Genomic DNA, 57671 nt, shown 5'->3' with positions numbered 1-57671 from the left:
CCAGAGCCTGGCCGACGCCACGGAAAACCAGGATGTGCTCGATAAGGTTCTGGTGGCGGCCGCGCAATTGAGCAACGACGCTGGCAGGCAGCGCAGCGAGGGCGCCAAGGTCTCGTCGAGCGAGCGTTTCGATCATTTCCTCCAGCAGATCACCCAACTGGTGGACGGCGTGGTACGCGATACCCGAAATCTCTCGGACCTGGGCCAGGACCTGTCCCAAGTCGGCCAGACCCTGGAAACCGGCGCCCGCCACCAACTCGATGAAGTGGCGCAGATGAGCGGAGCGATCAGCCATCTGGTCCAGGCCATGGAGAACATTGCCGGCCATGTCGACCAGACCTTGCAGCGCGCCGGCCAGGCCAACGAACAGGTCAACCGCGGGCGCAGCACGGTTGACCAGACCCGAGAAGAGATCGTCGAACTGGCCGGGCGCATCAACCTGACCAACGAAACCGTGCAAGTCCTGGCCGAACAGGCACAGCAGATCGGCCAGGTGCTGGATGTGATCAATGGCATCGCCGAACAAACCAATCTGCTGGCCCTCAACGCGGCCATCGAAGCCGCTCGGGCCGGCGAGCAGGGCCGTGGTTTTGCGGTGGTAGCCGACGAAGTCCGGACCCTGTCCCAAAAGACCTCGACGTCCACCACGGAAATCCAGCAGATCATCGCCAAGCTGCAGCAGGGCAGCCGCCAGGCCGCTGTCGCCATGCAAGACAGCCGCGATGGGGTGGCGCGCTGCGTGTCCGCCAGCCAACTCGCTTCGCAACTGCTCCACGCCGTGGTGGAAGACATCGCAGTGATCAACCATTTCAACGACCTGATCGCCACTACCACCCAGGAACAATCCAAGGTATCAATGGGCATCAATGAGCGTTTGCAAACTGTCCAGGCCGTGGCTGAGCGCAATGCCGACAACATTGGCATCCTGACTCGCAGCAGCCAGTGCCTGCCACCGTTGGCAGAGCGGTTGGCGGTGTTGGGGCAAGCGTTTCATGGCAAAGCCGGGACGGTCTGAGCGGCAGGATCTGCAGTGACGACCGCGCCTACATACCGGTAGCAAACGCCGGAGGATGTTCTAGGGCCAGCCGTATCTCGCGAAACGCAACTTCGTACTGGCAGAGCATGCACAACGCCCAATCAGCACGCCCCCGAATGCGATTGTCGTCTTCGTGGGCCGGTTCCTGGTCGTTGAGCATCGACTCCACCTGCCGAATGATCAGATGTTCCGGCAAATACGTGATCCGGCAATTCTTGTAGCTCGACGCACGCAGCTCGGCGATGGGATAGGCGCCGCCAAGTCCAGCCGAGACGCCCACCAACAGCGCGGGTTTGTGCCCGAGCTCATTGATCCCCGCATAGAGGAAGAAGTTCTTCAGCGCGGGGCAGGCCATGCCATTCCACTCCGGGCTGATCACGATCAGTGCTGTCGCTTTGGCAAGGATCGATTGTTGGGCAAGCCACACCTCATCGCGGTCTTTTTCCGGCCAAAGCGGCAGGCGGCAGGCGGCCAGGTCAATCAAGTCGCTGGCGTCGCACAGGTTGAGATCCGTCAGTCGCTGGCGCAGATAACGCGCCACTTTCAGCGACTGACTGTCCTCGCGGTTGGAACCCGACAGCACAACGATGTGGCGGCTCATTGCGTCACCTCCGGTTGTGCGCTGGCCTTGGGCGCGGTACGGCGTGAGCGCACGACAGGCCAGAACAATTCCTCTTGCCAACTGATCGGTGACAGGTGCTCGATTCCGTAGGCTGGCGGGCGTCGGCGCGTGATCTTTGCCGTCCCGAACAGCACATCCCATAGAAACAACAGGTTGCCGAAGTTGCCTTTGTAATGGGTGACACCGTCCTCGGCCGTCAAGCCATGGTGGGCAGAGTGGGTGGACGGGGTGGAAATTATCCGCTCCAGAAGCCAGACCACAGGCCGCAAACCACGAACCCCATAAAGCCTGTTATCCCATGCAACACTGCTGTGCGCCGCGAAAATAACAGTCATCTTGATGATCAGGTAAACGTAGTAGACCGGCGCGAGGCCCAGGTAGATCAGCATGCCGGACAGCCAGATCCCGGGCATGAGCAGGTAATAAAAACTGTTGTTGCGGTAAACGATCCGGACGCTCATGTAGGGCGCGGAATGATGGGCGCGATGCAACGCATAGAGGGCGGGAACCCGGTGAGTCAGGCGATGCCACCAGTATTGAGTCATGTCGTCCAGCAACAGGAACAACACGAACCCGGCGGCCCAGGGGATCGCCACCAGCGCGTCTTTCATCTGTGGGGCAACCAGGCTGAGCAACTTGCCGCTCAGCCACATGACGGCGGGGAAGGTGATTGCAACCAGGATCCCGGAGCCGATGACTTCAATCAGTACATCACGCTTGCTGCCCGATGACTGGCGCAAGGCCGAGCAAGCAAGTTCCAGCAAAATGAAGGCGAGGAATATCCCGGCCACGACTGCAGAAGGATTATTGGCGAGCATTGTTGTATTCATGGCACTCTCGATTAAGGCCCCAGCGGGCAATGCCATTTCATTAGAAGCCAGCGAGTCAGCCCTCCCAATGCGCGAAACGGACAGAATCGAGCGAGAAGCGGTCAATCGTTCACCCCAACGCTTTCACCGGGGCAAATTGGGCCAGGTGCTGGAGCGTTTCCTGGACAGTCACGCTGGCGGGAGGCAAAAAGACTACAACCTGATCGAGCTGGATCAGCTCTGGCGCGAAGCGGCGCGCGTCGATCCGGCGATCGGCTTGAAACTGTTTGCGCTATTTACGCCTCAGGACTGGCACGTCCTGGCTTATCTTTGCCTGTACAGTCCTGACGTGTTGTCGTCCATGCAGCTTTGGGCGCGGTACGCCGCGCTTGCCTCGGACACGGACACGGTGCGCTTGCTCAATGACGAAAACGGTCTGGGCGTCGAGTTGAGTGTCGATGCACCGGGGGATTTGGCGCGGTACGTCGTAGAGCACTATGGCGTGATGGCCGTTACGCAATTACGGCGAGGAACGGGACAGGACATACGACCGACTCTCGCCAGATTCGCCCATTCGCGGCCCTCGTATTACCAACAGTACAGCCAATGGTTTGGAGACCGTATCGAGTTCGACTGCCCGGACAACCGTTTCTATTTCGATGCCCCAAGCGCATGCCTGCCGATGCAGACGCGTCATCACGGCATGTTGGAACTGTTGACCCAGGAACTCGACCGCCGGGTTGCCGCGCACCGCAGTTTCACCGGCTGGTCGGCCAGGCTGGCCGACGGTGTCCGGCGATCACTGGCCAAAGGCGAAACGCCAACGCTGGTCGATCTGGCGCAAGCACTGCACCAGACGCCGAGGACCCTGCGCAGGCGCCTTGAGGAACAAGGCACGACCTTCAGGCAGTTGCTCGACCAGGTTCGCGCCGAACTGGAGTTGCTCCTGGAAATGCAGGGCGAATCCCTGGCGCAGATCGCTGCTCAGTTGGGTTACAGCGATACGACCGCGTACCTGCATGCACGAAGCAGATGGCGGGCGGTGAAGTAAGGCAATCAGCGAGCCCTCCGGATACGAATGTATCTCTGTGTATCCAAGGCCATTGTTGATACGGACGATTTCATTCAAGGCCGTCGCTGACACATGCGCGATACCTGGCCGACGTCAAATGAGCCCACCGAGACAGCCCAAGCCGTCTCACTGGCTCACCCCACGTCGGAGATAACGTCATGAACTGGAAAAACCTCAGCATCGCGTCCCTGTTTGCCGCACTGAGCCTTGGCGCTGTCGCGGCCAATGCCCAAGGCAGCATCAAGCCTCACACCTACATGTATGGCGACCACCTGGATGTCGCCAAGGTGCTTTCGGTCAAGCAAGGCTCGGGCTGCGGCGTCGTGGAGACACGCATGACCTACCTGGACTCGGCCGGCCAGATCCAGGCACTGGACTACAACGCCGTCGCTCAGGACTGCGCTCAGGACAATTGATCCAGGTCCGTGGGCCACTCACTCAAGGAGAGTCATCATGCTTGCAATTTCATCCGTTTGCGCCTGGCACCGTTGCCTGGTTCACACCGCCTGGGGCAGTGCGCTCAGTCTCGCACTGCTCGCTGCCAGCCCGGGGGCCTGGGCGGCCACCGTCGACGTCGCGCCATCCGGCACGGTTCAATCGTCTCAATCCGAAGCCATCCGTCCATACCGCATCCATGTCGATGACGCGAAGCTGGCCGAACTGCGCAAGCGCATTGCCGACGCCCGTTGGCCGGACAAGGAAACCGTCAACGACGTTTCCCAGGGCGTGCAACTGGCCCAGGTACAGGACTTGGTGAAGTATTGGGGCAACGGTTATGACTGGCGCAAGGCCGAGGCCAGGCTCAATGCATTGCCCGAATTCATCACCACGATCGATGGTGTCGACATCCAGTTCATTCATGTGCGTTCGCGTCATCCCAACGCCATGCCGCTGATCCTTACCCATGGCTGGCCGGGTTCGCAGTTCGAGTTTCTCAAGACCATCGGCCCGCTGACCGATCCGACCGCTTACGGCGGTCGCGCCGAAGACGCTTTCGACGTCGTGATCCCCTCGATTCCCGGCCACGGCTTTTCCGGCAAGCCAACTGAGTTGGGCTGGGGCCCGGACCGCGTGGCCAAGGCCTGGGACGTGCTGATGAAACGCTTGGGCTACACCCATTACGTGTCCCAGGGCGGTGATCATGGGTCGGTCATCTCCGACGCCCTGGGCCGCCTGGCGCCGCCCGGTTTGCTGGGCATCCATTTGAACATGCCGGCGACCGTGCCGCCGGAGCTGGTGAAGCCGATCAACAGCGGCGAACCGGCACCTGCGGGGTTGAGCGGTCCGGAACGCACTGCCTACAACTCGCTGAGCACCTTCTTCGGCCGCAATGCAGCCTACGGCGCGATGATGGTGACCCGGCCGCAGACCATCGGTTATCTGCTGGCGGATTCGCCCTCGGGCACAGCGGCATGGATGTACGAAAAGTTTGCCGCCTGGACTGACAGCGACGGCAAGCCGGAACGTGTGCTCAGCCGCGATGAAATGCTCGACGACATCAGCTTGTATTGGTTGACCGACACCGGCGCATCGTCCTCCCGTTTCTATTGGGAGAACAACAACAATAACTTCAGTGCGGTGGCGCAAAAAACCGCAGACATCAAGGTCCCGGTGGCGATCACCGTGTTCCCCCACGAAATTTACCAAGCCCCGAAAACCTGGGCCCAGCGGGCCTATCCATCGCTGTCCTACTTCAACGAAGTCAGCAAGGGCGGCCATTTCGCTGCCTGGGAGCAGCCGCAATTGTTCAGCGAAGAGTTGCGCGAGGCATTCCGGCCATTGCGCAGCGCCGCGAAAAACACCGTCGCCCAGACCGCTCATTAAACCTTTCCTGGCGGCTCCGGACCGGGAGCCGCTCACCCGCCATTCGTAAGGGAGATTCACATGGACACGACTCTGAACCACCCATCCGCACTGCGCCGTACTCGTTTGTTCACCCCAGCCATCCTGGTGTTCGCGATAATGCAATTGGGCGCCTTGGGCTTCGCGTCGTCGCAGGCAAACGCCGCCGATGTACCTGCCAGCACCATCGGCGCCATTACCCCGGGTAGTCACACCTCGTTCGGCCCGTTGAAGCACGTCAAGGCCGGCCTGCTGGACGTTTCCTATGCCGAGGTCGGTCCCGCCGACGGGCCGGTGGTCATCCTGCTGCATGGTTGGCCCTATGACATTCACAGCTACGCGGATGTGGCGCCAGCGCTGGCAGAGAAGGGCTATCGCGTGCTGATCCCGTACGCCCGCGGTTATGGCGATACGCGTTTCCTGTCGGCCAAGACCCTGCGCAACGGCCAGCCTTCTGCACTGGCAAGCGATCTGATTGATTTCATGGACGCACTGAAGATCAAGCAAGCCGTGCTCGGCGGTTATGACTGGGGCGCACGCACCGCCGACATTGTCGCGGCCCTTTGGCCGGAGCGGGTGAAGGCGCTGGTGGCGGTGAGTGGCTACCTGATCGGCAGCCAGGAGGCCGGCAAGACACCGCTGCCACCGGCCGCCGAACTGCAGTGGTGGTATCAGTTCTACTTTGCGACAGAGCGTGGTCGCCTCGGCTACGAGAAAAACACCCACGACTTCGCCAAACTGATCTGGCAGCTGGCGTCGCCCAAGTGGAACTTCGACGACGCGACGTATGACCGAAGCGCCGCCGCTTTGCAGAATCCCGATCATGTCGCCGTTTCAATCTTCAACTATCGCTGGCGGCTGGGCCTGGTCAAGGGCGAGGCCAAATACGACGCGCTGGAAAAGAAACTGGCGACGTTCCCGTCGATCAGCGTGCCGACCATCACCTTGGAGGGTGATGCCAATGGCGCTCCTCATCCCCCCGCCGAAGCCTATGCCAAGCGTTTCACTGGCCAATACGAGCATCGCCTGATCGATGGCGGTGTCGGCCACAACTTGCCGCAAGAAGCGCCGCAGGCTTTCGCCCAGGCTGTGATCGACGCTGATCATCTGCGCTAACACTCAAAACCCAAGGAGTATTCAATGAAAAAAGTCATTGCCGTACTGGCGTGCAGCGCTGGTCTGTTCATCGGTGCCAACGCGTTTGCACAAACTGAAAAACCCACCGTGGTCCTGGTCCATGGTGCCTTTGCCGATGCATCGAGCTGGAATGGTGTCGCCAGGATTCTCGAGAAAGACGGCTACACGGTGGTGGCGGCGGCCAACCCTCTGCGCAGCGTGAAAAGCGATGGCGCGGCGGTGTCAGCCTTGTTGACCAGCATCAAGTCTCCCGTTGTGCTGGTCGGTCATTCCTACGGGGGCAACGTGATCAGCGAAGCGGCCAATGACCACGCCAACGTCAAGGCACTGGTCTACGTCAGCGCGTTCGCCCCCGAGGCGGGGGAAACCGTCGCCGGACTTGCCGGCAAATTCCCCGGCAGCACCCTGGGCCCAACCCTTGCCGCGCCTGTCCCGCTGACGGATGGCGGCAAGGACTTGTACATCCAGCAAGCCAAGTTCCACGACCAGTTCGCCGCGGATGTTCCCGCCGGACAAGCGGCCCTGATGGCCGCGACTCAACGGCCGGTCACGGAAGCGGCTTTGAACGAGCAGGCCGGGCCGCCCGCCTGGAAGCACATTCCGTCCTGGTACATCTATGGCGACAAGGACAAGAACATCCCGCCGCAGGCCATGGCGTTCATGGCCCAGCGTGCCGAGGCCAAGGCGGTGAAAGTGGTCAAGGGCGCGTCCCATGTGGTGATGGTTTCAAACCCCGAGCCGGTCGCTCGCTTGATTGAGACAGCCGCTGCGGCGAAGTGATACTCATCTGAGCGGCCTCGGAAGATAGAGCGCGCCTCTCGAAGGCGGGTTGTACCTTCATTCTCTGATGGATTGCAGGGATCGAGGCAACGGTTGTCTGAAACAACGGTATTTCTCCCCAAGGTCCGAGACCTGAAATTCCCTTGGATCAGGCAACGATGCCGGCGAATCCGGCAAACGGATAGGCGTTTCGCTCCACATACTCTCGCGGCCCTGAGGCCCTGCCACAGCTGTATCCGAGTGGCAGGGGCTTTTGTAGGCCATCGAAAACATGTGTGCGAGTGCTTGATATGGAGAACAACACGATCCGCTTTGCCTGCAACGGCTGCGGGATCTGCTGCAAGGGCCGGCTGATTCCGCTGACGTTGGATGAGGCAAGGCAGTGGCTAAACCGCGGACATGAGGTGGCGGTCATACTGGAGGCGTTCGATGAGTCAACCTGGCCTTCCGAGCCTAGGCAATTCGCCCACAGCGCCCAACGGGCCGTGGCAGTCACCAGTGGCGATGCCCAGATTCGAGTCGTTGCGGTACTGGCGGGTAATGCGCTGACGCAATGCCGCAATCTCGGCGACGATGGTCGTTGCGGTATCTATGAAGAGCGGCCGTTGGTCTGTCGAATCTACCCGATGGAAATCAATCCGCTCATTGCCTTGCGTCCTGCCGACAAGGTCTGTCCGCCTGAGGTCTGGGAGGCGGGCGAGGTCTTGTTTACCGACCGCGTTGTCGATCCGATCCTGGCCGATCAGATCGAACGTTCCCGCCAGGCGGACAGGGACGACGCCCGGGCCAAGATTGCGCTGTGTGAAGCGATGGGCATGAACGTCGCCGCCTGGAAGGGCAACGCGTTGGCGGTGTACTTGCCTGATCGGGCGCAATTGGCTGAAGCGATCATTCGCTACGATCGCGCGCCCGTGGCACCGACAGGTCTGGATTGGAAAGTGCGGGTCGAAACGCCGGCCCTGGCCCAACAACTGCTGCAAGTGGGTATCGCGTTGGATGATCATCAGTCAACCGGCTACATCTTCCAGAATCTTTAGGCACCCAGCGAAGCCATCACTTTGTGCACCCCCACCCCATGAAACATCTTGTAATGCCCGGCTGCCAGTGACTGATGCGCGCTACGGATCGTTAAATCGTGCAAGAAATTGCGTCAATCAGGCAAGCGACTCGAATCGCCGACCCAGCATACTGCGTCCATATTGATCAACGACTTGCGGTGATGCCGAACAGTATTCGCCATCACCGCAAGTCGTGGGTCCGATGTTTTCAAGGAGTGAAATGTGCACACCGATTTCAACAGCGATCAGGGCGTCTGCGACATCAGTCGCCTGGCCGGTTCGGTCAGCCAGCTTGTGCCCAGCGAGGGCGACCAGATCACCGCCATTGCCGGCTTGAGCCTGCATCGGCGCAACGCGATCACCGCGCCGACGCACTGCATCTATGGCCTGGGTATCGGCGTGACCTTGCAAGGCCGCAAGCAAGCCATGCTCGGGGACGAGATACTGACTTACGCGCCGGGCCAGTCCATGGTGACCTGCGTGGATCTGCCGGTCATTTCCCATGTCTCCCAAGCCAGCGTCGCCAAGCCGTTCCTGGGCATGATGCTGAGATTCGACAGCACGATGGTCATGCAGGTGGCCGAGCGCATGCAGTTGTCACAACGCATGAGGGACGACGCGTTTCGACCGATTACCGTACAAGCGCTGGATGCCGGGGTGCTGGACGCCCTGCGGCGCTTGATAGAACTGCTGGAGGAACCGTCGCTGCTTGAGACAGTGGCTCCGCTGATCAAGGAAGAGATCATCGCTCGCCTGTTGAGCGGTGCCCACGCGCCACAGTTGCTGCATGTGATCGCTGCCGGGTCACCCAGCCAGCACATCGCCAAGACGGTTGCCTGGCTGAAACTGAATTTTCGCCAGGCGTTGCGCATGGACGATCTGGCGGCACAAGCGCACATGAGTCCATCCACGTTTCGCCAGCATTTTCGGACCGTGACCGGTATGAGTCCGTTGCAATACCAGAAGCAGCTGCGGCTACAAGCCGCTCGGCAGTTGATGTTGAGCCAGAACGTCGATGCGAGCAGTGCAGGGGGCCTGGTTGGCTATGAAAGTGCCTCGCAGTTCAGCCGTGAATACAGCCGTCTCTTTGGGGCGCCGCCGCAGCGGGATATCAAGCGCATTCGCTTGTGATCGTGAGGCTTGTCTGGCATTGCGACCAGACAGCCTCACACGCCTGTCACGTCAACTTGAAAGGCAACTCACGCAACGGTTTACCCGTCAGGCTCGCCACCGCGTTGGCAAAAGCCGGGGCCAGTGCCGGCAGGCCGGGTTCACCCATCCCCGTAGGAGGCTCGGCGCTGGGCACGATGTGGACGGCAAACGCCGGCATGTCGGTAATGCGCGGCACGCTGAAGTCAGCAAAATTGCTCTGCTGCACCACGCCATCTTTCAGGGTTATCGCGCCACCTGGCAGGCACATCGACAATCCCATCAGCGCCGCGCCTTGGACCTGGGCCTCGACACTGCGTGGGTTGACGGCCAGGTTGCAGTGCACACCGGCCGTCACGTTGTGCAGCACCGGCCGGCCGTCCTGCACCGAGGCTTCGACGACGTAGGCCACCACCGAGCTGAACGACTCGTGGACCGCCACGCCCCAGGCATGGCCCGCCGGTAACTGGCGCTTGCCATACTCGCTCTTGTCCACGGCCAATTGCAGCGCCTCGCGATGGCGTGGGCTCTGCTCACCAAACAGTTTCATCCGGTAGGCCACCGGATCCTGCCTGGTCGTGCGGGCGATCTCGTCGATCAGCGTTTCCATCACAAACGCCGTATGGGTGGAGCCCACACTGCGCCACCACAGCACGGGAACGTTGAGCTTGGGGTGATGAACCGTCAGCCGCATGGGCAGCGGATACGGATTGCGCAGGCCTTCCGTGGCGGTCGGGTCGATGCCGTTTTTCACCCGCCCGCCAAACACGGTGCCGGTGATGATCGATTGGCCCACCAGGGCGTGGTCCCAGGCGAGCACCTTGCCGCTGTCGTCAAAACCGATGCGCGCACGGTGCAGGTGCATGGGGCGATAGTAGCCGCCCTTGATGTCGTCCTCCCGACTCCAAAGGGTGCGGATAGGGGCGTTGACCCCGGCGGTGCGGGCGGCCTTGGCGACCTCACAAGCCAGTACGACGAAATCGTTGGTGGGCACACCGCGCCGGCCAAAACCACCGCCGGCGGTCTGCACGTTCACCTGGATCTGTTCCGGCTTGAGGTTCAGCACCTTGGCGGCCGCGGCACCATCACCGCCAGGGAACTGCGTACCGACCCACAGTTGAGCGCCATCCCCGGCTAGCTGCACGGTGCAGTTGAGGGGCTCCATCGGCGCATGGGCGAGGTAGGGAAACACGAACTCGGCGTCCAGTTGATGCGGCGCGCTGGCAAGCGGCGTCATGTCTGCATCAAAGTGCAGCGGGCCGGGTTGCTTGGCCAGTTCCCGGTATTGAGCCAATTGTTTCTCGCTGTCCACTTTTTCTACAGCGCTCGCATCCCACTCCACCTTCAGCGCATCGCGTGCCAGCTTTGCCTGCCAGTAACTGTCGGCGACCACCGCAACACCTTCGGCGCCGCCGTCCAGCGGTATGCGCAACACGGCTTTTACACCTTTCGTGGCACGTGCCGCGCTGTCATCCAGGGAGGCGATTCTGGCGCCGAACACCGGTGGCCGGGCGACGACAGCGGTGAGCTGCCCCGGCAGATGCATGTCGATGCCAAAATCCTGCTGGCCGCTGCTCTTGGCCTTGGCATCGATACGGGTGGTGGCCTGGCCGATGATGCGGAAATCCTTGGGATCCTTGAGCGTGATCTGCTCGGGCACCGGCATCGCCATCGCGGCTTCGGCCAGCTCGCCGTAGCTCGCTTTACGGCCTGCCGGGCCGAGGACCATGCCGGCCTGGGTGCTCAGGCTCGCCACGTCGACGTTCCAGCGCGCGGCGGCGGCACTCAGCAACATGGCGCGGGCGCGGGCGCCGAGTTCGCGGTACTGGGTATAGCTGTTCTTGATCGAGTTGGAACCGCCGGTGAGGTGGATGCCGAAGGCCGGGTCCATGTAGGCGGCGTCGCTGTTGCCGTTGCGACTGCGTACCAGGCTCCAGTCGGCATCGAGTTCTTCGGCAAGAATCATCGGCAAGCCGGTCTGCACGCCCTGGCCGAACTCCAGGCGGTTGATGGTTACCGTGACCTCGCCGCTGGGCGCGATCTGCACGAATGCCGAGGGTTGCTGGGTCGGTTTGAGCGGCGCGGCAGCACCATTGGCCTCCTGCGCCAGGGCCAGGTGAGGAAAAGCGCCGAGCGCCAGACCACCGACGCCGACGATCTTGAGAAAACTGCGGCGCGGCAGCGTAGCGGGACCGTCAGCCTCGTCGCGTTCAAGCAGGTGCTGCAAGGCGCGAGGGTGCTCGTTCGGGAAAATCTCGTTCAACATGGTCTGCTCCGATCAGGCAAGGGCTTTGGCAGCATCAGCCACCGCGGCGCGGATACGGGCGTAGGTGCCACAGCGGCAGATATTGCCGGCCATGGCCGAGTCGATCTCGGCGGCCGTGGGCTGCTTGCCCTTGGGCTGGGCCTTGAGGAAAGCGGTCGCGCTCATGATCTGGCCGCTCTGGCAGTAGCCACATTGCGCCACGTCATGCTTGACCCACGCTTCGTGCACGGCGCTGCCGACCGGGTCGCTGCCGTTGGTTGCCGCTTCGATGGTGGTGATCTTCTTGCCTTCGGCGGCGGCAATGGGCGTCACGCAGGAACGAATGGCCTGGCCATCCAGGTGTACGGTGCAGGCGCCACACAACGCCGCGCCGCAGCCGAACTTGGTGCCGGTCATGCCCAGCGTGTCGCGCAAGGTCCAAAGAATCGGGGTGCTTGGGTCTACGTCGACCGTGTATTCACGGCCATTGATGTTGAGGGCGCTCATAGGGGTACCAGCTCCGGATGGTTTGGCTCTGGTCAACTATAGAAAGCAATGCCGGGGGGCGATTGCACAATCCGGGCGGATAATTGCCTGATCGTGCGAATCGAAAAGGTGCTGAGTGTTGCCACAGCACAGGTGAGATCCCAACAGACAACACCCAACAGACAACCAAGCCAGGAGAGCGTCACGTGTGAGTTCCACTCCCTGGCCCCGAACAATACTGACCGCTTACAGCAATGGAATGCTATAGCTCACGATCAGGCGATTCTGATCCTGGTCACGAGCAATATCGCTGCGGGACATGCCGTTGCGCCAGCCGAAACCGACGTTCTTCAACGCGCCGCTCTGAATTACATAGTCCAGGGAGATATCACGCTCCCACTCACTGGCGTCCTGGCCGCTGGCCGTCTGGATGTTGTCGCCCTTGAGGTACATCACCGAGGCCTTCAAACCCGGCACGCCAAGCCCTGCGAAGTCATAGGCATACTGGGCGAATGCCGTGCGCTCGCCGGCCTGGATGAATGTCTGGATGGTACGGTCGGTGTAGAGGTAGAGACTCGCGCCGCCTTCGCCTTTACCCACCAGGCCGCCCTGGTTCAGTTGTGTAAAGTTGCTGTCTTCGGACACGCTTTGATAACCGGCGGTAATGGCATGGCCGCCCAACGAGTAAATGAACGCCGCACTCCAGGTATCGTTGTCGATTTCACCGCTGCCGTCCTTGGTATAGCCGCCGACTTTGTAACCACTGGCGCGACCGGCTGCGCTGCCGTTCTTGCCATCGGACGTGGTCTTGAAATAACGCAGGTCGGTTTTCAACGAGCCGTATTCACCCAACGGTAATACATGCAGCAAACCGGCGAAGTGCTGCTGGTAATAATCTTCCAGATTGGCGTAGTAATACTGGGCGGTCAGGTCCTTGGTCAGTTTGTAATCGCCACCGGCAAAGGTGAATTTGTTGCTTTCCTGGCTGCCGCCCGCCACGGCCAGGCCGGCGCTGTCACTGGAAGCACGGCCGGTGGCGTGTTCCAGTTGTCCGGCAGTGAAGGTCAGGTTGTCGATTTCATTGCTGGTGACTTGGCCACCCTCGAAGGTTTGCGGGAGCAGGCGGCCATCGTTGGAAACCAGGATCGGCAGCTTCGGCTGCAAAGTGCCGTAACGCAGTTCGGTCTTGGAAACACGCATCTTCGCGGTTGCACCGAGACGCGACCATTGGTCCGCCGCCTTGTCACCATCGTTTGGGAACATCGAGCCGCCAACATGACGACCCGCGCCGCTGTCGAGCTTCAGGCCTAGCAACCCGATCGCGTCCAGGCCAAACCCCACGGTACCGTCGGTAAACCCGGATTGATAATTGAGCATGAAGGCCTGGCCCCATTCTTCGGTCTTCGAAGGTGCGGCGGCGCCATCACGGTTATCGTTGTTGAAGTAGAAGTTGCGCAAGTTCAAGTTGGCTTTGCTGTCGCTGATAAAATCAGCCGACGCCAATGGACTCAGGACCAGACTCACACCGCCAGTTAAAACACTCAGTACTTGCAATAGGGCTTTCATCAGGACGAACTCCACCGCGGAATCACTGTTCCGGGCATGTTGGAAAGGCAGCAGTAAGCTCTCGGCCGATCACCTGATTGGCCGATGCGTTAAATGACTCGTTAGAAAATCTTCAATGCATAGAGTGGGGTAGGGGATAAATCTCCAAAGCGTGCCATCAGTGAAAGTCCCTGAGTTATCAGTCGATCAATCCATGAGCGTCATAAAAGGGGTACGGCCCGGGATACTCGCCAAACACGCCGTTATGGGTCACCAACCCCTGTCCATGCCAGTGGTGCAGCAGGTAGCCGGGTGGTTCCAGGTTGAAATGCGCGGGAGCGGTTGGCTGTAGATCCAGGACAATTTGATGGGAGGTGCCGGGACACACGCAGCTCAGGCTGCCACCAAAGCGTCGCTGCATCGGCCGATGCAAATGCCCGCACAGCAGGCGCTCTACCTGCGGATGACGGGCGATGACCTGCTCCAGCGCCGAGGCGTTGACGAACGGTTCGCGGTCCATGTGGCCGATGCCGCTGATAAACGGCGGGTGGTGCAGGACCAGCAGCGTTGGCACGTCGGGGCGACCGGCCAACTGTTCATCGAGCCAGCTCAACTGGCTATCCAGCAACCGGCCGCCATGGCCGCCGGGAATGGTGCTGTCCAGGCCGATCAGGCGCAGCGGATGTTCGTCAACCACCCAATCCAACGGGGCTCCGGCCACGCTTGGCAAATAGTCATGATCGGCAAATGCCGCCCGCAAATGTTCGCGGTTGTCATGGTTACCGGGAACCAGGTAGCAAGGCATGTGCAGGCGCGCCAGTTCGGGGTGCAGCACGGCATATTCATCAGGGCGACCGAAGTCCACCAGGTCGCCACTGATCACCACGATGTCGGGACGCGGCACCCGGGCATTCAAATGGTCAACGGCATGACGCAACGCGGCGAGGGTATCGACGACGCCATAGGTCAGTTTTTCTCCGGCCTTGAGATGCAGGTCGCTGATCTGCGCAATGAGAAACGGATGATTCAAAATAAGCCCTCTGAAAACACGAATATCACGATGACAAGGTGAACAGCACCTGCGGCTCGACGGCCAAGGAAACCAGGGCGCCAGGGGTGTGTATGACGCTGTCGGTGCTGTCCACCAGCAATGGCTGGGCGGCGCCGACGTCCACCAACAGGCGGCTTTGGGCTCCCTGGAAAAACTGGCCCACCAGTCGCCCGCGCAGATGCCCCTCGTTGTCCATCACCCGCAAATGCTCGGGGCGACAATAGACGGTGGCGGGCAGCCCGGCACCACGCCATGGCAACTCTCCGCCATGGACTTTCAAGCTCAGGGAGGTGTGCTCGAGCACCGCGAAAGCGTTGAGGTTGCCGACAAAACTGGCGACGAAAGCGCTGGCCGGTTGCTGATAGATTTCCCGTGGGCTGGCCAATTGCGCAACGCGGCCGCGCTCCATGACCAGGATCCGATCGCCCAGCGCCATGGCTTCGTCCTGGTCGTGGGTGACGAACACGGCGGTAATGCCCAGATGGCGTAGTAACTGATCCAGTTCGCTGCGCAGGCGCTCACGCAACTGCGCGTCCAGTGCCGCCAAGGGTTCATCGAGCAGCAATACCCGGGGCTTGGGCGCCAGGGCACGGGCGAGCGCGACCCGCTGGCGCTGACCGCCGGACAACTCGTGGATGCTGCGCTTGCCATGATCCTGAAGGCCCACCAGTTCCAGCAGCTCCGAGCAACGCTTGTTCCGTTCGGCAGGCGCCATGCCGCGAATCTTCAAGCCATAGACGATGTTGCCGGCCACATCCAGGTTGGGAAACAACGCATAGTTCTGGAACACCATGCCCACGTCGCGCCGCTCGATGGGCAGGCGGGTAACGTCGGTGTCGCCAAAAAATACCTGCCCCACATCCGGGCGTTCGAGCCCGGCGATCAGCCGCAGGGTGGTGGTTTTACCGCAACCGGACGGACCGAGGATCGCCAAGGTTTCGCCGGCCTCTATGGTCAGGTCCAGGTCATGGACGGCAACGGTGCCGTCCGAGAACGCCTTGCGGCAACCCGCCAGGCGAATGGTGGTTCCGGTCATCGTTTGTCTCCACGGGAAAGGCGCGCGCTGATGGCCTGCAACGCAATCAGCAGCGGCACGATCATCAGCAGGAATATGAGGGTGTAGGCGCTGGCGACTTCCAGCCTGGCCGAGGCATAGCTGTCCGCCAGGCCTACCGGCAATGTCTTGGTCATCGGCGTGTGGAGCATCCAGGTCAGGTTGAACTCGCCCAGCGACAGCGTGACAACCATGAGTACCCCGGCGAGAATCCCTGCCCGACAATTAGGCACTACCACACTGAAGAATCGTCGCAACGGCCCGGCGCCAAGGCTGGCTGCGGCTTCTTCCAGGACGGGCAAGTGCTGGCGTTGCATCACCGCCATCACCGGACGCACGAGGAACGGCAGGGTGAACAGCACATGGCCGACGAGAATGAACAGCCAGCTGCTGCGAAATCCGCCGAATTGGCCATAGGTGAGCAGCAACGCCAGGGCGCTGGCCAGGCCTGGCATCGCCACCGGTAGCACCATCAACTCCTCGAACGCGCGGCTGAAGCGGTTGTTCATCCGTACCAGCGCGTAAGCCGCCGGAACACCCACCACGCAAACACTTATTGCGCAGGCCACTGCCAGTTGGAGGGAGAGCCACACCGTCGGCGAATAGGCCTGCCAGACTTGCACCAGCCAATCGAACGTCAGGCCGCTGGACACGCCCTGGAAATAATTGCGTGTCAGCCCGGCCAGCAGTGACATCAGCACCGGCACCAACATGAACGCGCAGACCAGCAGGGTGAACAGCAACTGCCCGATGAACAGCGTTGAGCGTCTCACAAGACTGTCCTCGAATTTTTCGCCAGGCGCCTGGCCAATAGCAGCACTGCCCAGGTCAGCGCCCCCAATACCACCGACAGCGCAGCCGCCACGGCGAAATTGGCATAATTGGTGAACACGTTGTAGATCGCCACCGGGGTCACGTTCAGGCGGGTGCCCAAGGTGAAGGCCGTACCGAACGCGCCCATGGAAGTGGCAAAGCAGATCGCTCCGCACGAGACCAGCGCCGGCGCCAGGCCTGGGACGATGACATCGCAGATCACTCGCCAGTGGCCGGCGCCCAATGAATGCGCGGCTTCTTCCAGGCTGCGATCCAGGCTTTCGCAAGCGGCCATCACCGTGAGGATCACCCGCGGAATCGAGAAGTACAGGTAACCGATGCAAAGGCCCATCAGCGAGTAGGCGAAGATCCAGCGTTCACCCGCCAGCTCGAGGCCAAGGCTGGCGAACAAGCCTTGGCGCCCAGCTAGCAAAATCACCAGGAAACCGACGACCACACCGGGGAATGCCAGCGGGAAGGTCAACAAGGCGACCAACAGCGAACGACCGAAGAAGCGCTGGCGACTAAGGAAAACCCCACTGATGCCACCCACCAACAGCGCCGCGAGGGTCGTCGCCAGAGCCAACAGGCAAGTCTGTGCCAGACTGTCCAGGTATTGCGCACTGCCCAGTACCTGCCAATAACCGTTTTCGCCGCCGTTGCGACGTTGCCCGCCCAGCACGATCAGGTGCGCCAGCGGCAACAGCCAGAACGCAAACAGCACCGCTGCCGCAGGCGCCAGGGCCCAGGCCGCGGTCAGCCGCAGACGCGGCACCGTGGCCTGGCCCGACGAGACTCCCCGGGCTTTTATTACCGAGGCGGTCACTTACTTGACCTCTTTCAGGTAACGCGCGGAAAAGGCTTCCTGCGCCGCCGCCATCTGCTCGTAGTTGACCACACCGGCCCGGGCGTAATCGCTGTCCGGCAGGAACTGTGCGGCGACGTCGGCTGGCATCTTCATCGCCCGCACCGGCCGCAGGTAGGCCTTGGCCCAGAGCGCCTGGCCTTGCTCGGACAGGACGAAATCCAGGACCTTCTCGGCGTTGGCTCGATGGGGCGCGTTGCCGACGATGCTCATCACGTAAGGCACGCTGATGCTGCCTTCCTTGGGAATCACGAAAGCGACGTTGGCCTTGTCCTTGTAGCGCGCCCGGTAGGCGTTGAAATCGTAATCGACCAGGATCGGCAATTCACCGGACAACACCCGCGCATAAGCGGTCTGCTTGGGCACGATGGGTGAGTTTTTCGCCAGTTTCTGGAAGTAATCGATGGCAGGCGTAAAGTCATTGAGGCTGCCGCCCATGGCCTGGTTGATCGCTACCGCAGAAACGTAGCCGACGAACGCACTGGACGGATCAAGGTAGCCGACCATGCCTTTGTACTCAGGCTTGAGCAGATCGCCCCAGCTTTGCGGCACGGGCAAACCGCCCAGTGCATCGACGTTAACCATGATGCCCAAGGTGCCGGAGTGAATGGCAAACCAGTGTCCTTGCGGGTCCTTCAAACCGTCCGGGATCTGCTCCCAACCCTTGGGCTTATAGGTGCCGACCACCCCGGCTTTTTGCGCCTGCAAACCGAAGGTCACGCCGTAATACACCACATCCGCCACTGGCGCGACCTGTTCGGCCACCAGTTGTGCCAATGCCTGCCCGGAGTTCTTGTTGTCCAGCGGGACCTGCACGCCGGTGGTATCGGCAATGGCCTTGAGCTGCGTGCCCCAGTCGGCCCATTCCGGTGGGCAGTTGTAACAAATCGCCGTTTCGGCAGCCTGGGCCAGGCTGGCAACGCCGCAAAGCAGCAACGTCGCCAGGGTTTTACTGAAGCGGATCATCAAGCGTCTCCTCGTAGGGTTGAGTACTTTCGCCCGGCCGGATATGGCAGGGCAGGCAATGGGAAACCGGTGCGGCGCCGCCGATCTGCGCCAGCAGTTGGTCGATCACGGTGCAGGCCAGGGCTTCGATGGGCTGGACGACGCTGCACAGCGTCGGGTGCATCTGAGTGCCGAGGGCGATGCCATCAAAGCCAATGACTGAAAGCTGCTGGGGGACGTGCCAGCCGTTGCGACGCAGTTGTGCAATCAGGCTGATTGCCAACAGATCGTTGGAGCAAACCAGCGCACTGAGGGCTTGCGGGCCTTGCAGCAGCGGCTCGATGGCGGCGAAGTCGGCTTGGGTATGGGCCGGCATTTCAATCACCGGCAGGCAGTCGAGACCGGCCTCACGCATGGCGTCGCAATAACCGGCGTAACGCAGGCGAGCACGGTCCGATTGCAGTGCCGGGCCGGCCACCATGCCAATGCGCCAATGCCCGGCTTCGAGCAGATAACGCGTGGCGAGGGCCATGCCGGCACGGTTGTCCACCGACACGGCGCTGTAGTCCGGATTGCCCGGCTGGTGATAGGCCAGCACAAAAGGCGTGTCCTCGTTGTCCAGGCTTTGCAGCACGCGGTTGCTCTCGGCGTCGGTCACCGTGAGGACCAGGCCGTCGACGCGCTGGCGCAACAACTCCTCGACCACCACGCTTTCGCGCTCGCTGCTGTAGTCGGTCGTTGCCAGGAGCAGGTTGTAGCCGCGCAAGCGCGCAGCGCGCTCCATGGCCTGGAATTGTTCGGCGAACACTGGATTGAGCAGGTTAGGGACCACCACACCGATCAGCTTGGTCACCTGCAGGCGCAGTTGGCGGCCCAGACGATTGGGCCGAAAACCCAGTTGGCGCGCAGCGGCGAACACTTGCTCGCGGGTCGCCGGACGCACCACTTCAGGGGAGGCAAAGGTGCGGGCCGCGGTTGCCCGCGAAACCCCAGCCAAACGTGCCACTTCTTTCAAATCAGTCATTGTCACTCGCTTGAGATCGATCTCATTGGCGAGGACAGTACCCAGCCGCCATGGCATTTCAGCGACGGAGTGATGACGATTTGATGTCAGTTTGCGATAGCAGCCTCTGACGGTTATGCAGGTCGCGCACGCCGCATCTGGTCGCAGGTCGGCGAATGGACGCGCTGGCACCAACCATTGGTGCAGGTGGGCGCCGAAGGGGCGATGGTTACTTGCGAATCAAGGCTATGACGTATTCGCACACTTGCGATGTGGCGTTTTCGAACGTGCAGGCTTCTTCCGGCAGCCCCAGTTGCAAACAGTCGCCTTGCTCCAGGACATAGGTGGTAGTGCCCTTGGTAAACGTCAGCGTGCCTTGCGTGGTCCACACCTGCTGATGAAGGAACGCATAGGCCGTGGCGGGGTAGCTGATACGCACGCCCGGAGGCAGTTGCACGCTGATGAGTTCCAACGGCCAGCCCTCCCGCGGGGAGACTTGCTGGCGCGAATAGCCGGTTTCCGGGTCTACCCAGCGCGGTTGCTCTGCCGCCCTTGAAAGAAGTCCCGAGCGCCCCTCGGCTCGATGCAACAGTGTGGAGAGGGGCAAGCCGAACGCCCCCGACAACCGACCCAGGATGGTCGAAGTCGGGCTGACCTGCGCGTTTTCAATTTTGCTGATCATTGCCTTTGATACGCCAGATAGCTGGGCGAGCTCGCCGATGGACCATTCCCGAGCGGTTCGCTCGGCTTTGATGGTGAGGGCGATGTCGATGGGTTGATTGTTCACTATAGAAGACTTCCAGATCGGGGTGATTTAATTTGAGCTTAGCGCCCGACATGCATCTTGTTGGTGCAAAAAATAAATAATGCTCTATTTCTGTGCGATAAAATTTCACCGAATCATAATCTATTGATTTTAAATGGAATTAATATCACAAATTTGATGTTTCAAAATAAATCTATTGTTCGTAGCGCCGTCGATTAAAAGTATTAATTTGTTTGCGGGAATCGCTTGTTTACTATCTGAAACGAGCAGCGACATTCCGTCGCGGCCATCCAAGCTACCTTATCGTATTTGGGGGGATCTATGCCGGCTCAGCAAATGGAACAAGGCTGTCTGACGGGTGAGCAAATCATCCATTCGATTAAAGGAATGATCACGGCTTCGGGGATCAACACCAATGCGTTCTATAAAACCTTTCGACAGGCCCCGCTGCCCAAGGCGACGCTGAAGAAAGTGTTCCAGCAGTACTTTTATTACATTCGTACGTTCCCTCAGATCCTGGCGGGCACCTCGCACCGTACCGACAGCGAAGTGATTCGGATGAAGTTGGCGCGCACGGTCGTGTCTGAGCTGGGCGATGGGGTAGGAGAGGCACACTTCATCATGTTTGAGCGTGTACTTGCCGGCGTTGGCATCACGTTGGATGACTGGAAGAAGGTTGAATATATTCCCGAAGCCAGTGAGCTGGTCGACGGCCTGCGTCGAATTTTCCTCGAGGGTTCGACAGAGCATGCCATTGGTGCTCATTACGTTATCGAAGAGTTCGGCTTTCCGATGATCGCCAACCTGTACGAAGGCTTCCGCCTCTACAGCGGGTGGAAACACGAAGACTTCACCTACTTCTATCTGCACATGCTGGTAGAAACCGATCATGTGCAATGGATCAGTGACGCGGTCATGGAGGCGGCCCGGGACACTGACAACGGCAACAATATTCTGGAGGGCGCTGCCGATGTACTGAACTTGTTGACCCGATTCTGGCAAGGACTCAACCGAGTAGCCACTCACGCCTGACCGATCAATACAAGGGGGCGGGAAGTCATGGATGATTTGACATTGATTGGTCGAGTGGCGCCCTTCAGGGATGCCAGTGCATACGCAGCATCCTCAGGAGCGTTGAACCTTTCGCAAGGAATTCCTGAACCCCTGTTTGACAATGCCATGAATGCGGCGCTGGCCCGCCAGGTCCGGGCGGGCTGGCAGTACGCCGACCCTCGCGGCGAAATGATTTTGCGCGAAAGCATTGCAGCTCACAGTGCCGGCTATGCACCCGACAGCGAAGTGCTGGTGACCAGTGGCTGTACCGAGGCCTTGTACCTGGCCCTGTACGCAGCGTCCACGCAGTACGGCAGCCGGGTCGCGTTCTTTGAGCCCTTTTATCCCTATTACCCAGGAATGGCCTCGTTGCTGGGGTTGGAGTTTGTTGCAGTGCCGTTGTCGGCAGGGGAGTCGATCGGCCTCGATTGGGCAGTGCTCGAACAGCAATTGCGCGCTGGTGTTCGCATACTGCTGCTCAATACACCCCATAACCCGACGGGGTGGTGCATGTCCGCTGATGATTGGCAGCACATGGTGGCGCTGGCAAAAAACCATGACTTCATGGTGATTGTCGACGAAGCCTATCGTCACTATCAGTACGACACTGACACATCGGCGCGGTACCCCCGGCAGCAGATTCCCATGATGGTGGCAGGCAGCGCATCAAAGTTGTTGTCCATGACGGGCGTCCGGATCGGCTGGTTGTGCGCGCAGGCAACCTTCATGGAGCGAGCCTATGCCCATCACCTCTACCTGAGCTATTGCCAACCCACCCCCATACAGGCAGCCGTTGCTGTTTTGCTCGATGAGTTGACCGCCGGGCGCCTGGATAGCCTGCGCGAGCACTACAAGCACAAACGTGATCGCCTGGCAGGTGCGCTGACGGCTGCCGGGCTGGATATCCGGTTACCGGCGGGCGGCCATTACATCATGGCCGACTATTCACGGCGGGCGCCTTCATTGTCCCCCGTTGAATTCAGTCAACACCTGGCCGTTCGTTGCGGGGTCATGCCATTGCCTGCGACGCCCTTCTACCAGGGGCCGTGCCCCACCTATGTCAGGTTTTCTTTCTCGGTAGCCAAACCCATTGTTGATCAAGCCTGTGCCCGCCTGGAGGATTTTTGAAATGGAGCAGCATGTGTTCGACGTCATTGTCGTAGGCGGCGGTCCCGCAGGGCTTAGCGAGTGTATCCGGCTGATTGATCTGGGCCTGAAAGTCGCTGTTATCAGCGATGTATTCGGGGGGTGCATGGGCATGATGGGGGATCATCCATTGCAGTCCTACTGCAATGAACTGGAGATCGAAGGCGCGCCCTATCCCTTGCATCGGTTCATGCGCAAGTTGTGCGTCAGCCCCACCGGTGAGGAATACGCAGCCTACATCCGTAGTAACTTCGAAGCCTTGCCCTTGACCAGGATCCAGCAACGGGTGGTCACCGTCAGCAAGGCCCAGGGGCTGTTCGAGGTGAGCCTGGCCCCGGGTTCCCAGCATCGGTCCTTGCGTGCACAGCAGATTATCCTGGCAACCGGGATTCGCCCGAAGGCGCCGCCCTTCGAAATGCCCAGTGCCCATTGGTTGAAGTGCTTTGACGTCTATCAAATGGTTGCGCGGGGCGAGGCCCACCGTTTCCTGCAGCAGGATGTGGTCATCTTCGGCAGCGGTAACAGTGCGTTTCAGATCGCACTGCTCCTGGCCCCGTTCGCCCGCAATGTGTCGATTCTGATCAAATCCTATCTGGGGCTGTATCCCCAAGAGACCGATGATCGCTTTGCCCTCAGGTCCCTTAGCCAGCGCACGCTGGAAATGATTGCCAAGACTTCGTCCAGTTCCTTTCAAGGGCCGCTCAACAGCGCCAGCAGCACAGGCCGGGCCAATATCTGGCTGCATGCCTACAGCAGCATTCGCCAGGATGGCGACAAGGTCGTCCTGGACCTTCCGTCGTCACTCAACGGCAATCCGCTGCTCCAGGCTTCCTGTCGCAAGGCTCAAGAGGCGGGCCGGTTGGTCGCCGCCCAGGCATCCGACGGGCATGAGTTGCACTTGGATGTGTCGGCCAAGGAGCAATGCCTTGTTTCGGCCATCGGCGTCACCGCACAACTCCCCGCCACCGACTGGCCGCAACTGCTCAACCAGCAAACCGGCTTTACCTGCCACCAGGATGGGAAAAGCCCTGTCGCCGGCCTGTATTTCGCGGGTGCTGCCTCAGGTTATGCGTCGATCAATACGATGGTGCCGGCAGCTGCAGAAATGAGTGCCGCAATATCGCTGCAAGAAGGACTGCGGTCATGGGCGTGAGGATGTTCCAGCCGCTGCGCCTGGACCTCGGCGACGTGCTCGGGCAGTCGGCAGCGGAGCTCAGGCAGGCCATCGCGCAGGCCAAGGTGCTGGTCATCGCCAACCAGGACGTCAGCGTCGCCCCTTATGTGCAGTTGATGCGCAGGCTGGGCTCGCCTGTCCATCATGTGTTGGCCAAGTACTGCCTCGAGGATTATCGGGAAGTGCTGACCGTGACCAATCTCCATCGGGACGGCCAGGCCTTGGGCGTGCATGAAGGAGGAGGGTATTGGCACACCGACATGTCGTACAAATCGGCGAACACGGTGTTCACCTCACTGCTGTCGGTACGTGTACCAGACCAGCACGGCGAGACCCAATTCATCGATTGTGTCGCGGGCCTGCATCAGGTTCGCCAGTGGCTGGAAAGCCCAGGTTGCCCGTCGTACCTGAAGGGGCTCGACCTGGAAAACCTGCGGATTCACCACCGTTTCGGCAATCGAGACGCGCTGCGCAATGCCGACGCCGCGGTGCAACAGCTCAATTCCCAGGAGGCTGGCGCACTGGAAAACACCGTGGTCCACCCCCTGGTGTACAAGCACCCACTCGCTTGCACGGCGTCGCTGTATGCACCGGCTGCCACGGCCATGCAAATAGAAGGGGTCACGCCTGCACTGTCCCATCGCATTCTCGACAGTCTGGTCGACTTCCTTGTCCAGCACGCACCGCGCTATCGGCATGCCTACCGCCCAGGCGACATCGTCATCTGGGACAACCTTTCAACGCTGCATAAAGGTCCGCCCATACCCAAAAGTGAAGGGGGCGCCGATGCGCGCCTTCTCTATCGCATGAACGTCGACTTCCAGTGAGGCACTACCATGATCCAGACCATCGTTTTCCTGACGCCCCATTACCTTAACTTTGCCTCCGAGAAGGCGCTGCAGACGCTGGGTCGAGATTGCCGGACAGTGTTGATCGCCTATCACGCCGACGTCCTGCCGCCTACGCTTGAGCGCAATGTCTCGCAGATCGTGCGTGTCGATGCGGACCTGCAGCGCAACATCCGCCCGTTGCTGGATCATGACCAATGTCGCAGCGTCATCAGCGATGAGCTGCGAGCCGTGCAAGGCAAAACTTCCTCATTGCGTATTTTCTGCCAGGAAGAGTGCCACGTTGAACTGGCGGCTCAGTTGCGCGAGGAGTTCGGATTAGAAGGCGACACACAGGCGATCGTGGCGAACTTTCGCGACAAGGTGCTGATGAAACACGCCGTCAGCAAGAAGGGGATACGCATTCCCGAGTTTGTGCCACTGGATCACGTACGGCTATCGGCTGAGCCTCAGGCTTACTACGCTGATCTGACGGCGCGATTGGGCTTGCCCCTGGTCCTGAAGCCGGTGAACGCAGCGGGCAGTTTCGAGGTGTCGATCATTCGCAACGAGGCCGAATTCATCAAGGCCCGCGAACAAGTGTTGGCCTCGCCGTATCATTTTGATTATGAGGTGGACGAGTTCATTGACGGCGACATGTTCCAATGCGACTCGTTTGTGGTCGACGGTCAAATCCGCTACTGCGGTGTGCTGGAACTGGGCTGCACCAACTTCGACTTTGTCCAGGGCAAGCCCTTGAGCGTGATTCCCGTGGCCGACCCCACGCTCAAGGCGACCCTGGAGGCATTCAATCGGGACGTGATTGCGGCCCTGAACTTTCGCAACGGTTCGACGCACCACGAGGTCTTCGTGGACCGCAAGCGCGGTTATCCGGTGTTCCTGGAAATTGCTGCACGCGTACCTGGCGGCATCGGGGTGCCGTACCACGAGAAAAACAGCGACATCAACCTGATCGACGCCAATCTCTACCTCGTAGCCGGCGCCGCAGCACTCGATGACATCAAGCCCAACGAGAAGAACAACGTTGTGTCCGCCTTGTTGCCCTTGCGCAAAGGCCGGATCAGCCAGCTCAACGAACCGCCCATTTCCAGTACCTACGACATCGACTGGCGGGTCGCCCCCGGAATGGTGGTGGACTCCCGGTCCCTGGCCGATACCGCGGGCATCCTGACTTTGTACAACGCAGACCCAAAGGTACTTCGCGCCGACTTCGAAGCCTTGCAGGACTACGTACCGACCCAGGTGGAAGTGCTGGAGCCGGGAACCGCTTGATTGATCCAGCGGGCGGCAGGCAACAGGTTTTTCTCAAGGAGCAGGCATGAAGACAGGAATACTCGGTGCCGTCAGCATGGCGGTCTACTGCATCTCGACGGCGCTCTCGGCCGTCTGGGTCATGGTGGCGTTCACCCGCATCAGTGGGGCGGCGTTGACATTCATTACCTTCCTGATGGCCTGGGCGGTATTTTTCCTGGTGCATACCTTGCGGGGTCATGACCCGTTTCGTCTGCTGCGCGAGGAGTGGCGAGGCGTTCTGCTGCTCAATGTGCTGACGTTGTTCAGTTGGTGGTTGATGTTCATGGCATTGCAGCGCATTGAGGCGTCGGTGGAGTCAGCGATCTATCAGGGCTGGATGCCGCTGGTGGTGGTGGTCTGTGAAATGCTGGTGGCGCGTTCCTCGGTCAGTCGTTCCCGCTGGCTGGGCGCGCTGCTGATCCTGTTGTCGCTGATGGCGTTGGTCCTTATGCGTCTCGCGCTTGGAGTCACGGCCCAGGTAAGCCTGGTCAACTTGCATGAGGGCATTGCCCTGGCGACTGTCGCCGGGATCACTGGTGGGATCTATGTGTTCTGCTCGGCTCGACTGAACCGCGATAGCAAGTACAGCGCCATGGATATCCTGTGCGTCAGGTTCTTCCTGCTATTGATCGTCACAGGGTGGGTCGGCCGGGAAAATTTGCACCAGTTGCTCACGCTGGATACCGCCATGCTCGGCCAGTTGATCAAGCTGGCGTTTGTCAGCGTGCTGATTCCGGTGTTTACCCTGCAATTTGCCATTCAGCACCTGGGAGGCGGGCGGGTGTCCATTCTCACGCCTTGCGTACCGGTCATCGCCTTGGCCGCCGAGTTCGTGCTCTCCACCTGGCATAGCCCTTGGGTTCCCGTCCTGGTTACGGTGGTGTGTGTGGCGGTGTTGTTGTCCAACGTCTGGTTTTCGCGAGACAGGCGCGTTGTTCGTTCAGGGCCCATGCCTGTTGCCCTTCAAAAATAGACTTCTGTTTGCTGGAGCATCCCATGACTCTTTCCTTGGCCTTTGCGCAGGGGGCGGCAGACGCGTGCTCAAATGACGGCCGCAGCGTGCTGGCACGCACGTTGGAAATCGCACGAACCTTGATCGGTTTTCCTTCGGTCAGCGACCGCTCCAATCTGGACCTCATCGAATGGGTGAGCGGTTACCTGCACGGCTTCGGGGTACAGGCCCGGATTCTGCCGGACGCCTCCGGGCGCAAGGCGAACCTGTTTGCCAGTCTCGGACCGCCGCGCCCCGGGGGCATCATCCTGTCCGGACATACTGACGTGGTGCCGGTAGCGGGCCAGGCCTGGGCGCAGGATCCGTTCAGCGCTCACCTGGATCAGGATCGGCTCTACGGTCGTGGCAGTTCGGACATGAAGGGGTTCATCGCCGTGGTGCTGGCAATGGTTCCCGAGCTGATGGCGTCTGCACGACAAAGCTTTCACCTGGCCTTGTCCTATGACGAAGAAGTGGGGGCGATGGGGGCGAAACATCTGGCCCCATTCATCTCCCAGGCACAGCTGGAACCCGCCGGTTGCATTGTCGGCGAGCCGACTTCAATGGCGTTGGTGATCGGCCACAAGGGGCGTCACGAAATCAATTGCTGCGTCCATGGCAAGGTGGCGCACTCATCGTTGCCGAGCGAGGGGGTCAACGCCATCGACTATGCCGCGCGGGTACAGATGCAGCTTCAGCAAGTGGCCAGGCGGCTTTCACAAGGGCCACTGGATAGCGGGTTTGATGTCCCGTATACCACCGTCCAGGTCTGCCGGGTCAATGGCGGTGTCGCTGGCAATGTCATTCCTGGTCAATGCAGCTTTGACTTTGAGATTCGCTACCTGCCCGGCTGCGATGCCGAGCAACTGCTGGTGCAGATCAAGGACGACGCCAGGCAGGCCATGCACAGTGAGATGGATGATCGCGCCGCGGCGGCGTCCATCGAGTTTTCCCACACGCTGCACACCCCGGGGTTGGATGAGAAGGGCAACCAGGCGTTCGCGCAGTGGGTCCGCGAGGCTAGCTCAATGGCCCATGGCCGACAGCGCGTGGCGTACAGCACCGAGGCCGGGCTGTTTCAGGCCGCAGGGATCCCCACGATCGTCTGCGGCCCAGGGAGCATCAAGCAAGCGCACAAGGTGAACGAGTATGTGGACCTGGCTCAGCTTGAGGCCTGTGAACAGTTCCTGCGCCGCCTGGCACGTTGTGAGCCATTGCCTCCATTTCCCGCTGGGGGTGCGCAATGAGCGCCACAGCCCAGGATAGCCAGGGGCGCAAACGCAGAAAACTGGTGCTCGCGGTGAGCGTGGGCGCCGCCCTGGAATGGTTCGACTTCACCCTGTTTGCGATCTTCGCCTTGCAGATCGCCGCGGCGTTCTTTCCGGCATCCGATCCATTGATGTCGTTGCTCGCGTCCTACCTGGCACTCGCCGTTGGCTTCGTGGCCCGGCCGTTGGGCGCGCTGCTGATGGGGCGCTATGCCGATCGCCAGGGGCGCAAGGCCGCGTTGACGCTGTCGATCATGCTGATGGGCGCCGGAACCCTGATCATTGCCGTATGCCCGACCTACGAGACCATCGGTTGGTGGGCACCGCTGAGCATTGTCGTCGCGCGCATATTGCAGGGGGTTGCAGCAGGAGGAGAGATCGGTGGTGCGCTGGCCTATCTTGTCGAGACAGCACCTGCGGACCGCCGCGCGTTATTTGCGTCCAGCCAACAGGTGGCGCAAGCCGGATCATTCCTGCTATGCGGTTTAAGTGCGAGTCTGTTGTCGAGCGCGCTGACGCCCGCCCAGTTGGATGAGTGGGGTTGGCGCGTGCCCTATGTCTTCGGACTGCTGGTCGTGGTGGCGGGCTTGAAAATTCGTCGCAGTCTCGAGGAAAGCGAGCCGCTGCGCCGCTTTCTCGATAATCAAGATAAGCACGCGCTGGCCGGGAAGGGGCCTAACCTTCGCCCCTATCTGCCCAACCTCGTGAGGGGGGTGCTGATCGTCGTTCTCTGGACGGTCGCGACACAATTGATCAACTTCATGCCGACCTATGCATCGATGGTGCTTGAACTCCCGCGCAACAAGGCCTACCTGGGGTTGGTGCTGGTCGGCCTCATCACGCTGCTGTGTCCGTTAACGGCACTGCTGTCGGACCGCATCGGGCGCTACACCGTGATGCTCATCGGTGCCGTGGGGGTCGCGCTCTGTGCCTACCCAGGGTTCGTATGGCTGAACAACAGTCCCAGTCTCCAGACGCTGATCAGCTTCCAATGTGGGCTGGCAGTGCTGATGGTGCTTTACACCGGGCCGGCTGCAGCAGCCCTGGCAGAGCTGTTTCCGGTGCAGGTCAGGGCCCTGGGTGTCTCGCTGGCCTACGCCTTATCGGTGACCCTCTTCGGCAGTGCCACGCCTGCGCTGATTACCCTGATCTACCGACAGAGCGGCGATGCCCTGGCGGCGGCCCACTGGCTGTTTGCGGCGGCCTGCCTGAGTGCGATACCGCTGGCCTGGGTAAGCCTGTCGAAATACCGGGCAAGCGCCACCCCGGCGTTGGCCGCCGAGCATGAGACTTGAGCGAAGATGACTCACGATCCTCATTGAATGCTCTGGGTAAACCCGCACTGCCTGGCAGACCACACCACCGCCAATGTCAGCAACAGGAGAATGACCAGGACCGGCGCAAACGCAACGACACCGAGGTGATCGAGCAGGACGCCCCCCACGATCCCACCCCCGGCAATGGCGACGTTCCAGGCCGTGACCAACATCGACTGGGCGAGATCCGCTGCCTCTCCGGCCGTCTTGGCGATCGCCGTCTGGAACAACGTCCCGGCCCCTCCAAAGGCGATTCCCCAGGCCGCTACCGCGATGTAGATCGCGGCAGGGCTGTCGCTCATGGCACCTAGCGTCAGTGCCGAGATGGCGAACAGCGCCGTGCTCGCAAGGGTCAATGCCCGTAGATGGCGATCGATCAGCACGCCGACGACCCAGATGCCCAGCAACGATGCGACCCCGAAGACCAGCAGAACCAGGTCGGTCCGCTCGCCCAGGCCCGCCGTCATCAGGAACGGCGCGATATAGGTAAAGAGAATGTTGTGCGCCAGGACAAAGGCCAACACCACGAACAACACCGAGCGAACGCCCGGCAGGGTGAAGACCTGACCCAGGGCAAGGCGTTTGCCGGTGGTTTGCCCGGGAAAGTCAGGCACCTTGAGTCGTACCCAGACCATCAAGGCGACGGCGAACAAGCTCATGATGGCGAAGCTCATCCGCCAACCGATCAAATTGCCGAGCAAGGTGCCGGCCGGTACGCCCAGGGATAACGCCAGGGGTGCACCAACCATGGCTATCGCAATCGCCCGACCTTTCTGGCTCTCGGGCACCATGCGGGCGGCATAACCGGCCAACAAGGCCCAGAGCAGCCCGGCCGATACGCCACCCAGCAAGCGGGCAACGATCGTCAAGCCATAGTGGGATGAAAGCGTCGTGACTGTATTGGCCACGGCAAAACCGGCAATGGCCAACAGCAAGAGCGGCCGGCGCCGCATGCCTTGGGTCGCGGCCGTCAAGGGAATGGCCGCCAGCAAGGAACCTATCGCGTAGACCGTGACCAACTGGCCGGCGAGGGCTTCGGAAATTGCCAGCCCTTCGCTGATCTGTGAGAGAAGGCCGGCGGGCAAGGCTTCGGTGAGAATGGTCACGAACGCCGCCAGCGCGAGGGCAAACAGTGACCCGATGGGGAGCGGCGCAGCGTCTTGAACGACCTCGGCCTCGGCGTCGATATGGGTATTGGCAATCGTCATGTGTCACCTGCTTGGAACGCTTCTGGCCCGCCGGATAGCGGCGTCAGTCGCAGATTGATAAGTGCCGACTACGGTAAGGGCCCCTTCTTTGCGAGACAAGAATGCTAGAGTGCGCAACACATCGGAAAAAATGTCCGTAATGGGAGCCTGGCGTGGAGTCACTGAGCGGGATTGATTTTTTTGTTCGCGCGGCCGAAACCCGCAGCTTTTCAGAGGCGGGCAGGGCGCTTGGCATTTCGTCTTCGGCGGTGGGCAAAAGCGTCGCCCGGCTCGAGGAACGGCTGGGTGTGCGGCTGTTTCATCGCAGCACGCGCAGTATCACGCTGACGGCGGAAGGGACGCTTTTCCTCGAGCGTTGCCGGCGTATTCTCTGCGAAGTCGAAGCGGCCGAACTGGAGTTGTCGGAAACCCGCAAAGCGCCGCGGGGCAAACTGCGGGTGAGTTTGCCACTGGTTGCAGACCTGGTCATGCCGACGCTGATGGCCTTCATGCGCCGCTACCCCAGTATCGAACTGGACCTGGATTTCTCCGACAGGCTGGTGGACATCATTGAGGAAGGTTTCGATGCCGTCATTCGGACTGGAGAACCGAACGACTCCCGGCTGATGTCCCGCCCGCTGGGCGCGTTCAAGCTCGTCGTGGTCGGTTCGCCCCGGTACCTCGCCGAACACGGCACGCCGCAGGTGCCGACGGATCTGCTGCGCCATGCCTGCCTGTTATACAAGTTTCCCAGCACTGGCAGGATGCAGGTCTGGCCGATAAACGGGGAAGGGCAGCCGGATCTCAACTTGCCGGCGACCCTGGTCTGCAACACCACCGAGGCGTTGCTGTACGTCGTGCGCGATGCATTGGGGATTGCCTGCGTGCCGGACTTCACTGTGCGCGATGCCATCGCCAGCGGTGAACTGGTCACCGTCCTCGACGACTTCAATCGGCATCAGAGCACCTTCCGCATGCTCTGGCCTTCAAGCAAGCACCTGGCGCCGAAACTGCGGGTGTTCATTGATTTCATGAGCAGTGAATTGTTCAAGTGACTCATCGCTTGGCGAGCAGCTCAAGGCACTGTTGCAACACTGGCGATACGTCCCCGGCGCGGTAGCTCACGACGATGGGTGAAGTGGCGCTGCTGTCCAGCAGCGGGGTGTAGCCAATGTCATCGCGGTGCAGTCGTTGCACCGAGGCGGGTACCAGGGTGATACCGATGCCTGCTGCAACGAGGCCGATGGCGGTCTGCAGCTCGTTCACCGTTTGCACCACCCGGATCCGCAAGCCCTGTGCGGCGAAGATGCCCAAGACGTGGTCGGCATAGCTCGGGCGCGGGGTGCCCGGGTAGAGGACAAAAGGTTCTGCTGCCAGTTGCTCCAGGGTGGCCGGTCCCGACAGCAGCGGATGACCTGCCGGCAGGGCTGCGACCAACGGGTCCTGGCGCAGGATTTCCTGGGTGATGGTGGGATCATCGAACAGCATCCGGCCAAAACCGATGTCGATGCGGCCACTTTTCAGCGCTTCGAGCTGCTGCAAGGTGATGAGTTCCGAGAGCCCCAATTCCACATCGCCGAGGCTGCGCAACTGACGGATCAACTCAGGCAAGGCGCCGTATAGCGTGGAAGGGGCAAAGCCAATACCCAGCCAGCGTTTCTGACCTGCAGCGACGCGACGCGTGTCGTCGCCAATGCGCACGAGCTGTTCCAGCAATTGGCTGGAGTGCTCATGAAAGAACCGACCCGCTTCGGTCAACCTCAGCGGCCTGGAACGTTCAAGCAGCGCCACCCCCAGTTCATCCTCCAGTTGCTGGATCTGGCGACTCAGCGGTGGCTGGGCAATGTTCAACTGCTCAGCGGCACGAGTGAAATTCAGGGTTTGCGCCAGCACCCGGAAGTAACGCAAATGACGAAGCTCCACGATACCCCCAAGGTATAAAGCGAGACTTATTCAATATTGGACGGTGCGCTTGCTCAGCGTCAATCTTTGCCCAAGAACAAACACAACGCCGACGGAAAGATTATGACTGCTGTCACCATCGAACGCTTCGATACCCAAATTGTTGACCTACCCACGATCAGGCCACACAAATTGGCCATGCATACCATGCACGGCCAGACGCTGGTCATTCTGCGGATCCAGTCCAGTGACGGCATCATCGGCGTCGGCGAGGCCACGACCATCGGTGGCTTGGCGTACGCCGGGGAAAGCCCGGAAAGCATCAAGGTGAACCTCGACAAATGGTTCGCACCGCTGTTGATCGGGCAAGACGCGAGCAATCTCAACGCGGCCATGCAACGGGTCGACCGGAGCATTCGTGGCAACACGTTTGCGCGCTCAGCGGTGGAAACCGCGCTGCTCGACGCCCAAGGCAAGCGCCTGGGACTGCCGGTGGCGGAATTGCTCGGCGGGCGTCTACGCGACGGTGTGGAAGTGGCGTGGACGCTGGCCAGCGGCGACACCGGCCGAGACATCGAAGAGGCCGAACACATGCTCGATATACGTCGCCATCGGCACTTCAAACTGAAGATCGGTGCCGCAGAACCGGCTCGCGACATCGCCCATGTCGCGGCGATCAAGCGTGCCCTGGGTGACCGCGCCAGTGTGCGCGTCGACATCAACCAGGCATGGAGCGAAGCGCTGGCCATACGGGCCTGTCGACTGTTGGCCGATGCTGGCGTCGAGCTGATCGAACAACCCTTGTCCCGGCACGACCGGCCGGGCATGGCCCGCCTCAGTGCCCACAGCCCGATCCCGCTGATGGCCGATGAGGCGATCGAGTCGGTCCAGGACAGCTTTGCCCTTGCGCAGATGGGCGCCGCTTCGATTTTCGCCCTGAAAATCGCCAAGACCGGTGGCCCCCGGGCGGTGTTGCGTACTGCTGCGATTGCCGAAGCCGCCGGTATCGGCCTGTACGGCGGTACGATGCTCGAAGGCAGCGTCGGCACGCTGGCGGCCGCTCATGCCTTCGCCACGCTGGACAAGCTGGAATGGCATACCGAGCTGTTCGGACCGCTGCTGTTGACCGAAGATATCCTGGTGGAACCGCCTGTCTATCGGGACTTTCAGCTCATGATCCCGCGCACGCCCGGTTTGGGCATCGAGCTGGATGAACAACGGCTTGCGCGTTTTGCGCGCCGCTGACCTGCCTTAGCCAAGAGGATACCCACGAGATGCTTTTCCACGTACGCATGACCGTCAGGCTCCCAGCCGATATGCCGGCTGAAACAGCCGCTCAGCTCAAGGCCGACGAGAAAGAACTTGCGCAGCGCCTGCAACACGAAGGCACCTGGCGTCATCTGTGGCGCCTGGCCGGGCTCTACGCCAACGTCAGTGTGTTTGATGTGCCGGATAACCAGGCGTTGCATGACACCTTGATGCAATTGCCGCTGTACCCCTACATGGAGATCGACGTGACACCGATGTGCCGACATCCATCTTCGATCCATGCCAACGACCGCTGAGTTCACCGATTCGCAGTACTGACATCGACAAGAACAAATAATACTGATGAGGGCAAAAGCCATGACCGTTCGTATCTCCCAAACCGCTGAAGTGCAGCAATTCCTCGAGAAAGCATCCGGTTTCGACCAGCCCACCGGGAGCCAGCGGATGAAGCAGGTGGTGCATCGTGCCTTGAACGACTCGATCAAGCTCATCGAGGACCTTCAGGTAACCCCCGAAGAGTTCTGGAAGGCTGTCAACTACCTGAACGACTTGGGCCGCCGCCAGGAGGCTGGCCTGGTCGTCGCGGGGCTGGGGCTCGAACATTACCTGGACATGCTGATGGACGCCGAAGATGAACAGGCCGGCCAGGTCGGCGGCACGCCACGGACCATCGAGGGCCCGCTGTATGTGGCCGGCGCGCCGCTGTCGGAGCACTTTGCCCGCCTCGATGACGGCCAGGACCCCGGCACGGTGTTGTTCATGACCGGCCAGGTACGCGACACCGATGGCGAGCCCCTGGTCAACGCGGTGGTCGATGTCTGGCACGCGAATACCGGCGGTACCTACTCATATTTCGACCCTTCGCAGTCCGAATTCAACTTGCGCCGGCGGATCCTGACGGACGCCGAAGGACGCTATCGTTTCCAGAGCATCGTGCCCTCGGGCTACGGCTGCCCGCCGGATGGTCCGACCCAGCAATTGCTTGACCAGCTGGGGCGTCATGGCCAGCGGCCTGCACACATTCATTTCTTCATTTCGGCGCCTGGACATCGTCACCTGACGACGCAAATCAACCTGGCAGGGGACCGATACCTGCACGATGATTTTGCTTATGCAACCCGCGACGAATTGATCGCCGAGATTCGCTTCAGCGACGATGCCAATGGCCAGCGGGCGGATATCGAGTTCGATTTTGTCCTTCAACCAACCGCTGCGCCCAAAGACGAAAGCCGTCCCGAGCGAGTGCGAGCGCTGGAGGTGTGATTCACCGTTACGCCTGACACCCAAGCCCCCGCAGCGATTGCTGACGGGGGCTTTGTGGCTTCAGCCTGGTCTTGAGCGAACAACAAAAAAGAGGCGCCAACATGACCGTGTTATTGAGTGAGCGCAGCCAGATTTTCGACCGTGCAGATGCCTATGCCGTGTCGGATTACGTTAACCAGCACGTGGGCAGTCACTGCATTCGCCTACCGCCGCGGGGCCGCCCCGAGGCGAGCATCAGCCATCGTACGTTCTCGAGCCTGGACTTGTGTCGTATCAGTTATGGCGCGCCGGTGCGGGTCACCTCGACGGCGCTGGAGACGATCTATCACCTGCAAATCCTGCTTCATGGGCATTGCCGATCCGCTGCCCGAGGCAAAGAGCAGGTTTTGCGGGCCGGTGAGATTCTGCTGATCAACCCGGATGACCCGGTCGACCTGACGTATTCGGCCGACTGCGAAAAATTCATCGTCAAAGTTCCCGTCAGGCTGTTGGAAAACGCCTGCCTGGAGCAGCACTGGACGCTTCCGCAGCAAGGGATCCGGTTCGTGCCCGAGCACCACGAGCTCAAAGAGATGAGTGGTTTTGTGCAACTGCTGGGGTTGATCTGCCATGAGGCCGAGAACGCGGCGCAAGGTGAGGTCCAGTGCCTGTACGAGCGGATAGTCGCCAACAAGTTGCTGGCGTTGCTGGCAAACAATGTATTGAGAGTCGCACCGCGACCTGAAGAGGGTGCGGGCTTCGACCGCGTGCGGCAGTTCATCGAGGAGCACCTGACCGAAGACATCAGTCTCGAACAGTTGATGGCGGTTGCCCGGGTCAGCGAGCGCTCGCTGTATACGCTGTTCGAGCGCCAGGTCGGCCTTTCGCCCAGGGACTACATGCGCCAACGCAAGCTGGAGCGGGTGCATGCCGAACTGCAAACCGCGACAGCGCGCAGCGTTACCGAAGTCGCGCTGGATCACGGTTTTCTGCATCTGGGCCGCTTCTCCGAGGTCTACCGCAAGCGCTTTGGCGAGCTGCCTTCGCAGACTTGGCGGCGCCAGCGTGAACGGGCCGCGCCAGGCGGATAGCGATTTGCAGTACGTGGATATTGACGCCGCAAGTGAACACGTAGGGTGAGGGGGCCTGATACAAGAACAACCGAGGGTACCCCATGATCAGCACGCTCGACAGACTCGCCCGTCAACTCAGCGAATCCGTTCAGGAAGATCCCACTACCGGGGTCTTCCGCTGCCGCCGCGACATCTTCACCGACGCCGAACTGTTCGCCCTGGAGATGAAGCATATTTTTGAAAGTGGTTGGGTCTACCTGGCGCATGAAAGCCAGGTGCCGGACATCAACGACTACTTCACCACCTACATTGGCCGTCAGCCCGTCGTTATCACCCGCGACAAACAAGGGTCGCTGCACGGCTTGGTCAATGCCTGCGCTCACCGTGGCGCCATGCTATGCCGACGCAAGCAGGGCAACAAAGGCTCATTCACGTGCCCGTTCCACGGCTGGACCTTCAGCAATGCCGGCAAGCTGCTTAAAGTCAAAGACGCCAAGACCGGCGCCTACCCAGACACTTTCGACTGCGACGGCTCCCACGACCTCAAGCGCCTGGGCCGTTTCGAGAATTATCGCGGTTTCTTGTTTGGCAGCCTCAGCGAAGCCGTCCCGGAATTGAGTGATTACCTGGGCGAAACCCGGGTCATCATCGACCAGATGGTCGACCAGGCGCCTGAAGGGCTGGAAGTGCTGCGCGGCAGTTCGTCCTACACCTACGACGGTAACTGGAAACTGCAGATCGAGAACGGTGCCGACGGCTATCACGTCAGCTCAGTGCACTGGAATTACTCGGCAACCATGGGCCGCCGCAATTATGAAGCCGAAGGCACCCGCACCGTGGATGCCAATGGCTGGTCGAAGAGCCTGGGCGGCGTCTATGCCTTCGAACATGGGCACATCCTGCTGTGGACCCGCCTGCTCAATCCCGAAGTGCGTCCGGTGCATGCGCACCGTGAGGCCCTCGCCGAGCGCCTGGGCCAGGAGCGTGCCGATTTCATCGTCGACCAGACCCGCAACCTCTGCCTGTACCCCAACGTTTACCTGATGGACCAGTTCTCCACGCAGATCCGCGTGGTACGGCCCCTCGCGGTCGACAAGACCGAAGTGACGATCTACTGCATGGCGCCCAAGGGTGAAAGTGCCCGGGAGCGCACGACCCGCATTCGCCAGTACGAGGATTTTTTCAACGTCAGTGGCATGGGTACGCCGGACGACCTGGAAGAGTTCCGTGCCTGCCAGACCGGTTATCAGGGGGCGACAAGTTTGTGGAATGACCTGAGCCGCGGCGCAAAGCAGTGGATCGAGGGGGCTGACGAAAATGCACGCGCCATGGGCATGAACCCGCAGCTCAGCGGGGTGAAAACCGAGGACGAGGGGTTGTTCGTCCGTCAGCACGCCCACTGGGCCGCCAGCCTGCAACGAGCGATTGAGTTGGAGCGACAAGGCCTGATTGCCACCGACAAGGAGGTGCGCTCGTGAGCATTTCCCGTGACAGCCTGCTGGCTTTTCTCTACCGCGAAGCACGCCTGCTGGATGATCGCCAGTGGGACGAGTGGCTGGAGTGCTACTCGCCCAAGGTCGAGTTCTGGATGCCGGCGTGGGATGACCACGACACGCTGACGCAGGACCCGCAGAGTGAGATTTCGCTGGTGTATTACCCCAGCCGCGACGGCCTGGAAGACCGAGTTTTCCGCATCAAGACCGAACGCTCCAGTGCCAGCACGCCGGAGCCGCGAACCGTGCATTTGATCACCAACCTCGAGGTACTGGCTGAAGACGCCGGGCACGTGGAGCTGCGTTTCAACTGGCAAACCCTCAGCCATCGCTACAAGACCACGGATACGTATTTCGGCACGTCTTTCTATCGCCTGGACATCAGCGCTGAACAGCCGCTGATCACGCGCAAGAAAGTGGTGCTGAAAAACGACTACATCCATCAGGTCATCGACATCTATCACATCTGAGGACAGCGCCATGACGTACTCCATAGCCCTCAATTTTGAAGACGGGGTGACCCGTTTCATCGACTGCAAAGTGGGTGAGAAGGTGCTGGATGCCGCCTTTCGCCAACGTATCAACCTGCCCATGGATTGCTCGGACGGTGTCTGCGGCACCTGCAAATGCCGCTGCGAGACCGGCGCCTATGATCTGGGCGACGAGTACATCGACGATGCGCTGACGGAGGACGAAGCACAGGAACGGCAAGTCCTGACCTGCCAGATGGTGCCGCAATCCAACTGCGTCATCGCCGTGCCGGTGCCTTCCAGCGCCTGCAAGACCGGCACCACCCGGTTCGCTGCCAGCGTCACCGGCATTACTCGGCATGCCGATGCGGCGTTGGAAATCAGTTTCGAACTGGACCAGGCGCCGATTTTCCTGCCAGGCCAGTACGTCAACATCGAGGTGCCGGGCAGCGGCCAGACGCGCTCGTACTCATTCAGCAGCCGCCCAGGCGAAAAGCACGCCAGTTTTCTGATCAAGCATGTCCCCGGCGGCCTGATGAGCGGTTGGCTGGAACGCGCTCAGGAAGCCGAGAACGTCGCCATGACCGGGCCATTGGGCAGTTTCTATCTGCGTGAAGTGACCCGGCAGCTGTTGTTCCTGGCTGGCGGCACCGGGCTTGCGCCGTTCTTGTCGATGCTCGAGGTGCTCGCCGAACGCGCAGAAACCCAGCCGGTGTCGCTGATCTACGGTGTGACTCGCGATCAGGACCTGGTGATGGTCGAGGCCCTGGAAGCCTTCGCCGCGCGCCTGCCGAACTTCAGTTTCGTGACCTGCGTGGCGGACCCCGGAACCGCTCATCCTCGCCAAGGCTATGTCACCCAGCACATGGCGCCAGCCGTGCTCAACAACGGTGATGTCGACGTGTACCTCTGCGGGCCACCGCCGATGGTTGATGCCGTACGCCGGCATTTCAAGGAACAAGGTGTCACCCCGGCCAGCTTCCACTACGAGAAGTTCACGCCCAACGCAATCGTCACCGGCGACGCCGCCTGAGGACACTGAAATGAACCCACGTTTCAACGAAAAGGTCGTGCTGGTCACCGGCGCGGCCCAGGGAATCGGTCGGCGTGTCGCCGAGCGAGTGCTGGAGGAGGGCGCGTTGCTCGTTGCCGTCGACCGCTCTGAACTGGTCCACGAACTGCAGCATGAACATGCGCTGACCTTGACGGCTGACCTGGAGCAGTACGCGGAGTGCGCGCAGGTAATGGCCGCGACCAAGGCGCGTTTCGGGCGTATCGACATCCTGATCAACAACGTTGGCGGGACGATCTGGGCCAAACCGTTCGAGCACTACGCCGAACATGAAATCGAAGCCGAAGTACGCCGTTCCTTGTTCCCGACGCTGTGGTGCTGCCACAGCGTATTGCCCTACATGCTCGAACAGGGTAGCGGCGCGATCGTCAACGTTTCATCGATTGCCACGCGCAGCATCAATCGCGTTCCGTACGGCGCGGCCAAAGGCGGCGTCAATGCGCTGACTGCCTGTCTGGCACTGGAAACCGCCGGCAGCGGCATCCGGGTCAACGCCACGGCCCCCGGCGGCACCGAAGCACCGGCGCGCCGCATTCCTCGCAACAGTCAGCCGCAAAGCGAGCAGGAGCGGGTCTGGTACCAGCAAATCGTCGATCAGACCATCGACAGCAGCCCGATGAAACGCTACGGGACCCTCGATGAGCAAGTCGGCGCCATTCTGTTCCTGGCATCGGATGAGGCTTCCTACATCACCGGCGTGACCTTGCCGGTAGGGGGCGGCGACCTGGGCTGACGCTGCGGCAGTACATACGGTTCTCACACACAACAAAAATAATGAGAGTAAAGCCATGCGGACCATCGACGTACATTCGATCATCGACAACGCCCGTTTCGGGCGCTTCCATTGGCTGATCATGGGCTTATGCGCCTTGCTGTTGATCTTTGACGGCTATGACCTGTTCATCTACGGCGTGGTCTTGCCGGCGATCATGAAGGAGTGGGGGCTGACGCCCCTACAGGCCGGCGCGCTGGGCAGCTATGCACTGTTTGGCATGATGTTCGGTGCCTTGGCATTCGGCAGTCTGGCCGACAAGATCGGCCGCAAGAAAGGCATCGCCATCTGCTTCGCGCTGTTCAGCACGGCGACGGTGATCAATGGTTTCGCCAGCACGCCCGGCGAGTTCGGCGTGTGCCGTTTCATCGCCGGGCTTGGATGTGGCGGGCTGATGCCCAACGCGGTCGCGCTGATGAACGAGTACGCGCCGAAAAAAATGCGCAGCACCTTGGTTGCGTTGATGTTCAGCGGCTATTCCCTCGGCGGCATGCTGTCGGCCGGTGTCGGTATCTTCATGCTGCCGCGTTTTGGTTGGTCGTCGATGTTCTTCGTCGCGACCCTGCCATTGTTGCTTCTGCCGTTGATTCTTCACTACCTCCCGGAGTCCATTGGCTTTCTCATCCGCCAGGGCCGCACCGAACAGGCCCGTACGCTGCTTGAGCGCCTGGCGCCAGGGAATGAAATCGGCGTCGAAGACACGCTTCAACTAAATGAAACCAAGGGCAAGGGCGCATCCGTACTGGAGCTGTTCAGGAATGGCCTCGGTGTAAGAACGGTGGCGATCTGGGTAGCGTTTTTCTGTTGCCTGCTGATGGTCTACGCATTGAGCTCGTGGTTGCCCAAGCTGATGGCCAACTCCGGCTACAGCCTGGGTTCAAGCCTGACGTTCTTGCTGGCCCTGAATTTTGGCGGCATGGCAGGCGCGATTCTGGGAGGTTGGCTTGGGGATCGGCTGAATCTGGTGAAGGTCATGATCGGGTTCTTTCTTGCTGCCGCACTCTCCATCAGCTTGCTGGGTATCAATAGCCCGATGCCGGTGCTGTACCTGCTCATCTTCATCGCCGGCGCTACCACTATCGGCACGCAAATCCTGTTGTACGCCGGTGCCGCACAGCTTTATGGCTTGCACATTCGCTCCACGGGCCTGGGGTGGGCCTCCGGAATCGGTCGCAACGGCGCAATCGTCGGCCCGCTCTTGGGCGGCGCACTGATGGGGATCGAATTGCCCCTGCAACTGAACTTCATGGCCTTTGCCATTCCGGGCGCTATTGCGGCGCTGGCAATGACCGCCTTCGCCCTGAACGAACGTCGCGCCCTGCCTGCTGCGCTTGAAGCGCCCTCGGTAAAAGCCTGACACCGAGCGTAATAGCCCGCACGACATGACGGCGGGCCCATGAGCTGTCGATAAATAACAATAATTAAGAGCACAACATGAATCAGCAGACCATACCGCGTTTCTGGCTTTCACTCCTGGGCGTGCCACTCGTCGCGTCGGCGGCGGACCAGGGCTTGCTCGAAGGTTCCACCGCCACCTTGCAAGCTCGCAACTATTACTTCAGCCGGGACTATTCCGACATCGTCGGCGCAAATCGGCAATCCAAGGCCGAGGAGTGGGGGCAGGGTTTCATCCTGACGTTCAAATCCGGCTACACACAGGGGCCTGTGGGGTTCGGCATCGATGCGCTAGGAACGCTGGGCCTCAAGCTCGACAGCAGCCCTGACCGGGTCAATACCGGGTTGTTGCCGATCACGGACGATGGCCGTGCGGCTGACGATTACAGCCGTCTGGGCCTGACGTTCAAAGCCAAAGTCTCTAAAACCGAACTGAAGGTCGGGGAGCTGCAACCGAATCTTCCGGTACTCGCCTTCAGCGACATACGTCTGCTGCCCCCGAGTTATCAGGGGGTGAGCATCAGCTCCAGCGAGATCAGTGGCCTGACGGTGCAAGCAGGTCACTTGACGACGACCAGCCTGCGCAACGAAGCCGGCGACGAAAAAATGATCGCCATGCTAGGCCATGTGCCTAAACGCCAGGCTGAAGGCGATGCTTTCAACTACCTCGGCGGCGACTACAGCTTCAACAGCAATCGCACCAGCGTCAGCCTCTGGCACGGCCAGTTGAAAGACATCTATGCCCAGGACTTCATTGGTTTCAAGCACAGCCAGCCCATGGGCGACTGGGTTCTGGGCGCCAATCTCGGTTATTACGATGCCAGCGAGGACGGCAGTGAAATGCTGGGGAAAATCGATAACCAGGCGTTCTTTTCGTTGCTGTCTGCAAAGCGTGATGGCCACACCTTTTATGTCGGTTACCAGGCGATGTATGGCGACAGTGCGTTCCCCAGGGTTTTCGCCAACGTCACGCCTCTGGGTAACGAGGTGCCAACTTATGAGTTCGCCTATACCGATGAGCGTTCCTGGCAGGCTCGTTACGACTATGACTTCGCTGCAATGGGGGTGCCTGGCCTCACGACGACGGTGCGCTACATCACCGGCGACAACGTGAACACCGGCGCGGGTTTTGAGGGCAAGGATCGCGAGCGCGATCTGGATATCGGCTACGCGTTCCAGAACGGTTTTCTAAGCGGCCTGGGGGTACGCGTGCGCAACGTCATGGCGCGTTCCAACTACCGCAGCGACATCGACGAGAACCGGTTGATCCTCAGTTACACCTGGAAGCTGCTCTGACCTGATCGGTTCACCCTTGCCGGTGCCATGGCGAATGCCTGGGAAGCCTAGTCAGATCAAGGAGCCTTGTTCTCGACCAGGCAATTTCCGCCATCCACCACGATGACTTCGCCAGTGAGGTAGCTCGCCTCTGAAGAGGCAAGGAAAGCCACCAGTGCAGCGACCTCTTCGGGACGTCCGGCGCGGCCCATCGGCGTGTATTCGGCCGCTTTGGCTTCCTCTGTAGTGGTCGATCCTGTGGTGATCCAGCCGGGAGCGACGCTGTTTACGGTGATCCCTTGCTGGGCGACTTCCAGCGCCAGGCTCATGCTCATTCCGACCATCGCGGCCTTCGCGGCGCTGTAAGCCGCTTCACCGGGGTTGCTGCAGCGGGTGCCGGTAGTGGAACTGATGTTGACGATGCGCCCGTAGCGACGCGCCCGCATGCCGGGCAGAACAGCCCGTGTAAGCAGAAAGGCCGTGGTCAGGTTTCGCGCCAACGTAAGGTTCCAGGTGTGCAGATCCATGCTTGCCAAGTCGGAAAAAAACTCCGGGCTGCCTTGCATGGCCATGCCCGCGTTGTTGACCAGGATATCGATCTGCCCCCAGAGGGACTCCGCCCACGCCATGAACTCACGTACCTGGTTTTCATCGGTAAGATCGAGGGCCCGGCCTTCGACTTCGAACCCTTCGGCGCGCAGTTCTGCGACTCGATCATTGATTCGCGCACTGCTGGCGGTGACGATCAGTCTGGCTCCCGCCGCGCCAAGCCTGCGGGCGATCGCCATGCCGATTCCGATCTCGCTTCCAACCCCACTGATGAGTGCCACAGGGTTCTGTCCAACTGCGTTTGGCATGGTGCCTCCAGAGGGGGGTAAGTGATTGCCAGGCGCCGGCGCGCTATATAAACATCCGGATCAACGCCCGAATACCGCCGTCATCCCCAACAACCGCTTTTGCCGCCAAGCCGGTGCACTCGTGGGGAAAAGCACTTCGTTTGGCCGATAGCGGGCGATGCCGCAGGCAGCGGCGATGCGCTGGCGTTGCTGGCCGTGGATAAGGGCTTGCTGAAAGCTGTGTTCGCTATGGGCCAATCCCAGCATATAACGAGTACCTGCCGGGAAGTGTCCGCTATTGGCTTGCCACCATCTTTCGATTGCCTGCGGGTCGGGCCAGGGCAGGTTTTCATCGGGGTCCATCGCGACATTGGGGTCTTCAGGGTCATCGTTCGGGCCCGCATCGAAATCCGGCAAGGCCTGCAGTTCCAGGTCGAGCAGCGCCAGGTCTGCGCCGGTGATCAGGCTGAAGGTTTCACCGGCGACCCGGGCATAGGGCAGGTCGCTCATCTGCTGGATCAACCACGGTACGCAGACCGGATCGCCCAGCAGCCCAAGGGCTTGGATGCCGATGCGCCGATCCCTGGGATCCTGTACCCACTGGCGTATCCAGGCGACGCTGGGCTCGCGTTCCTGCCAGGCCAGCAGTACGCAGAGCGCGCGGTACTGGAACTCGCCCGGTTGTTCGGCGAATTGTCGCAATGGCTCCAGGGCTTGCTCGTCGCCCATCTGTGCGGTGGCCCAGTTGGCCCAGAAGCGCGTGGCCGCATTCTCGTGTAGACGATGGGTACGAATCGTCTGTAACAGGTCACGTCGGCGCAGTTCACCCGCCGTGCGTGCGGCACGTGCCAGCACGCTGGGGTCGGCGTGGGACAGTTCGGTCAGCAGGATAGGGCCGGGATCGTGGCGATGCATGCCGCAGGCTGCCAAGCCAAGGCGACGGAACAAAGGCTCGGGGGAGGCGAGCATGCGCTCGATCCAGGGCGATACCCGTTCCCAGTCGAGCCACCCCAGGGCCATCAGGTAACCTCGTTCAGTTTCCGAGGCACTTCTTAAGTGCTCGCTGAGCAGCGACAGCCCCTTCGCATTGGCCGCCTCGAAGGCCAGCAGCACACTGGCGAACATCTCGCCGACGGTGTGCGGGCCGAGCTGGGTCAGCAGAGTCTCCAGGCCTGTTGAGCCAGCAATGCGCAGACCATCGAGATGAGCGTCGATGCGTTCGTCCAGTTTGCTGAGGTCGTCAAGGTCATAGTGGGGCGCGCGCACGGCGTGATCGTGCAGGAGGATGAGGAAGCAAGCTTCTTCGGCGTGTTGCTCGATCATTGATGAGATGGGGACCATGACGTCTCTGTCTTGTTACGGCACCAGGTTTCCAAAGAAGTAACGTTTACCGACTTCGAAGTGCAGGGGAGAGGCCATGTACCGGTCCAGGACAGCGGCCGCATTCAGCGGTTGGAACTCGCCGTTTTTTCCGTAGAAGCTGGAACAGTCGACGCCGGAATACACCTCGAATTTACGCCTCCAGATAAGAAAGTTGCTCCAATCGATCCATTCGTCAGTGCCTGAAGGAACCAGGGACTTTCTCATGACCCAGACTTGTTTGTTCATGTCGACGGGCATCCCCCCGGAAATTGAGCAGCGATCGCTGCCATAAGCGTTCTGCAGTTCGCTAAGTCGTGAATCGACAGCCGCTTTGTAATCGACTTCGTTCAGGCCACTGTCAAAGAACTCGGGCTCGTTTTCGATGGGGTCAAGAAGATTGGTTAAATTGGCTTCCACGGCGGCTCGGTCGGCCCGACGTGCAAACGTACGCCATGCCTCAACCATGAAAGGTATCAGCCACAGCACACCAGACCACTGGGCTGCCAGGCACGCCTCGATGCGAAGGTAAGTGGGGCCTTCGAGTATGAGCTCCGCAAGGAAATCCAGGTCAGTGTCGAGCCCTGCATCAGCGGTCAGGCCGAGGCAGGCCGATACCAGCGTTGGATCGCAACTGGGTTCCACTATCCATTTGCGCAGTTGGGATACGTGGCTGTAATCGCCATGCTTGGCCTGTTCCAGAATCGCAGCAAGTGCAATCCACGGGTCATTGCTCATCCATCCGTCAGGTGACAATACTTCTGCCGGAGCGGGGCCACTGTAGTGATATCCACGCCCCTTCCAATAGAAGCTGTCTTGAAGGAAACCAGGTCTTTGGGTGTGCTTGTAAATAGAGGCTTTCATCATTCGGGCCTTGGAAAACTATTGATGCGTGTTTCTTGAAGTGCACTCAGCTCTCCTTCGAGCTTCTCACACTTCTTGCCAGTAGGGGCGAGATTCCCTTGCCCGGCCGGACAACCTCCGGCCGCCTTGGGGACTCTATGCGCCACCGGCTCTCCCTGGCCCACTTCTGTTTTCCAACGCATATAGCCTGGTCTGTTAATCGCCCAATCATTTTCAATGTTGGCTTTCTCTCGTTTGCTCGTTACGTAGTACTTATTGCAGCCGCTCGGTTGCTTTCCGGCGGGTGGCAACAGGTGCCTGCACTTGGGGTTGGCCCGGACTTTGGCAAGCACGGCTGCATTCTTGGGATTTTGTGCGGTGCCGTAGAATTGCTCCTCCGTCATGTACTCCCCGTTCGCTTGAGCCTTGGAGTGCGCCGCGCCGCCGCAACATTCACATTTGTGTTTGCCCGGCACCTTGGCGTCTTGTTGCACCGGACTGTATTTGGCGGTGTTGACCATGGGCACAGCCGCATTCGCTGCAGGGCTGGCATGATTCGATGTGGTGAGATCGGTATGTCTGTCTACGTTCTGGCCTTCGAAAAGAACATCCATTGACCATGAGACAAAATAGGTCTTGCCGGTGATGACGTGAGTGATGACACCGGCACCCTGGCTTCTTGTGGCAGCTTCATCGCCCAGCGGTGAGGTTTTATAGAAGGAGCGATTTTTTAACATGATCTCCTTGTTTTCGATCTTGACGGTCTTGCTGCCTTTCTTCATGTCCTTGGAAAACGAGGTGTCTGGATAGGGCACCGGGATTGGCCCTCCCGGAGGCGGTGGTGGCGTCAGGCAGACATCCGGGAACGCCGCGATGACCTTGCCTCCACCCGCTTTGCAGGCAATCTCATCGCCATTTGCGTAAACGTCGCAGCTCATAGGTCCCCCTCTGGCTGGCTAAGGTCGCGCACAACGGCGGCCGCGCGTGCGCCGGCCAGGGCACTGCTCAGACAGATCGCGGTGGTTCCCGGTGCATAGCCTTTGCGAAACGCCTGGTCGGCGAGTATCAATTGGACGATTCCAGCAATGGCCCCGGTGTCACCCATGGCCTCTGCCCAATGCCACAGTGGCTGATCCTCTTTTCGGACTGTCCGAAAAAGCCGGGCCTCCATCAACGGAAGTTCCTTGAACCCGTATTGCTCTCCCGTGACATCGGACAGGCGCAGGTCAATTTCATGCAGACCCAGTTTGGCCTGTGCGAGCGCCGTACGAGCGGCGTCGGTCAGCCCGCCTGCCCGCAGGGGTTTGCTCGACAAAAGAGGCGCCTCTTCTTGCCCAAAGCCCAGGCCTGAGATTTGCAGGCAGGTACCAGGTTGCCGATAGGCCTGAATCAGGATGGCCGCGGCCCCTTCGCCAGGAAACAAGCCGTCATTGTGAGTCGCCGTTTTCAGCCGGCGATGTTCGTCCAGCCACTGCAGCGTCAAGGCGCTGAGCAGCGAGTCAACACCCGCCACCACACAGGCGGGAACCCGTGTTTCCTGCATTAATCGACTGGCTTCATGAAGGGCATGCATGCCGGCAACATGGCCAGAGGGGATGACCCTGGAATGCGTTGGATGGAACTGTATGCCCAACTTGGAAGATACGTCCTGTATGACGGCCTGGGCTATTTCCCTGATATTGATTCCGGGGCGCTCCGGTTCAGCCAGGCACAGGAGAAATGGCACTTCTGTCCAATCCAGCTTCGGCGCACCCTGTATCAACTCGACCAGTGCATGCATCATGAGTCCGGACATGCGCGCTGCTGCCGGCAGAGCCAGGTCAAGGCTGGGCACAGCCGCGCCGATGATGGGTTCGCACGCGTTGTCAAAAAACGGCAGCTCCTGGAGTGCTGACAGCCCGGCGCGCTTGGCAGCACAGGCGCTGGCGACGCATAAGCCCACGGGACACGCCATGCCCATGCTGGTGATGAAGAGGGCGTGTCCCTGCATGGAGGTCATATCTCCTCTTCCGCGGGAGGATAGGCTTCCTTAGTCCACGCGATGAGTTGAGCCAATGACTTGAAGTGTTGTTTTCCTCGCATGCGTTCTTCGTTGGCCTTGGCCTGTTCGAACTGATCGGCGGTTTGCCCGACGATGACCTTGGCCACCTCCTTGATGTTGCGCCCGAGGGGCGAAGAGGCTCGCCATGTCAGCGTCAGGCGATTCGCGTCAGGTTCAAGAATGACGGTGTCGACCACGGCGGCTGCTTCCCGTGTGCTGTCGTCGTGAAAAACGACAAGCACCGCTAGTTTCAGGTTTGCCGGAAGCCTGAATGCCGAGCGGCCTTTATCGCTCAGATTAAGCAGCGCGACTTCTTCGCCCCCCCGGGGATAATCGATTTGCTGGTCCTCGGGTGCACATTGGAAATAGCGCAAGTCAAAATCTTCGGGAAGGAATGGAAATTGATGATCAAGCCACGCCTGATCATAGGTGCCGGCCCATTGGATACGCTGCCGCCATGCTCGACCAATCGGGCCAAATGCCATTGGCTTGTAATGTTCGTGGGGGGCGGTGACCGGCCTTTCCAGTTCTTCGGTATTTGGGAGCGGCAAGCCATTGGTCTGGGCACTGTTTGCTGCGGGGTAAAATCCGGCTCCAACCGGGTTCCATGGGTACCATTTGTGTTTGGCCGGGTCTGCATGCGTGCGATCCACGCCGCCAAAAGCCTGCGCGTAGGTAATCGGCATTGTGGTGAATGGAACAGGTTTGCTTATCGAGTGTGAGAGGGCGCTGTCCTCATAGATTCGTGCCCCAATCACTTTGAATGCTTTGACGAGAGTCCCCACTTTCAGCGCTACGTTCACCTCCGTCGCCGGCTCTCCATTGGGGGCGTGGCAGTGACCATTGAGCAGGACATCGCAGCGGGGCTTGTGCAGCGCAAAATCGTTTTCGTATAACGCAGCTGATTCACTCGGTTCACCTGGGAATACGTCGGCCATGATCAACGGAGCCTGTTGTTCGAGCAGGCGCGGCGCATGTCCAGGGTGATCTGGAATGCCGTAGGTTCCTTTCGCCACCACGACCAGCCATTCACGGCCCGTTTTATCGGTTGAGGTCGTATAACCGCCGACGAGGCGAGTCTTGTTTACCAATTCCATGGCGTCATTGCCTCAGTTGATCTGCACCGAGCCGCCCTTGATGCGGTTCACACCGGATGACCGGTTCGAGAGATAGGTCCCTCGAATCAGCACCTTGCCCTCGCGGGTGAGGGTGATGCTGGCCTTGCCGCAGCGCAGGACGATTTCCCGCTCCGCGGTGAACTCCAGGCGTTCACCGTCCAGGTGGGCGACGGCTGGCGTTGTGGTTTGCGGCAGACGCTGGATGCGACCGATCACCAGCGGACGGCTCAGGTCGCCGGCCTCGAACATCAGCGCGACCTGGGCGCCGATGTCCTCGCGGCTGAGCGGTGTGGTGGTGCGCGCGGCGAGGCCGCCGTCAGCAGGGCAGCCGGGAAATGCCACGACCGGCGCGTCGGCCTTGGGCACATCCAGCAACAGGCCGATCACGACGCCATCCACGCGCGTCGGCGCGGCAGTGGAGGAGGAGGGCAGGTAATATTCGACGGTCATCGCACACGCTCCATGACTAGTTCTGCAGAATCTTCTGGCCTTTGACGACCACGTTTTTGTTGGCCTTGATCTTGATGGCGCCAGAGCCGTCGATGGTGATGTTCTTGCCGCTGATCACGATGGTGCCGTCCTTCTTCATGGTGATGCTCGCCGCGCCCGTGGTCAGGCTGATGGAGTCGCCGGCGGTAAGGGAGAAATGCTTGCCTACGTCCAGACTGTCGTTCTGCTTGATGTTGGTGGTGCGATTCTGGGCGACGTCGCGGGATTCGTTCTGGCCAATCTGGGTGCTCTGGTTGCCGTTGATCTCGATGCCTTCGTTGCCCTGGACCGTTTCGTTACGGTTGCCGCTGATGCTGATCGTTTCGTTGCCGCCCACGTCTTCGGTGCGGTTGCTGGCGATGCTGATTTTCTCGTTGGCACCGACTTTTTCCGTGCGGTCCGCGCCGATGGTGATGGTCTCGTTACTGCCCACTTTCTCGGTGCGATTGGCGCCAATGGTGATTTTCTCGTTGCTGCCAACATCCTCGGTGCGGTTCACACCGATGGAGATGGTTTCGTTATTGCCGACCTTTTCCTTGCGATCCACACCAATGGTGATGGTTTCGTTGTTATCGACGGTTTCGGTGCGGTCGTGTTTGACATGCACGGTCTCGTCGTTGTCGATGGTCTTGCGGCGATCATGGCCGACCCAGTGGGTTTCGTCGTTCTCGACCTCGATGTCCTGGTTCTTCTCGGCGTGGATAAACAGTTGCTCCGAGCCTTTCTTGTCCTCCATGCGGATTTCATTGAAGTTGGCCGGTGAACCGCCCTTGCTTGAACGACTTTTCACCCCGCTCTGGGTGGCATTGGCCGGCAATCCGTAGGGCACGGTCTGTTCAGCGTTGTAGACGCGGCCAGTGATAATCGGCCGATCCGGATCGCCCTCGAGGAAACTGACGATCACTTCCTGACCGATCCGCGGGAGCTGCACGGATCCCCAGTTCTTGCCGGCCCAGGCCTGGGACACGCGAATCCAGCAGGAGCTGTTTTCGTTGGACTGGTCATGGCGATCCCAGTGGAAATGCACTTTGACCCGGCCATATTGGTCGGTCCAGATCTCCTCGCCACTGGGGCCGACCACCACGGCAGTCTGCGGCCCGCGAACAATGGGCATGGGGGTGAGGGGGAGAGGGCGGAAGACTTGGCTGGCATCCATGCAGTCCAGCTCGCTGACGAACTGTTCAGCGACGTCCGACTGGCCGCTTTCATAGGCATCCTGACGGATCTGATAACGGGCGGTCACCACCAGGTATTCACGGTTCTGGTCGGCACGGTCGTATCCCGTCAGCGTGAACACATGACCGCAACCGATTCCGCGGGCGCGACCGCGTAATTGCACACGCTCGAATTGGCTGTGAATGGCTTCGATGCGGGTACGCGCGTAGTGATCGCCATCGTTGCTCTGGACGTATTCACCCGGGTAGTCGTAGAGCGGGTAGTCGGCGTTGGTGTGGTTGCGCGGCACGCTGGAGCGCACCTCAAGACTGGCGCGTGGGCGCAGGAAGTCATAGTCGTTCAGCGCCAGCGAACCGGGTTGGACTTCCCGCGCCAGTTGCCAGTCGTAGAAATGATCGCGCTCGCGCATTTGCCGATCAGGCGGATAGAAGGGCACCGAGGCGTAGTCCGGCGCCGTGGAGTGGGCGCCATAGGCGTCGGCCAACACCAATACATGGCGCGCCTCTTCATGGCGAAAGTAGTAATAGATGCCTTCCTGCTCCATCAACCGACTGACGAAGTCGAAGCTGGTTTCGCGGTACTGCACGCAATATTCCCACTCGCGGTAGCTGCCGCTCAGGCTGTCCTCGAAATCGGAGAAACCGAGGTCGCGGAACACCTGCTTGATGATGTCCGGCACGGTCTTGTTCTGGAAAATCCGGCAATCGGAGGTGCGCGTGAGCAGCCAGAACCAGGGGCGCAAGCTGACGCGATAACCGGCGAATTGGCCGTGGCCGGTCAGTTGCCGGCAACTGCAGACAATGCCGTGGAAGTAGCGTTTGCCGCCGTCATACAGTTCCAGGGTCAGGCCCATTGGCTTGCCCAGCAGCTGGTCGAACGTGATCGCCCGGTCTTCGGAGGTCAGGTCCAATTCGTAGTGGAACAACCGCCCCAACTCTTCGCTGCCTTCCATGCCTTGCAACAACAGGACATCGCCGCCGAGAGGACTGTCGACCTGTACCAAACGGTTGTTTTGCGTGATTGCCATGAACGGCTTCCTTTGGCTCGTGTTCGGGCGTCAGTTGGCCGTCGTAAAGAAGGTGGCGTCGCATGCATCGTCGTCGCCATAGGGGATGCCAGGGGGAATCGAGTCCAACAATTGCTGCACATCCACCACAGGGGGATCTCCTTATCGGTCTTGCGGTCTTCAATCAAACTGGACGTACGAGCAGATCCTTATCCTGCGGATTAACGTGTGTCTGGAGCCCGTTGGATAACGTTCCAGCATCGCCCCAAATGGGACGGATACCTGACGTCAAGATAGGTGACGGAAGGTCGTCTACATAGTTTCGTTAGCTATAACTGTAATTCCAAATTCGAATAATTCCACGAGAATGACGAACTCGGCCCTTGAAGCATTTTCTGACAAGAATGTCAGGAGGCGGTCAGCCTGCGGACACCTTCACAGCCTAGACTGGGGAAAATGTACATCCAGGCGATCTTGCAGGGGGGCTTGAAGCATCAGCACCAAGCCAAACATCGGGATCGACTATTTGATCTCCCAATTTGTGGCACCGTTTCAGAGAGGCGTTACCCGATGCGTTTGCTCATTGTCGAGGATGAAGAAAAAACCTCCTCCTACGTCCATCGTGGCTTGACCGAGCTCGGCTACATTGTCGACGTTGCCACGAATGGCATCGATGGCCTGCATTACGCGCTGGAATGGGATTACGACGTGGTGATCCTGGATGTGATGTTGCCGGGCAAGGACGGCTACGACGTGCTGCAAGGCCTGCGCCTGCAAAAGAAAACCCCGGTCATCATGTTGTCGGCCAGGGGGACGGTGGATGACCGCATTCGAGGGCTGCGCGAGGGGGCCGATGATTACCTGGGCAAGCCTTTTTCGTTTGCCGAACTTGTCGCACGTGTCCAGGCCTTGATCCGTCGTCGCGCCGGTGACACGGTTGACCTGACACATTTGCGCATCGACGACCTGGAAGTCGATCTGCAAGCGCGCAAGGTGACCCGGGGAGGGCTGCGGCTGGACCTGACGGCCAAGGAGTTCACCCTGTTAAGCCTGTTGGCACGGCATCAGGGCGAGATCCTTTCCAAGTTGATGATTGCCGAGCAGGTCTGGGACATGAATTTCGACAGTGACGCCAACGTGGTCGAGGTCGCGATCAAGCGTGTTCGCGCCAAGGTAGATGCCCCGTATCCGCGCAAGCTGCTGCATACCGTCCGCGGCATGGGGTATGTGCTGGAAAGCCGTGAGGTCGATAGCAGGCAAAGTGGAACGCCTTGATGAAAAGATCGATCGCCAAGCGGCTTGCCCTGATGTTCGGCCTCGCTGTCCTGCTGATCATGTCGATCAGTGCGACGCTGTTGCGCTGTTCTTTGGACCAAACGCTCGATGAGCAGATGCAAAACGAGCTGGTCTTGCGCCATTCCGTGCTCGACCCGGTACTGGCGAAATACGATTCGCCGACATTCTGGGTCGGTTTGCGCCAGAAGCTCGACGGCTTGACGCCTGCGGATGAACGGGTGCGCTATTGGATCCTGGTTGACAACCCAGACTTCAGTTACGGCGGGGCGATGCCGGACGGGCAGGATTGGTCGAAGCGCTCAGATGGGCTGTTTACCCTCGACCTGCCTGAGCGGGAGCGTCCCATGATGGCTTTGCTCAAGACCATTCCTGCGATGGGCAACCGTCCGGAGCTGCGTTTTATCGTGGGGCTGGATTCAACGCCGTTCAGGAAGACCCTGGACCACTTCACCAAGATTTTGATCCTGACCTCGGCATTGGGCATCGGGCTGGTTGCGCTGCTCGGTTACTGGATCGCGCGTTTCGGCCTGGGGCCGGTGAGACGACTGAGCCGTCAAGCCAATAGCCTGCCGCCGGGAGATTCGAAGCAGCGACTGGACACCGAGGCGCTGCCTGGCGAATTGCAGGAGCTGGCGGTGTCGTTCAACGGTGCCCTGGCTCGCCAGGAAGCGGCCTGGTGTCAGCTCGAAGGGTTCAATGCCAATGTGGCCCATGAGCTGCGAACGCCCTTGACCAATCTGATCGGACAGACCCAGGTGGCATTGGCCCACGGGCGCGATGTGGGTGAGCTGCAGGATCTGCTGCAGTCGAACCTCGAAGAGCTGGAACGGATGGGCACCATCGTCAACGACATGCTGTTCCTGGCGGGGGCCGAGAGCGGGCAACGGGCAACCGAGCTCAGTGATGTCTCGCTTTATGAAGAGGCGTTGAAAACGGTGGAGTATCTGGAGCCGGTCTTGCACGACAAACAGCTGGGCGTGGTGATCCAAGGTGACATGCGCGTGTGCATCGACCGACGCCTTTTTCACCGTTCCCTGGCTAATCTGATACAGAACGCGGCGCGCTACGCTGTGCCGACCAGCACGATCACGGTGAGCCTGGTCAACCACGGCATGCAGGTCGAGGTGAGCGTTTCCAATGCCGGAGAGCCCATCGACAATTCGCACCTGGAGCGTTTGTTCGAGCGTTTCTATCGCGCCGACACCGCCAGGGCGCGAAGCGATGCGCACCATGGCCTGGGCCTTTCCATCGTGCGGGCGGTGGCGTCCATGCACGGTGGCCGCGTGTTTGCCCACAGCGAGAATGGGCTCAACACCTTCGGATTCTCCTTGATGAACCAGGCGGCGCCTTAGTCGTCGCCTGCGAGTAAAGTCTGCCCGCGTTTGACATCTTCCCGTCAGCCAGCAGTCACCTTGACGTCAGTCGCCCCCGCCTAGAGTGCTACGACCATCCCAACGAGGACTGTGTCGTGGAGCCCACTATGAACATTCGAAACCTGTCGATTGCCGGCCTGCTGGCAGTCATCTCCTTGAGCGGTTCACCGCTGCTCGCCAAAGAACAATCGCAGTTTCCGGCCTACGAATATGGCATGCCGCTGGACATCGCCAGGGTCATTCATATCGAGGCGGCGACATCGCCGGTATGCGAGGTCGTGCCAGCCAAGATGACCTACTTGAACACCCAAGGGGTAAAGAAACACGTCAGCTTTCTGCAGTTGGCTGAGGCGTGCTCGACACAGTGACCGTCCGGCGATGCCGGTTCATTTCTTCAGACAGGGACCATCACCATGTGGAATAGCACAACAACACCCACCATTGGCCGCATGAGCCGGCTTGGAAGACTGGCTCGAATCCTCGCTGCGGGCGTCGCGCTGCTCAGTGCGGTGAGTATCGAAGCCTCCACTCGCGTTGCACCGAAACCAGACTGGTCGACCGGCGACATACCGTCCCAAAAAGGTCGAATTGTCCTGATCACCGGTGGTACCAGTGGCATGGGCTACGAGGATGCGCTGGCCTTGGCGCGTGCCGGCGCCGAGGTCATCATCGCCGCGCGCAACCCGGAGCGCGGCGCACAGGCCATTGCGCGTATCCGCGAGTCCGAGCCCGACGCCAAGGTGCAGTTCGAGAACGTGGACCTGGCTGATCTTTCATCTGTGCGCGACCTGGCCCAGCGTCTCAATCAGCGGCTGCCACGCCTTGATGTGTTGATCAACAATGCCGCCGTCATGGCGCCACCCGAGCGAGGCACGTCCGCCGATGGCTTTGAACTTCAGTTGGCCACCAACTACCTGGGGCACTTCGCGCTGACCGGCCTGTTGGTGCCGCTCTTGCGTCAAAGCGAGGATGCCCGCGTGGTAAGCCTGTCCAGCATTGCTGCGACGCGCGGCGCGATGAATCTTGATGATCTTCAGAGCGAGCAGAAGTACGACCCGTACGCCGCCTACGCGCAATCGAAACTGGCCGTCTTGCACTGGGCATTTGCCTTGCAGCGGCGCAGTGATGCCGAAAACTGGGGCATTCGCAGCATGGCGGCGCATCCCGGCGTTGCCGTTACCGAGTTGGTCGCACGGGGGCCAGGCCTCGACAGCGAGTTCGGTCGGCGCTGGGCAAAGGACCGTGACGCGTACCACTCAGCGGCACAAGGGGCGTTGCCCACCTTGTATGCCGCCACGGCTGCGCAAGCCGTGGGTGGGGCTTATTACGGCCCGACCGGTGACGATGAAAGACGCGGTCCGTTGGGGTTCGCCAAGACACCGCCCGCCGCGAGCACGGAGGCGGATGCCGAGCGGCTCTGGGTTGTCTCCGAGCGTTTGACCGGCGTGACCTATCGCTGATGCCACCCAGGGCGCGGGCATCCGTCCTGCGCTTGACCATTGCCTTGTTGCCGTCTCCCCGGAGTCCCTTATGAGTGCGCCGTCCTATTTGCACCGGCTGAGTTTCGCCCTGAACGCCCGCGACGGTGAGTTGCGTCCGGCGCTGTGCGGGTTCCTGCTGTTCCTTTGTCTCTTCACCGGTTACTTCATGCTGCGCCCAATCCGTGAGTCGATGGGTATCGCGGCGGGGGTGGAGAACCTGCAATGGCTGTTTACCGCGACCTTCCTGGTCATGCTGGCAGCCGTCCCACTGTTCGCCTGGCTCAGTTCGCGGGTGCCGCGCCTGCGCCTGATCGATTGGGTGTACGGCTTCTTCGGCTTCAACCTGTTGATGTTCGTCGAGCTGTTCCAGTTCCAGCCGGACAGTGTCTGGTTGGCCCGGGTCTTTTACGTCTGGATCTCGGTTTATAACCTGTTCGTCGTATCCGTGGCCTGGAGCCTGATGGCGGATGTATTCGACAGCGAGCAGGCCAAGCGGCTGTTCGCCTTCATCGCCGCAGGCGCCAGCGTCGGCGGCCTGCTGGGGCCGACCCTGAGCGCGCTGCTCATCGGTCCTCTCGGCGCCTCGGGGTTGATGCTGCTGGCAGCCTTGTTGCTCGGTGCCACGCTGGTGTTGAAACGGGCGTTGATGGGATGGCGCGAAACGGGCGGTGCCGGCCGTCCGGGCGCTGCGCCGACGCAAAGCCCTCGGCAGCCATTGCACGGTAATCCGTTCAGCGGGTTGACGGCGGTGCTCAGGTCACCTTACTTGCTGGGGATCGCCGGCTTCGTGGTGTTGTTGGCGACGGTCAGCACCTTTCTCTATTTCGAACAGGCGCGCCTGGTGGCCGAGCACTATCCAGATCGCCAGGCGCAAGTGCGCATCTTCGGCACCATCGACATCATCGTGCAGGCCGGTGCGTTGCTGTCCCAGTTGTTCATCACCGGGCGCATCGCGCCGAAGCTGGGGGTGCGTGCTTTGTTGGCCATCGTGCCGCTGCTCATGTGCGTCGGCTTCCTCGGCCTGGCGTTGGCGCCGGGGTTCGCTCTGCTGGCGGCATTGATGATCGTGCGACGGATCGGTGAATACGCGTTCGTCCGACCGGGCAGGGAAATGCTGTTCGCGCCGCTGGATGCCGAGAGTAAATACAAGGCCAAGAACTTCATCGACACCGTGGTTTATCGCGCAGGTGACGCCATGAGCGGCTGGGCCAAGAGCCTGCTCGACCTCCTGGGACAAGGCGCCGGCCCGGCCGCGATAATCGGCGCCTGTTGCGCACTGCTGTGGGGCTACTTGGGCTGGCAACTGGGGAGGAGGGCGGATAATGACACTTTGCGGGAGCTACGCTTGGCGGCCATCTCGGCCAGGGCATGAAGACCGTGCCGACCAGAATGAAACCCACTCTATTGTCTGCCGTGTCGTTGCGGCGAGGAAAGGTGACGCGGATGACTCTGAAAAACAAGGTACTGGCGATCGTAGCGGTGATTGCCTTCTCGGCGTGCTCCAGTGTGTTTGCGGGCAAAGAAAATTCCGTGGTCGGAACCTGGCGCATGATCAGTGCAACCGTTGAGAGCCAGGGCATCAAATCGAATGCTTATGGCCCCGATCCTCATGGTTGGCTCGTCTTCACACCAGAGCTGACGTTTGTCGAAGTACTCACGGATCCACGCGTGCCAGCGTTTCGGTCCAACGTTCGTGGCGAAGGCACCGATGAGGAAAACCGAGCAGCGATGGCGGGGGGCATCGGTTTTTTCGGGCGATATACGGTCGACCAGAACGGTGAGTTCACGGGCAACACTGTCGAAGGGGCTACGTTCCCGAACTGGGTGGGCGCTGTGCGCACCCGGGACGACCTGCAGTTGAAGGTCGATGGCAACCGGATGGTAGAAGATTTTCGCCGCCCGGATGGGGCGAAGGTTCACATTGTCTTTGAGCGTGTCAGGTAATTGCGAAGCGGCGTGTGTGCAATCAGATGATGGCCTTTTGCTTTTAAACGGATCCCGCTAGAATTCGTCCCCCTCTCTGTGAGCGGCATTAGTCAAATTACGCAAGGAAGTCGATATGCAATTTGCAAAAGCCATAGGCCTAGCCCTGGCCTTGAGCCTGAGTGGATGCGCCAGTTTCACCAAAGATGAAGT

The 57671-nt window shown here is 60.5% G+C and carries 56 protein-coding genes (2 of these 56 only partly in view); 34 read left to right on the top strand and 22 right to left on the bottom strand.

The genetic code is table 11. The features are described from left to right. Positions 1-1015 carry the 3' portion of a methyl-accepting chemotaxis protein gene (locus AB4O09_RS16010; protein ID WP_003201815.1) on the top strand. The gene continues 497 nt to the left of window position 1, outside the view, so only the last 1015 of its 1512 coding nucleotides appear in the window; its start codon lies beyond the left edge, outside the window; its stop codon occupies positions 1013-1015. 28 nt (positions 1016-1043) lie between these two features. On the opposite strand, the gene AB4O09_RS16005 is transcribed toward AB4O09_RS16010, so the two are convergent. Further along, positions 1044-1637, bottom strand: coding sequence for an NADPH-dependent FMN reductase (locus tag AB4O09_RS16005; protein WP_460107195.1), 594 nt, complete (start codon positions 1635-1637; stop codon positions 1044-1046). After that, positions 1634-2488 carry a sterol desaturase family protein gene (locus AB4O09_RS16000; RefSeq protein ID WP_038858995.1) on the bottom strand — a complete coding sequence of 285 codons (855 nt, stop codon included), beginning with the start codon at positions 2486-2488 and terminating at the stop codon, positions 1634-1636. The genes AB4O09_RS16005 and AB4O09_RS16000 overlap by 4 nt, the downstream gene beginning before the upstream one ends. Before the next feature lie 67 nt (positions 2489-2555). Between AB4O09_RS16000 and AB4O09_RS15995 the strand changes: the two genes are divergently transcribed. The 7 genes from AB4O09_RS15995 to AB4O09_RS15965 all read left to right on the top strand — a co-directional run bounded on the left by AB4O09_RS15995 (position 2556) and on the right by AB4O09_RS15965 (position 9487). Next, positions 2556-3518: an AraC family transcriptional regulator ligand-binding domain-containing protein gene (locus AB4O09_RS15995; protein WP_028236883.1), complete on the top strand. Its 963-nt coding sequence runs from the start codon at positions 2556-2558 to the stop codon at positions 3516-3518. A 179-nt stretch (positions 3519-3697) separates the two neighbouring features. After that, positions 3698-3955 carry a DUF2790 domain-containing protein gene (locus AB4O09_RS15990; protein WP_003201821.1) on the top strand — a complete coding sequence of 86 codons (258 nt, stop codon included), beginning with the start codon at positions 3698-3700 and terminating at the stop codon, positions 3953-3955. Positions 3956-3992: 37 nt separating this feature from the next. Continuing rightward, positions 3993-5363, top strand: a complete 1371-nt coding sequence (locus tag AB4O09_RS15985) for an epoxide hydrolase family protein (protein ID WP_003201823.1) — start codon at positions 3993-3995, stop codon at positions 5361-5363. 60 nt (positions 5364-5423) lie between these two features. Further along, positions 5424-6497 (top strand): alpha/beta fold hydrolase, encoded by a 1074-nt coding sequence (locus AB4O09_RS15980; protein WP_003201825.1) that lies wholly within the window; start codon positions 5424-5426, stop codon positions 6495-6497. A 24-nt stretch (positions 6498-6521) separates the two neighbouring features. Continuing rightward, positions 6522-7298 (top strand): alpha/beta fold hydrolase, encoded by a 777-nt coding sequence (locus AB4O09_RS15975; RefSeq protein ID WP_003201829.1) that lies wholly within the window; start codon positions 6522-6524, stop codon positions 7296-7298. Positions 7299-7588: 290 nt separating this feature from the next. After that, positions 7589-8335 (top strand): YkgJ family cysteine cluster protein, encoded by a 747-nt coding sequence (locus AB4O09_RS15970; RefSeq protein WP_003201831.1) that lies wholly within the window; start codon positions 7589-7591, stop codon positions 8333-8335. Positions 8336-8578: 243 nt separating this feature from the next. Next, entirely contained in the window at positions 8579-9487 is a 909-nt protein-coding gene (locus tag AB4O09_RS15965) for an AraC family transcriptional regulator (protein ID WP_003201833.1), read from the top strand. Between the two features lie 46 nt (positions 9488-9533). Here AB4O09_RS15965 and AB4O09_RS15960 read toward each other — a convergent pair whose 3' ends face one another. From AB4O09_RS15960 to AB4O09_RS15915, 10 genes are all read right to left on the bottom strand, one after another. Continuing rightward, the gene (locus tag AB4O09_RS15960) at positions 9534-11771 is read right to left on the bottom strand and encodes a xanthine dehydrogenase family protein molybdopterin-binding subunit (protein ID WP_003201835.1); all 2238 of its coding nucleotides are present in this window, start codon (positions 11769-11771) and stop codon (positions 9534-9536) included. Between the two features lie 12 nt (positions 11772-11783). Beyond that, positions 11784-12257, bottom strand: a complete 474-nt coding sequence (locus AB4O09_RS15955) for a (2Fe-2S)-binding protein (RefSeq protein WP_003201837.1) — start codon at positions 12255-12257, stop codon at positions 11784-11786. A gap of 225 nt (positions 12258-12482) precedes the next feature. Beyond that, positions 12483-13802 (bottom strand): OprD family porin, encoded by a 1320-nt coding sequence (locus AB4O09_RS15950; RefSeq protein ID WP_003201839.1) that lies wholly within the window; start codon positions 13800-13802, stop codon positions 12483-12485. 178 nt (positions 13803-13980) lie between these two features. After that, positions 13981-14811: a phosphodiesterase gene (locus tag AB4O09_RS15945; RefSeq protein WP_003201841.1), complete on the bottom strand. Its 831-nt coding sequence runs from the start codon at positions 14809-14811 to the stop codon at positions 13981-13983. A gap of 25 nt (positions 14812-14836) precedes the next feature. After that, entirely contained in the window at positions 14837-15868 is a 1032-nt protein-coding gene (locus AB4O09_RS15940; protein WP_460107191.1) for an ABC transporter ATP-binding protein, read from the bottom strand. Continuing rightward, the gene (locus AB4O09_RS15935; protein WP_014338364.1) at positions 15865-16659 is read right to left on the bottom strand and encodes an ABC transporter permease; all 795 of its coding nucleotides are present in this window, start codon (positions 16657-16659) and stop codon (positions 15865-15867) included. The genes AB4O09_RS15940 and AB4O09_RS15935 overlap by 4 nt, the downstream gene beginning before the upstream one ends. Then, positions 16656-17510, bottom strand: a complete 855-nt coding sequence (locus AB4O09_RS15930; protein WP_460108421.1) for an ABC transporter permease — start codon at positions 17508-17510, stop codon at positions 16656-16658. The genes AB4O09_RS15935 and AB4O09_RS15930 overlap by 4 nt, the downstream gene beginning before the upstream one ends. A gap of 15 nt (positions 17511-17525) precedes the next feature. Further along, positions 17526-18530, bottom strand: coding sequence for an ABC transporter substrate-binding protein (locus AB4O09_RS15925; RefSeq protein WP_460107188.1), 1005 nt, complete (start codon positions 18528-18530; stop codon positions 17526-17528). Further along, entirely contained in the window at positions 18514-19533 is a 1020-nt protein-coding gene (locus AB4O09_RS15920; protein ID WP_028236876.1) for a LacI family DNA-binding transcriptional regulator, read from the bottom strand. Before AB4O09_RS15920 ends, AB4O09_RS15925 begins: the two co-directional genes overlap by 17 nt. Before the next feature lie 208 nt (positions 19534-19741). Continuing rightward, the gene (locus AB4O09_RS15915; protein WP_003201855.1) at positions 19742-20299 is read right to left on the bottom strand and encodes a helix-turn-helix domain-containing protein; all 558 of its coding nucleotides are present in this window, start codon (positions 20297-20299) and stop codon (positions 19742-19744) included. Positions 20300-20599: 300 nt separating this feature from the next. Here AB4O09_RS15915 and AB4O09_RS15910 point away from each other — a divergent pair, with 300 nt between their 5' ends. From AB4O09_RS15910 to AB4O09_RS15875, 8 genes are read left to right on the top strand one after another with little or no spacing between them, the layout of a single operon-like run. Continuing rightward, positions 20600-21310, top strand: coding sequence for an iron-containing redox enzyme family protein (locus AB4O09_RS15910; RefSeq protein ID WP_013693359.1), 711 nt, complete (start codon positions 20600-20602; stop codon positions 21308-21310). A 27-nt stretch (positions 21311-21337) separates the two neighbouring features. Then, the gene (locus tag AB4O09_RS15905) at positions 21338-22459 is read left to right on the top strand and encodes a pyridoxal phosphate-dependent aminotransferase (RefSeq protein ID WP_060613872.1); all 1122 of its coding nucleotides are present in this window, start codon (positions 21338-21340) and stop codon (positions 22457-22459) included. Between the two features lies 1 nt (position 22460). Then, a complete protein-coding gene (locus AB4O09_RS15900) occupies positions 22461-23630 on the top strand; it encodes an NAD(P)/FAD-dependent oxidoreductase (protein WP_003201859.1) in 1170 nt (389 codons plus the stop codon). Beyond that, positions 23621-24478: a TauD/TfdA dioxygenase family protein gene (locus AB4O09_RS15895; RefSeq protein WP_003201861.1), complete on the top strand. Its 858-nt coding sequence runs from the start codon at positions 23621-23623 to the stop codon at positions 24476-24478. Before AB4O09_RS15900 ends, AB4O09_RS15895 begins: the two co-directional genes overlap by 10 nt. Before the next feature lie 9 nt (positions 24479-24487). Further along, positions 24488-25771 carry an ATP-grasp domain-containing protein gene (locus AB4O09_RS15890; RefSeq protein ID WP_003201863.1) on the top strand — a complete coding sequence of 428 codons (1284 nt, stop codon included), beginning with the start codon at positions 24488-24490 and terminating at the stop codon, positions 25769-25771. A gap of 46 nt (positions 25772-25817) precedes the next feature. Continuing rightward, a complete protein-coding gene (locus AB4O09_RS15885) occupies positions 25818-26765 on the top strand; it encodes an EamA family transporter (protein ID WP_003201866.1) in 948 nt (315 codons plus the stop codon). Between the two features lie 23 nt (positions 26766-26788). Then, on the top strand, positions 26789-28030 hold the full coding sequence (argE, locus tag AB4O09_RS15880) for an acetylornithine deacetylase (RefSeq protein ID WP_177327718.1): 1242 nt from the start codon (positions 26789-26791) through the stop codon (positions 28028-28030). Next, positions 28027-29346, top strand: coding sequence for an MFS transporter (locus AB4O09_RS15875; RefSeq protein WP_003201870.1), 1320 nt, complete (start codon positions 28027-28029; stop codon positions 29344-29346). Before argE ends, AB4O09_RS15875 begins: the two co-directional genes overlap by 4 nt. A gap of 20 nt (positions 29347-29366) precedes the next feature. Here the strand turns inward: AB4O09_RS15875 and AB4O09_RS15870 are convergent, their stop codons facing one another. Continuing rightward, a complete protein-coding gene (locus tag AB4O09_RS15870; RefSeq protein WP_013693363.1) occupies positions 29367-30575 on the bottom strand; it encodes an MFS transporter in 1209 nt (402 codons plus the stop codon). A gap of 152 nt (positions 30576-30727) precedes the next feature. Between AB4O09_RS15870 and AB4O09_RS15865 the strand changes: the two genes are divergently transcribed. Further along, on the top strand, positions 30728-31609 hold the full coding sequence (locus AB4O09_RS15865) for a LysR family transcriptional regulator (protein ID WP_003201875.1): 882 nt from the start codon (positions 30728-30730) through the stop codon (positions 31607-31609). A 1-nt stretch (position 31610) separates the two neighbouring features. On the opposite strand, the gene AB4O09_RS15860 is transcribed toward AB4O09_RS15865, so the two are convergent. Beyond that, a complete protein-coding gene (locus AB4O09_RS15860; protein WP_003201877.1) occupies positions 31611-32477 on the bottom strand; it encodes a LysR family transcriptional regulator in 867 nt (288 codons plus the stop codon). A 102-nt stretch (positions 32478-32579) separates the two neighbouring features. Between AB4O09_RS15860 and AB4O09_RS15855 the strand changes: the two genes are divergently transcribed. The 10 genes from AB4O09_RS15855 to AB4O09_RS15810 all read left to right on the top strand — a co-directional run bounded on the left by AB4O09_RS15855 (position 32580) and on the right by AB4O09_RS15810 (position 42538). After that, entirely contained in the window at positions 32580-33701 is a 1122-nt protein-coding gene (locus AB4O09_RS15855; RefSeq protein WP_003201879.1) for a muconate cycloisomerase family protein, read from the top strand. A 29-nt stretch (positions 33702-33730) separates the two neighbouring features. Continuing rightward, complete coding sequence (catC, locus tag AB4O09_RS15850; RefSeq protein ID WP_013693367.1) at positions 33731-34021, top strand: muconolactone Delta-isomerase; 291 nt, start codon at positions 33731-33733, stop codon at positions 34019-34021. 61 nt (positions 34022-34082) lie between these two features. Beyond that, complete coding sequence (gene catA / locus AB4O09_RS15845) at positions 34083-34988, top strand: catechol 1,2-dioxygenase (RefSeq protein WP_028236872.1); 906 nt, start codon at positions 34083-34085, stop codon at positions 34986-34988. A gap of 101 nt (positions 34989-35089) precedes the next feature. Next, complete coding sequence (locus tag AB4O09_RS15840; RefSeq protein ID WP_027913072.1) at positions 35090-36058, top strand: AraC family transcriptional regulator; 969 nt, start codon at positions 35090-35092, stop codon at positions 36056-36058. An 83-nt stretch (positions 36059-36141) separates the two neighbouring features. Then, complete coding sequence (locus AB4O09_RS15835) at positions 36142-37518, top strand: Rieske 2Fe-2S domain-containing protein (protein WP_027913073.1); 1377 nt, start codon at positions 36142-36144, stop codon at positions 37516-37518. Then, a complete protein-coding gene (gene benB, locus AB4O09_RS15830) occupies positions 37515-38003 on the top strand; it encodes a benzoate 1,2-dioxygenase small subunit (RefSeq protein ID WP_003201887.1) in 489 nt (162 codons plus the stop codon). The genes AB4O09_RS15835 and benB overlap by 4 nt, the downstream gene beginning before the upstream one ends. 10 nt (positions 38004-38013) lie before the next feature. Next, positions 38014-39036, top strand: a complete 1023-nt coding sequence (gene benC, locus AB4O09_RS15825; RefSeq protein ID WP_003201888.1) for a benzoate 1,2-dioxygenase electron transfer component BenC — start codon at positions 38014-38016, stop codon at positions 39034-39036. A 10-nt stretch (positions 39037-39046) separates the two neighbouring features. Then, the gene (locus tag AB4O09_RS15820) at positions 39047-39808 is read left to right on the top strand and encodes a 1,6-dihydroxycyclohexa-2,4-diene-1-carboxylate dehydrogenase (RefSeq protein WP_013693371.1); all 762 of its coding nucleotides are present in this window, start codon (positions 39047-39049) and stop codon (positions 39806-39808) included. Positions 39809-39863: 55 nt separating this feature from the next. Next, the gene (locus AB4O09_RS15815) at positions 39864-41204 is read left to right on the top strand and encodes an MFS transporter (RefSeq protein ID WP_223522995.1); all 1341 of its coding nucleotides are present in this window, start codon (positions 39864-39866) and stop codon (positions 41202-41204) included. A gap of 77 nt (positions 41205-41281) precedes the next feature. Continuing rightward, entirely contained in the window at positions 41282-42538 is a 1257-nt protein-coding gene (locus AB4O09_RS15810) for an OprD family porin (RefSeq protein WP_460053274.1), read from the top strand. A 56-nt stretch (positions 42539-42594) separates the two neighbouring features. Here AB4O09_RS15810 and AB4O09_RS15805 read toward each other — a convergent pair whose 3' ends face one another. Genes AB4O09_RS15805 through AB4O09_RS15770 form a run of 8 tightly spaced genes read right to left on the bottom strand, consistent with a single transcriptional unit; the run spans position 42595 to position 51406 of the window. Next, complete coding sequence (locus AB4O09_RS15805; protein ID WP_212795143.1) at positions 42595-43374, bottom strand: SDR family NAD(P)-dependent oxidoreductase; 780 nt, start codon at positions 43372-43374, stop codon at positions 42595-42597. 60 nt (positions 43375-43434) lie between these two features. Then, positions 43435-44694: a TIGR02270 family protein gene (locus AB4O09_RS15800; protein ID WP_460107184.1), complete on the bottom strand. Its 1260-nt coding sequence runs from the start codon at positions 44692-44694 to the stop codon at positions 43435-43437. A 15-nt stretch (positions 44695-44709) separates the two neighbouring features. After that, entirely contained in the window at positions 44710-45576 is an 867-nt protein-coding gene (locus AB4O09_RS15795; protein WP_170291493.1) for a hypothetical protein, read from the bottom strand. After that, positions 45576-46493, bottom strand: a complete 918-nt coding sequence (locus AB4O09_RS15790; RefSeq protein ID WP_003201902.1) for a DUF4150 domain-containing protein — start codon at positions 46491-46493, stop codon at positions 45576-45578. The genes AB4O09_RS15795 and AB4O09_RS15790 overlap by 1 nt, the downstream gene beginning before the upstream one ends. Continuing rightward, a complete protein-coding gene (locus AB4O09_RS15785; protein ID WP_003201904.1) occupies positions 46490-47554 on the bottom strand; it encodes a hypothetical protein in 1065 nt (354 codons plus the stop codon). Before AB4O09_RS15785 ends, AB4O09_RS15790 begins: the two co-directional genes overlap by 4 nt. Further along, complete coding sequence (locus AB4O09_RS15780) at positions 47551-48693, bottom strand: DUF2169 family type VI secretion system accessory protein (protein WP_028236868.1); 1143 nt, start codon at positions 48691-48693, stop codon at positions 47551-47553. The genes AB4O09_RS15785 and AB4O09_RS15780 overlap by 4 nt, the downstream gene beginning before the upstream one ends. A 12-nt stretch (positions 48694-48705) precedes the next feature. Continuing rightward, a complete protein-coding gene (locus AB4O09_RS15775) occupies positions 48706-49164 on the bottom strand; it encodes a DUF6484 domain-containing protein (RefSeq protein WP_003201910.1) in 459 nt (152 codons plus the stop codon). Positions 49165-49180: 16 nt separating this feature from the next. Next, positions 49181-51406: a type VI secretion system Vgr family protein gene (locus AB4O09_RS15770; RefSeq protein WP_060613875.1), complete on the bottom strand. Its 2226-nt coding sequence runs from the start codon at positions 51404-51406 to the stop codon at positions 49181-49183. 549 nt (positions 51407-51955) lie between these two features. Here AB4O09_RS15770 and AB4O09_RS15765 point away from each other — a divergent pair. From AB4O09_RS15765 to AB4O09_RS15735, 7 genes are all read left to right on the top strand, one after another. Beyond that, positions 51956-52660 (top strand): heavy metal response regulator transcription factor, encoded by a 705-nt coding sequence (locus tag AB4O09_RS15765; protein WP_038858999.1) that lies wholly within the window; start codon positions 51956-51958, stop codon positions 52658-52660. Then, entirely contained in the window at positions 52660-54033 is a 1374-nt protein-coding gene (locus AB4O09_RS15760) for a heavy metal sensor histidine kinase (RefSeq protein WP_003201917.1), read from the top strand. The genes AB4O09_RS15765 and AB4O09_RS15760 overlap by 1 nt, the downstream gene beginning before the upstream one ends. A 128-nt stretch (positions 54034-54161) precedes the next feature. Further along, positions 54162-54422, top strand: coding sequence for a DUF2790 domain-containing protein (locus AB4O09_RS15755; protein WP_003201919.1), 261 nt, complete (start codon positions 54162-54164; stop codon positions 54420-54422). A gap of 45 nt (positions 54423-54467) precedes the next feature. Beyond that, entirely contained in the window at positions 54468-55514 is a 1047-nt protein-coding gene (locus AB4O09_RS15750; RefSeq protein WP_052239519.1) for an oxidoreductase, read from the top strand. 70 nt (positions 55515-55584) lie between these two features. Then, the gene (locus AB4O09_RS15745; protein ID WP_460053280.1) at positions 55585-56907 is read left to right on the top strand and encodes an NTP/NDP exchange transporter; all 1323 of its coding nucleotides are present in this window, start codon (positions 55585-55587) and stop codon (positions 56905-56907) included. 71 nt (positions 56908-56978) lie between these two features. After that, positions 56979-57479: a lipocalin-like domain-containing protein gene (locus AB4O09_RS15740; protein WP_013693381.1), complete on the top strand. Its 501-nt coding sequence runs from the start codon at positions 56979-56981 to the stop codon at positions 57477-57479. A 115-nt stretch (positions 57480-57594) separates the two neighbouring features. Continuing rightward, positions 57595-57671 carry the 5' end (the start) of a hypothetical protein gene (locus AB4O09_RS15735; protein ID WP_003201928.1) on the top strand. The gene runs 559 nt beyond the window's last position, so only the first 77 of its 636 coding nucleotides appear in the window; its start codon is at positions 57595-57597; its stop codon lies beyond the right edge, outside the window.

Source organism: Pseudomonas sp. H1_F01 (genome assembly GCF_054681425.1).
The sequence above is the reverse complement of the archived record's forward strand: the minus strand, read 5'-3'. Positions and strand labels throughout refer to the sequence as shown.

Coding starts and splice junctions, on each gene's coding strand:
- AB4O09_RS16005 (WP_460107195.1), bottom strand. CDS start 1,637: ATGAGCCGCCACATCGTTGTGCTGTCGGGTTCCAACCGCGAGGACAGT.
- AB4O09_RS16000 (WP_038858995.1), bottom strand. CDS start 2,488: ATGAATACAACAATGCTCGCCAATAATCCTTCTGCAGTCGTGGCCGGG.
- AB4O09_RS15995 (WP_028236883.1), top strand. CDS start 2,556: ATGCGCGAAACGGACAGAATCGAGCGAGAAGCGGTCAATCGTTCACCC.
- AB4O09_RS15990 (WP_003201821.1), top strand. CDS start 3,698: ATGAACTGGAAAAACCTCAGCATCGCGTCCCTGTTTGCCGCACTGAGC.
- AB4O09_RS15985 (WP_003201823.1), top strand. CDS start 3,993: ATGCTTGCAATTTCATCCGTTTGCGCCTGGCACCGTTGCCTGGTTCAC.
- AB4O09_RS15980 (WP_003201825.1), top strand. CDS start 5,424: ATGGACACGACTCTGAACCACCCATCCGCACTGCGCCGTACTCGTTTG.
- AB4O09_RS15975 (WP_003201829.1), top strand. CDS start 6,522: ATGAAAAAAGTCATTGCCGTACTGGCGTGCAGCGCTGGTCTGTTCATC.
- AB4O09_RS15970 (WP_003201831.1), top strand. CDS start 7,589: ATGGAGAACAACACGATCCGCTTTGCCTGCAACGGCTGCGGGATCTGC.
- AB4O09_RS15960 (WP_003201835.1), bottom strand. CDS start 11,771: ATGTTGAACGAGATTTTCCCGAACGAGCACCCTCGCGCCTTGCAGCAC.
- AB4O09_RS15955 (WP_003201837.1), bottom strand. CDS start 12,257: ATGAGCGCCCTCAACATCAATGGCCGTGAATACACGGTCGACGTAGAC.
- AB4O09_RS15950 (WP_003201839.1), bottom strand. CDS start 13,802: ATGAAAGCCCTATTGCAAGTACTGAGTGTTTTAACTGGCGGTGTGAGT.
- AB4O09_RS15940 (WP_460107191.1), bottom strand. CDS start 15,868: ATGACCGGAACCACCATTCGCCTGGCGGGTTGCCGCAAGGCGTTCTCG.
- AB4O09_RS15925 (WP_460107188.1), bottom strand. CDS start 18,530: ATGATCCGCTTCAGTAAAACCCTGGCGACGTTGCTGCTTTGCGGCGTT.
- AB4O09_RS15920 (WP_028236876.1), bottom strand. CDS start 19,533: ATGACTGATTTGAAAGAAGTGGCACGTTTGGCTGGGGTTTCGCGGGCA.
- AB4O09_RS15910 (WP_013693359.1), top strand. CDS start 20,600: ATGCCGGCTCAGCAAATGGAACAAGGCTGTCTGACGGGTGAGCAAATC.
- AB4O09_RS15905 (WP_060613872.1), top strand. CDS start 21,338: ATGGATGATTTGACATTGATTGGTCGAGTGGCGCCCTTCAGGGATGCC.
- AB4O09_RS15900 (WP_003201859.1), top strand. CDS start 22,461: ATGGAGCAGCATGTGTTCGACGTCATTGTCGTAGGCGGCGGTCCCGCA.
- AB4O09_RS15895 (WP_003201861.1), top strand. CDS start 23,621: ATGGGCGTGAGGATGTTCCAGCCGCTGCGCCTGGACCTCGGCGACGTG.
- AB4O09_RS15890 (WP_003201863.1), top strand. CDS start 24,488: ATGATCCAGACCATCGTTTTCCTGACGCCCCATTACCTTAACTTTGCC.
- AB4O09_RS15885 (WP_003201866.1), top strand. CDS start 25,818: ATGAAGACAGGAATACTCGGTGCCGTCAGCATGGCGGTCTACTGCATC.
- argE (WP_177327718.1), top strand. CDS start 26,789: ATGACTCTTTCCTTGGCCTTTGCGCAGGGGGCGGCAGACGCGTGCTCA.
- AB4O09_RS15875 (WP_003201870.1), top strand. CDS start 28,027: ATGAGCGCCACAGCCCAGGATAGCCAGGGGCGCAAACGCAGAAAACTG.
- AB4O09_RS15870 (WP_013693363.1), bottom strand. CDS start 30,575: ATGACGATTGCCAATACCCATATCGACGCCGAGGCCGAGGTCGTTCAA.
- AB4O09_RS15855 (WP_003201879.1), top strand. CDS start 32,580: ATGACTGCTGTCACCATCGAACGCTTCGATACCCAAATTGTTGACCTA.
- catC (WP_013693367.1), top strand. CDS start 33,731: ATGCTTTTCCACGTACGCATGACCGTCAGGCTCCCAGCCGATATGCCG.
- catA (WP_028236872.1), top strand. CDS start 34,083: ATGACCGTTCGTATCTCCCAAACCGCTGAAGTGCAGCAATTCCTCGAG.
- AB4O09_RS15840 (WP_027913072.1), top strand. CDS start 35,090: ATGACCGTGTTATTGAGTGAGCGCAGCCAGATTTTCGACCGTGCAGAT.
- AB4O09_RS15835 (WP_027913073.1), top strand. CDS start 36,142: ATGATCAGCACGCTCGACAGACTCGCCCGTCAACTCAGCGAATCCGTT.
- benC (WP_003201888.1), top strand. CDS start 38,014: ATGACGTACTCCATAGCCCTCAATTTTGAAGACGGGGTGACCCGTTTC.
- AB4O09_RS15820 (WP_013693371.1), top strand. CDS start 39,047: ATGAACCCACGTTTCAACGAAAAGGTCGTGCTGGTCACCGGCGCGGCC.
- AB4O09_RS15815 (WP_223522995.1), top strand. CDS start 39,864: ATGCGGACCATCGACGTACATTCGATCATCGACAACGCCCGTTTCGGG.
- AB4O09_RS15810 (WP_460053274.1), top strand. CDS start 41,282: ATGAATCAGCAGACCATACCGCGTTTCTGGCTTTCACTCCTGGGCGTG.
- AB4O09_RS15805 (WP_212795143.1), bottom strand. CDS start 43,374: ATGCCAAACGCAGTTGGACAGAACCCTGTGGCACTCATCAGTGGGGTT.
- AB4O09_RS15800 (WP_460107184.1), bottom strand. CDS start 44,694: ATGGTCCCCATCTCATCAATGATCGAGCAACACGCCGAAGAAGCTTGC.
- AB4O09_RS15795 (WP_170291493.1), bottom strand. CDS start 45,576: ATGAAAGCCTCTATTTACAAGCACACCCAAAGACCTGGTTTCCTTCAA.
- AB4O09_RS15790 (WP_003201902.1), bottom strand. CDS start 46,493: ATGAGCTGCGACGTTTACGCAAATGGCGATGAGATTGCCTGCAAAGCG.
- AB4O09_RS15785 (WP_003201904.1), bottom strand. CDS start 47,554: ATGACCTCCATGCAGGGACACGCCCTCTTCATCACCAGCATGGGCATG.
- AB4O09_RS15780 (WP_028236868.1), bottom strand. CDS start 48,693: ATGGAATTGGTAAACAAGACTCGCCTCGTCGGCGGTTATACGACCTCA.
- AB4O09_RS15775 (WP_003201910.1), bottom strand. CDS start 49,164: ATGACCGTCGAATATTACCTGCCCTCCTCCTCCACTGCCGCGCCGACG.
- AB4O09_RS15770 (WP_060613875.1), bottom strand. CDS start 51,406: ATGGCAATCACGCAAAACAACCGTTTGGTACAGGTCGACAGTCCTCTC.
- AB4O09_RS15765 (WP_038858999.1), top strand. CDS start 51,956: ATGCGTTTGCTCATTGTCGAGGATGAAGAAAAAACCTCCTCCTACGTC.
- AB4O09_RS15760 (WP_003201917.1), top strand. CDS start 52,660: ATGAAAAGATCGATCGCCAAGCGGCTTGCCCTGATGTTCGGCCTCGCT.
- AB4O09_RS15755 (WP_003201919.1), top strand. CDS start 54,162: ATGAACATTCGAAACCTGTCGATTGCCGGCCTGCTGGCAGTCATCTCC.
- AB4O09_RS15750 (WP_052239519.1), top strand. CDS start 54,468: ATGTGGAATAGCACAACAACACCCACCATTGGCCGCATGAGCCGGCTT.
- AB4O09_RS15745 (WP_460053280.1), top strand. CDS start 55,585: ATGAGTGCGCCGTCCTATTTGCACCGGCTGAGTTTCGCCCTGAACGCC.
- AB4O09_RS15740 (WP_013693381.1), top strand. CDS start 56,979: ATGACTCTGAAAAACAAGGTACTGGCGATCGTAGCGGTGATTGCCTTC.